Source organism: Brasilonema octagenarum UFV-OR1, from assembly GCF_963888615.1.
Taxonomy (GTDB): Bacteria; Cyanobacteriota; Cyanobacteriia; order Cyanobacteriales; family Nostocaceae; genus Brasilonema; species Brasilonema sennae.
Genome location: NZ_CAWPKW010000221.1, coordinates 1 through 57,671, shown reverse-complemented (window position 1 = coordinate 57,671; position 57,671 = coordinate 1). Strand labels below are relative to the sequence as shown.

The window sequence follows — 57,671 nt, the reverse complement described above, 5'->3', positions numbered from 1 at the left end:
ATCTGGCTCAAAACCTCACCCTCACTTTTAGCGTAGCTAAAACCTTTCCCTCTCCTTAATAAGGAGAGGGATGCCCGACAGGGCAGGGTGAGGTGAGAGCTGCGGAAGGGGAGCCACGAAGCGCTAGAAAAAACCTCAGTGTGAGGTTGCTCTAGCGTTTACCGGCTACTCTTCAAAACTGTTGTGCCAACAGAATTTTCTAATTCTATACCCTCCAAAAACATTTCGTTGATAGTTTTTTGGCGGTCAATCATCATCTGTCGCACCCAAGAATAATTACCTTGGTTCATGTACTTACCAATACAGTAGCCAGAATACTCAATGTGTTTTGTTTCGTCGTAAATCAACAAATCAGACATCCGAGTTACCTTTGGTAAATCCTCAGGTGTGGCATAGGCTTGGAGTACAGGGCGCAGCAAAAGTTGCAAGATTAATGCCCGTATTTCCAAAAGATTAATCTGGATAATTTCATCCATCACCAGGAATTCATCCATTGTCTTCTCAGGAGAAGGCGTTTCTATGGGTGGATGTTTGTGGTGATAGTATTTAGGCGATGAGGCTTGCAATTCGGCTCGCAAATCCGCCTCCATTTCTGTAGGAAACAGAATATTGAGTAGCGCTACAAACATGAGGGAATGGCGCGACTCATCAATGGAGTGATTGCGAATCAATTCAGCAAATTCCTGATTTTCGATGCCCTGCGAGAATTGCCAAACTTCTTTTGAGCCAGTTCCTTCTTCAACCGCATTCACCATTAGGGAATTAGTGAACCACTCAGCATTACGGGCGAACTGACGATATAAATTACCGTACCATGCCATGCCGTGTGGTGGTGGATGAATTTCACATGCCTCAATCAGAATAGTTTTATAATCCTCAGAAATTTGGCAGTCATAACGTTGAAGATAATTTAACGCTAACTCACTGACAATGTTCATAACTTTCTTTAAGCAATGCCAACAGCAAATCGTCTCCTTTATGAGTTACTAGCTTCCCGCTTCATTCAACGCTATAGGATCTATTGGGGCTGCTTTTATTTGAATTATGAAGACGCGAATGGGGAAAGGGGTAATGCGAATCGGATAACGGACAATCCGAATTGGAAAGACGGTTTTAGCCTGGTCATTGGTACTGTTAAGCGTAGTAGTACCACCTTTTATTGAGTTTAAATCTTCTTGACTTAAATCAAAACTAATCGGCTCGTTATCTAAATCTGCTATTTTGATACTTTCCATTGATTCTACCTGGGTTAAATCTATATCTATCTAAAATAATTTATAGATACGCAAGTCTTTTTTATGAATTCAATGAGCTGAAAAATGCTTCTCTATTATTAGTAAGCACTCATTAAAGACTTCGTTGTCTCATGTTTATTGAAGATAGACTATGTTGTGGAATCATAGCACCAAAAGGATACAGTTTTATGATTTTTACATAATGTAAAAAAGGTAGAATAATTTTATTCTCGACAGAATATTAATAACACCTAAACCACAAGCACAAAAAGGCAAATAAAAAGGTTAAAGAAGGTGGAAATTTGAAAGAGAATCATTCTTTTTCTTGTTCTGATGATCATGGAAATGCCCATACAAGAAGTTGTGCCTTCCAAGAGTTATATTGAAGCAGAGCCTCAAGTGATCCATTTAGGACTTACGCACGAGTTACGAAAAAACAAGATTGTGAGATTGCTTCCTTACGTCGCAGAATCATCCAAAATTCTGGAAAACCTCACCCTGCCCTATGGGACATCCCTCACGCCAGGTGCTACAACGGGGGGAACCCCAACGCCAGATACCTACGGAGGGAAACCCTCCTGCAGTACTGGCTCCGCAACGCACTGGCTCTCCTTGATAAGGAGAGGGATGGGTTTTGGCGTAAAAAACGCTAGAAAAACCTCAGCGTAAGGTTGCTCTAGCGCCTGTGAATCTTTGATAACGTGGTTGTCTGTGTTGGGGGGCAGCCATCTGTAAAACCTTTTCCAATAGCCAAGGAGCAATGCGGTTACACCATACGGCTAAATGAGTTTGCCATCCTACTAAGATTTCTGGTGAATCTCTTTGTAGTCCGCTAACAAGTGCCTGAGCCACTTTCTGGGGAGTTATGGGTACTACCCAACGAAACCACTCTAACTCTCGCACCATATCAGTATCGGTTAGGGATGGTAATAAGGCTACAATTCGGATGTTGTGTTTAGCTAGCTCGCCGCGCAAGGCTTGAGTGAACCCTATAATTGCAAACTTGGTGGCTGAATAAGTTGCCATTGTTGGTGCAGCCACTTTACCCATCAAGCTAGATACGTTAACGATTGTGCCTGAGCCTTGTGCTACCATGCGTCGGGCAACTAGACGAGTCATGGTGTACATTCCGATTAAATTCACGTTTATCTCTACCTGCACATTTGGTAGTCGAGACTCTAAAAAGGGTGTTTGGTGGGCAACTCCAGCACAGTTAACAAGTAGATCAATTGGTCCATAATCTCGCCAAGCTTGAGCGATCGCAATATTCACTTCCACCACTTCAGACAAATCCAAAGGCAAGATCACAGCTTCCACACCAAGCATCTCTATCTCAGAGGCTACTTCAGCTAAACAACCACTATCTCGTGCAACCAACAACAAGCGTTTTATTCCTTGCCTTGCTAATTCAAAGGCGATCGCTCGCCCAATACCACGTGAAGCCCCAGTAACAAGAGCTGTCTTTCCTTGAATATTCATAACTAAAACCTCCTGAGTTAAGTCAGTGAACAGTGAACAGTGAACAGTTATCAAAATTTCAAATGACAACAACTACTGATAACTGGTAACCCTTCGGCTTCGCAGTCGCCTAGGTCGGGAGACCCTCCAAAGAGCGCTGGCTCACTGATAGCTGATAACTGGTAACTGGTTGAACCAAATCGTTCGCAGTAAGAAAGCTTCTCTTACCGCATTCTTCGAGAAAAACTTTGGGTATGTATTTAATCAGATTTCAGTAAACTTTGAGTTGGACTGGCAATATGTAACAATCAAGCAAATCAACAACTGTCTCAAGTCGTCTTTAGTGTAGCCAAACGAGCAACAGAGATATTTCTTAGCTGTCTTACCGGAAAATTGGTGTAAACCAGTTAGAGAAATACCTTTTGGACAATACTACAATCAGTGAATCAGTGAAAAGCCAAGATTAACGTGTAGCATCGATGGCACCTCTTTTAGATATAAGTGTCTACCAGAACCAACTGTCTTTGCATACGCTAGCAAGGGGATCAAGTACTTGCAACATTTATTAATAAAATTCATTAGGTTTTACTTAACTTTACAAAGCTCTCAGAAATGACGAAGGAGCAACAGTGCTTTATTCTTGGTTTTAGTAACTTCTAAATGAAGAGTGACAAGACTATGAAGAAGCTTATTAATAAACCGGAAGACTTTATACGTGAAAATCTAGAGGGTATGGCTGCGGCTCACCCCGATTTGATTAAAGTAAATTATGAGCCTGCTTTTGTCTATCGAGCCGATGCACCAGCACAAGGCAAAGTAGCAATTATTTCAGGCGGTGGAAGCGGTCACGAGCCAATGCACGCTGGATTTGTGGGGATGGGAATGCTGGATGCTGCCTGTCCGGGGGAGGTTTTCACTTCTCCTACCCCAGACCAAATGTTGGAGGCTGCAAAGAGAGTAGATGGTGGGGCTGGTATCGTTTATATCGTTAAGAATTACAGCGGTGATGTGATGAATTTTGAGATGGCAACGGAGTTAGCCCGTAGCGAGGGTATCCAGGTATTAAGTATTCTGATTGATGATGATGTGGCAGTCAAGGACAGCCTCTATACTCAGGGACGGCGTGGTGTAGGCACAACAGTGCTAGCAGAAAAAATTTGTGGTGCGGCGGCACAGCATGGGTATGATTTGCACAAGATCGCAGATTTGTGTCGTCGTGTGAATAAAAATGGTCGAAGTATGGGGATGGCGCTGACTTCCTGCACGGTACCCGCGCTGATGACGCCTACCTTTGAATTGGGCGATCGCGAAATCGAAATGGGCATCGGTATCCACGGTGAACCAGGACGCAAACGCATGAACCTGAAATCAGCCGATGAAATAACTCAGATGCTGGCGCTATCAATTATCGAGGATGCACCTTACACCCGGACAGTGCGCGAGTGGGATGAAGAAAAAGGCGAGTGGATGGATGTGGAACTGATTGATCCGGTTTTTCAGCAAGGTGATAAAGTACTAGCTTTCGTCAATAGTATGGGGGGTACTCCGATTTCTGAACTTTATATCATCTACCGCAAACTGGCTGAAATCTGCGAAAAGAAGGGACTACGGATTGTGCGAAACCTGATTGGTTCTTACATCACTTCTTTGGATATGCAAGGTTGTTCGATAACACTGCTAAAGTTGGATGATGAGATGATTCGGTTATGGGATGCACCTGTAAAAACACCAAGTCTGCGGTGGGGAGTTTGATGTATGGTGACAAAAGAGCAGATTTTACGATGGTTGCAAACATTTGCAACCCAGATAGAGCAAAATAAAGATTATTTGACAGAATTAGATGCGGCGATAGGAGATGCTGATCACGGGATCAATATGGATCGGGGTTTCAAAAAGGCGATCGCCCAGTTACCAACAGTTGCAGATAAAGACATCGGTAGCATTTTGAAAACAGTGAGCATGACCTTAATTTCCTCAATTGGGGGTGCTAGTGGTCCTCTTTATGGGACTTTCTTTCTACGAGCAAGTACAGCCGTAGCTGGTAAACAAGAACTGACTGCTGAGGATGTACTTGAAATGCTCAAAGCAGGATTAGATGGTGTGCTTGGGCGTGGGAAAGCACAACTTGGCGACAAAACGATGATAGATGTCCTAACTCCGGCAGTTATCGCTTTTCAAGAAGCTGTGAGTCAGGGGCAGGATACATTGGAAGCAATGCAACGCGCTGTAGCAGCAGCAGAACAGGGGGTGAAAGATACTGCGCCGATGATTGCCAAAAAAGGACGAGCGAGTTATTTGGGAGAACGCAGCATAGGACATCAAGATCCAGGGGCGACTTCTTGTTATTGGATGCTCAAGAGTTTGTTGACAGTGCTGGAAAGTTCTGGTACATGAAGCAAAAGAGTTCACCCTGATTTCTATTTTTCCTCTGCCTAGAGTGATAAAAGAGAGTTATTGACATAGATAAAAAGCTGTGGGATATTTCTATAAATTACGGTAAAACAGTGTACTTACAGTATTTAAAAGAAAGTTCTTTATTTAAAGGCTTTCAGAAACTGAGAAGCTAATTTACCAAAGATGTGGAGAAGTTTAAAACTTCGCTTGTTGCAACAGCAGGCGCGAAGCTGTACATGTTTAAGACTGTGCAGCTGGTTTTGTTCTGCTTAGTTGATTTAGTCAAGCAAATTTATTTTTGGTGTCTATTTAAGGTGAAATGCTCTTGAAAACTATCTTTGCAAACGCGATCGCGTACCCTAAGGGAGCGCTAAGCGCGATGGCGATACGCGCAGCGTCAAGCCTCCGGCTTATCGCAACAACGGCTGCCTCTATATCAATGGCTTCCCTAGTGGTCACACTGCCTGCTATGGCAGCATCATTCACTCAGTTTTCGTTTAAAACTAATGTCACGGCTAGTACGATTAACGACCCTACAGGTAATCTGTTAAATGACCCCACAAGAGATATCCGCCTGGACTCAGTAGTGTTTAATGGAAACACGATTAGCAACTTTGAGGTTGTCAAACAGGCAAAGATTCTCCAGAACGATACCTACAGGCTCGACGATGGAAGTGTCCTGGGCGTACTCCATTCAGGACGAGGTCCCAATACCCCCGGCGACAACCTGCTTGGAGAAGGTCCCTCAAAACCCAACCCAACTAATCAAGACATTGTTAACAGTTTGGGCAATTTAAATCTGAATAGCATCCTGGTTACGCGTGAAAATGCAAATAAAGCAAGTATCGAAGTCTCTTTCGAGAATCCCGTGAATACCTTCTTGTTCTGGGAGCGTGGTGGAACACCGGGTGGAGCAGTTGCAGGCGATAGCGATTTATTGGTTGAAGCGCTGGACGATAATAATGCGGTTGTAGCAAGTTACAAAATATTGAGGCAAAACTACACGAAAGCTGACTACAACATCAGTACTGAGGTCATTCCAGTTCTTAACAATGGACCTTTCAATATTGGGTCTCAAGGCATTAGGCTGGATGGAATTACCACGAAAACACTGCGATTAACTAGCTCTAACAATAATGGGCTACTTGCTGGTGTTCCTAACGACAACGGACCTGATTTCAAAATTGTGGCAGCAAAAACAGTGGGCGAACCCACCACTATTGTGGGTGCGCTGGTAGTCGGCAGTTTGGGAGCCGTCCTAAAGCGTAAGAGAACAGTTGCAGGCTGATCTAGCAAGCATCTTTGATCTGTGAGAATTCTTTGCTGGGAAAGAATCCTCACAGTTATTTATAGCTTTAAGTACATATCCTTATTGAAGGAAGTCGGAAATTCTGAAATTATAGTAAGCCTCTGTTTGACTTGTCTACTAATTAATCTCACCAATGCTAACTATTTTTAACACGACGTTTATTATGGCAGGTAAGCTTAGCTAAAGATAAAATTATAGTACAATTGAACCATGCGAATTATATGGTTTCGACGAGATTTACGATTAACTGATAATGAATGCGTAGCAGAAGCATCAGCCAATGATGCCCCCGTATTGCCCTGTTTTATAATCGACCCGTGGTTTTATCAAAAATGGACAGACGTGGGTAAAGCACGGGTAAGATTTTTGTTTGAATCTTTAGAGAACCTTGACCAAAATTTACGCTCTTTGGGTAGTCATCTGTACTTATTTGAAGGGGACTCCGTAAATATTGTGCAAGAAATGACTCAACAATTGATGCAGCAAGGACACAAACCGAAACTTTACTTCAACCGTGATGTACAGGTTGAATACGGGATTGAACGCGATAGCGAAGCGCTGCTGCTTTCAGCAGATCGCACTATCGTTAATTTCTACCAACAACTTAACCTTGACTACCACATTGGTCTAAACAACTTTGTGCAAATCGACGATGATCACCGCGACCAATGGTTTAACGAGTACTATACCTACGTTAGACAAACATCTCACCCGACTCCTATTCACATTAACACCCCACAGATATCTTTCAACCTACCCCAACTTAGTTTTACTGAACTCAAACACAAGTACCACGCTTTTTACGAAACGAAGAAAGTGTACTTCAAAGGTGGAGAAACGCAAGCGCAAAAAACTTTAGACTCATTTCTTACCAAAAGATTTTATGGGTATCATTGGAAACTCTCCCGCCCGTGGGCAGCACAACAGAAGGCAACGTCCCATCTTTCCCCTCATTTAACATTTGGTACAATCTCTGTGAGAAATGTGTACCAGCGTACAAAGGCACGGGCAGCAGAACTTGCGGATACACCCAAAGCAGAATTTTCCTTAAAAGCATTTCGCGATCGCCTGCGTTGGCACGATAGTTTTACGCAGCGGTTATATTTTCATCCAGAAATAGCACATACTAACTTTTATCCGGAGTTTGATGAGTATTACCAACCAGATGAACTGACTCCACAGCAGCAAGAATTATTTCATGCTTGGCAAGAGGGTATAACTGGTTTCCCAATGGTTGATGCGAGTATGCGTCAACTCAAAACAATGGGTTGGATGAATTTCCGCATGCGAGCGATGTGTGCTACTTTCCTGACTATTAATTGCGGTATCTCTTGGCATCATGGAGCAAAACATTACATGAACTGCTTGGTAGATGGCGATTTAGCTATTAACAATTGGCAATGGCAGATGCAGGCTGGTATTACTAATCCCCTTAGTGATACTTTCCGCATATACAATCCCAATAAGAATATTGAAGAAAAAGACTCAGATTTGCGCTTTATTTACCATTGGATACCAAAGTTACTCGGTTATAGTTTATCTGAAATTCTTGAAGGCAAGTATATAGAGCATGGTTTATACCCATCACCAATTTTAGATTGGGCGCAGACCAGGCTAGTTAATGGCAAGATTGTTTTAGATATTCGTAAGCGTGTCAAACAACGACTACTGATTGAAGGTGGCAAGGAGTGCGAAAACGCTTTAGCAACTAAAACAGCAGTAAATAAATACGTTGAATCCAAAGATAAACAGTACCAACAATTTAAGAAATTGGAATCACAATTGGGGCAGTAAGGCATAAGTTAATTTTTCTGCACCTAATTTAAAGCAGGTGAGTACATCACTACCCACCCCTAACCATCAGGTTTTTTAATTCCTCTCGTCTTCTATGCCCCTCGCCTTTGGTGGTGAGGGATTTTATTTGAGTTTATAAAGCAAGCATCCCGAACACCAAGAGAATGCTTGCTATGTAGCGGTTACGCCTGTTTTTCTAGGATTAACTGACTACCGCAAAAGCTAGATTTTTGGTACATCGGGATATTGCACAAAAAACTCTACCATCCTCTAAAGCCCATCGTTTTGGTGCGTTTGTTCCTCCCAAAGGGAAGAACCTTTGGTTCCTTTATGCTGCTTGTCTTTTTTCTTTAATTCCATGTAAACATTAATCTCGTTAACTTCTATATCATGCTCAATTCTGGTTACTATCCAGTTATCCTTTTTTAGGTAAATTTCCTCTCCTATTCTGGGAATAAACTGTAAATCGTAGAACTTTTTGAGAAAATCTTTTTGGTTTTCTTCCCATAAGATTACTTTGACTGCTTCTTTGCTCATTGATTCAGTAGTTTAAGGAAATACGGGAGCAAGTTTATCTTAAGTAATTAATTTCTGAATTACTGCTTATCTCAAACCAACTTTTGTCTTATTCATGTAATACGGTAACTGACTTTAGATAGCAATCAATTTTAGAGTGACGCGTTACGCTTTCAGCCGTCTGGGGTACGCGCGATACCCTTTGCGCCAAGCCTCTGGCTTATCGCCTTTGGTTGACTGTCAACTCGTTAACTCCTTACAATAAAGTAAGAATTTTTATAAAAGTAAGGAAATCTCATGTCCATTGCTACAATTACTAGTAAAGGTCAGACAACTATCCCAAAGGAAATTCGGGAGAAACTAAACTTGCGTCCAGGCGATCGCATTCATTTCATTATTGAACCAGACGGCAAAGTCTACATTCAGCCGGTGAATATTCAAGTTGAGGAATTGTCTGGTATCCTCCATAAAGCAGAAAGGAAAGCAGTCTCTATCGAGGAAATGAATGAAGCAATTGAGCAATGTGCTGGTAACTTGTCATGAATGGACTAGATACTAACGTTCTAGTTCGTTATCTAGTTCAAGATGACATCGAACAAGGTAGACTTGCGGCGGAGTACATCAAGCAAGTTAAGGCAAGTGGTGAAACCTGTTTCATCAACAACATCGTTCTTTGTGAACTCGTTTGGGTACTCAAAAGTTCCTATAAACTCAGCAGAAGTGAAATTATCGACGTTCTTGAAAAAATACTGAGAACGGATGCGTTTGACTTTGAAAATAGAGAAACGGCTTGGTTGTCGGTACAGGACATGAAAAAGGGAAAAGCTGATTTCTCGGACTATTTCATTGTGAAGTTAAACAAGCAAGCAAGCTGTACTGAAACTGCTACATTTGACACAAAGTTGCAAGAATTTGAAGGAATTCGGCTACTTTCTACTTAACCCTCTTTTATCACTTTCGGAAGAGAATCACTTAAAATGCCTACAGCATAAGACTTTCAATAAATTATGGGTCAACTCATTCAGTCATTATCTCTTGCCCTGGTAAATCTAAAGCTATCAACAACGCCTGAGCCAACTTTGCCATTACATCATCAGAAAGCGCCCCTCGTAAACGCAACAAGCGGGTTTTTGACAACACTCGCACCTGATCTGCCATTGCTACAGAGTCTTGGGTAAGTCCGCCATCTGATGCTTGAATCAACACTTGAGTGGGGTAAACACGCTTTCCCGATTGATAAGTGGTACAGGGAACTGCCAACACAACTGGACTGTATGAATTAATCACATCACGACTGACAATGATCACAGGACGAGTTCCCCCTTGTTCAGAACCCTCAGTTGGCTCTAAACGAGCATCATAGACTTCACCGCGTTTCATTCTGGAGATTCACCTAACTGCAAAGCCTCCCACTGCGCCGAAGCAAACTCCGCTTCCATCTTTAAGACTTCTGCCTGATACTCAGGATCATTTGCCATTTCTGCCAAAGCAGCATCAACTTCTGCTCGTTTCAGCGCTGCTAATTCTCGACGTAACGCTTGCGCCACAAACTCATTACGACTCTTGGCTTTTCCTTCCTGCACTACCTTATCTGTTGCTTCCAACAGTTCGCTTGGTAGTGTTAATGTTGTACGAACAGTTTGGTTATTCATTATTTGATGACTTTTTTGATGTCATAAATGATGTCTATAATGATATCAGATGAATCAAAATGTAAGTTTTTTTTAGGCTATCGCCCATACCACTCCGAAATCAAAAGAACAAATGAACTAGAGTTTCACCCAATCAGTGAAATTAGCAAGCGCTAACATAAGTATAAGCAACATATAAATTGTCCCTTTTATACAAAAGCGCCCCTGTGACATTAATTAATCTTCACTCCCTCATCAGCGCAATTACTGGTATTGCCAACCCAATCATTAAAGAAAAGCTTCAGCGTAACGAGACTGTCATCAAATTATTAAAGCAATTTAGCCTTGATCCTGAGCATCCTCCCGCTGATTTCAGTGGTGTTTACGCCTATGCCTTGGTAGAATACGGCGTTGGTAAACCCAAGCCATTCCTGGAACTTTTCCGCGAAGAAAAAATCAAACAAGCTTTCCGTAAAGCACTAGATCACAACAACCCCTCAATTCTTCTGTCTGAAGTTGATGTTTTTCTCGATACCTATGTCTTGGGTGATGAAATCAAAACCTTGGGAATTAACATCAGGCGAGAAGTCGCTGCTTTTGCCACGGTTTTTATTGAAGTTGCTAAGCGCAGCCGGACACCTGCTGATGTTTTGATGAACCAGCAGATAGGTTCGTTACATAAAAGGATAGGGAGTATCCAAGAACAGTTGGAAAGACTGCCGACACTGGAAGGAATGAGAACAGAGATGGCGCGGTTGGCAGCACAAAGTGTTGAGACGTCCTATCGAACGTCTCTAAATGAAAAGAAATGTAAAGCCATAGCCTTAGCCCAGCAGATGCAAGGCTGGTTTGAAACCTTGGGCTACCGTTTTGAAAAGTATGAAGTTTGGGAAGACAATTATTTTGAGTGGATTATTGACATCCCCGCACGACGTAATCGATATGACCGGATTCTTGTACGTGGAATTGAAGGTGAGGCGGGACTGAGTGATGTGATGGCTTTGCGTCAGTCGGTGGAGGCGCAAAGAACTGATGAAGGTTGGTTAGTAACAGCAAGACGAATTTCACGGGCGGCGCGTGATCAAGTGGAGAAACCAGAAAATCGCCAGTTTGATTGTTATACTTTTGACGAACTGATAGATCAGGATGCTGATTTTAGTGATTATCTCGACTGGCTAGAAGCGGAAGTTAAACGACGAGAAATCGACAAAAAATATGTGCCGTTGGCTTGTACTAAAGAAGAATTTGACTCACTTAGCAAGCGCAGGATAGGAGTCAGTCGTTACGATGAACGCGACGGCTGGATTGATGGTTATCTTGATGTGTGGTTAGATGACCCTGCTAAGGAGCATATCTCTATTTTAGGGGAATTTGGCACTGGAAAAACTTGGTTTGCTTTTCATTATGCTTGGATTGCACTACAACGTTATCGAGATGCTCAAAGACGTGGCGTTGAACGTCCTCGCCTTCCTCTGATAATTACGCTGCGCGACTATGCCAAAGCACTGAATGTTGAGAATGTTCTGGCAGGTTTCTTTTTTACACAACACAATATTCGCTTAAATAGCGAGGTGTTTGACCAGCTTAACAGCATGGGTAAGCTGCTGCTGATTTTCGATGGCTTTGATGAAATGGCGGCGAAGTGCGATCGCCAACAAATGATCAACAACTTTTGGGAGTTAGCGAAAGTCGTCGTTCCCGGTGCTAAAGTTATCCTGACTTGTCGCACCGAACATTTTCCAGAAGCAAAAGAAGGACGTGCTTTACTCAACGCGGAATTGCAAGCGTCTACCGCCAACCTGACAGGTGAAACGCCCCAGTTTGAAGTGCTGGAACTAGAAAAATTCAACGACGAGCAAATCCGGCAGGTGTTGTCATTCCAAGCTGAATCTACCACAGTTGACCATGTGATGGACAATCCACAACTGTTGGACTTGGCACGTCGTCCGGTGATGACAGAGTTAATTTTGGAAGCATTGCCAGATATTGAAGCTGGTAAGCCTGTGGATATGTCGCGAGTTTACCTGTATGCAGTGCGGCGGAAGATGGAACGAGACATCAAAGCAGAACGTACTTTTACTTCTTTGGCAGATAAGCTCTACTTTTTATGTGAACTTTCCTGGGAAATGCTGTCTACTGACCAGATGAGTTTAAATTATCGCCTTTTTCCTGATAAAATTCGTCGCTTATTTGGTGATGTTGTTCAGGAGGAGAAAGATTTAGACCACTGGCATTATGACATGATGGGGCAGACGATGCTGATTCGTAATGCCGATGGTGATTATACTCCGGCGCATCGTTCGCTATTAGAGTTTTTTGTGGCTTATAAGTTTGCAGCCCAGTTGGGGGCGTTGGCTGATGATTTTATTGAATTGGCGCAGGCGCGATCGCATATAAATAATGATGCAGCACCAGTTGATTACACTTGGTCATCTTATTTTGGTCGCCAGGTGGATGAGGCGGGGAAGATTTTGCCAAGTGCGCCACTGAGGAGATTTGCAAGTGAGTCGTTGGAGAAGTTGAGGGAGACGGTTGGGCGATCGCCCCTCACAAAAGCGGTGATGGATTTGCTTTTGCCAATGCTAGATATTAAGACTTCCATCACATCACCCCATTACCCAATGATCAAAATTCTTGAAGCGACACGCGGCAAAACAGAAGCTGAAGTGGGTTATGTTGGGGGAAATGCGGCGACGCTGTTGGTGAAGGTTGATAAGGCGGCGTTGGAAGGTAAAGATCTTAGCCATGCTGTGATTAAAGGTGCTGATTTTAGTAATGCTAATTTGCAGAGTGTTAATTTTGCGGAGGCGAATCTTGCTAAATCTGTTTTTCCCAAAGTTTTCGGTGCGGTTTTTTCAGTGGCCTTTAGTCCAGATGGCAAGCTGTTTGCTACAGGTGATGCTAATTGTGAGATTAGCTTGTGGCAAATTATTGATCACAAACAAATTTTAAGACTTCAAGGGCATAGCGACTGGGTACGCTCAGTAGTTTTCAGTCCTGATGGTAATACTATAGTTAGTGCTAGTTATGACCAAACAGTTAAGCTCTGGGATACTCGTACAGGAGAATGTCTGAAAACTTTGTATGGTCATACCAGTAGGATAAATTCAGTGGCGATGCATTCCAATTGTCAAACTATAGCTACTAGCAGTGATGATAAAACTGTGAAGCTATGGAATATTCATACAGGAGAATGCCTAAAAACTTTACTGGGACATACCAGTAAAGTTAATTCAGCAGTGTTCAGTCCTAACGGTGTCACTTTAGTCAGTAGTAGTAGTGACAAAACAGTGAAGTTATGGAATATTCGTACAAGACAATGCCTAAAAACCTTACAGGGACATACCGACTGGGTAAAGTCTGCGGCTTTTAGTCCTGACGGTAACATTTTAATAAGTGGGAGTGATGACCAAACGGTTAGGCAATGGGATATCCTGAGTGGAAAATGTGTAAATATTTTGCAGGGTTATATTAGTGTCGTACGGTCACTGGCAATCAGTGCTGACGGTGCAATGTTTGCTAGTAGTAGCGAAGATCAAACAGTGAAGTTATGGGATATCCATAGTGGTGAATGCCTGAAAACTTTGGAGGGACATACCGGCAGGATTAATTCAATAGCAATTAGCCCTAATAGTACAATTCTAGCCAGTTGTAGTTATGACCAAACAGTGAAGCTATGGAATGTTCGTACTGGAAAATGCCTCAAAACGTTGCATGGGCATAACGGTGGTGTCAATTCAGTAGTAATCAGTCCTGATGGTAAAACCCTAGCCAGTGGTTGTGGTGATCGAACGATAAAGCTATGGGATATCCATACTGGAGAATCTCTGAAAACTTTGCAAGGACATACCGACTGGTTATGGTCAGTTGCATTCAGTCCTAACGGTAAACTTTTAGCTAGTGGAAGTTATGACAAAACAGTGAAACTATGGGACATCAGCACAGGAGAATGTCTGAAAACTTTACAAGGATATACCGGTAGGAATAATTCTGTGGCAATCAGCCTTGATGGTAGGATCCTAGCCAGTGCTGGTGAAGACCAAACGATAAAGCTATGGGATATTTACAGTGGTGAATGCCTAATTACCTTGCAAGGACATACCAGTTGGGTACTCTCCGTTGTTTTTAGTCCTGATGGTAAGACTTTTGCCAGTGCAAGTAACGATAAAACAGTCAGGCTATGGAACATTCACAGTGGAAAATGCCTGAAAATTTTGCAGGGACACACTCATTGGGTAAATTCAGTTATTTTCAGCACGGACGGTCAAACTCTTGTTAGTGGGAGTTGGGATGAAACAATAAAACTTTGGGATGTTAACACGGGTGAGTGCTTAAAAACTCTGATAGATAGACCCTATGAGCATATGAATATCACAGGTGTTAAAGGCTTAACAGATGCCGAAATCACCACTCTTAAAGCACTAGGCGCAGTGGAAGAAGGGGAAATGTAAAATGAAAATATTCACACAATCTGAAAACGCAACTAGCCAAAAACAATGACAACGAAAGAAAGTCTCAAACAAGAAATAGACAAGCTTAGTGAAGAACAATTTCAACTTGTAGCTGATTTTATTGAATTTATCAAATTCCGTACTCAAAAAAATGATACAAATCCCAAAAAAAGACTTAGCGAATTTTACGGTGCATTAAAAACAACTCAACCCTGGCAAACTTTGTTTAACGCGACCGAACTCTTTTCTGAAGATTTCATGGAAACCAGAGAACAGCCTAATTTAGAGATTAGAGAGGGTTTTGAATGAGATTTTTGCTGGATACCAACATGTGTATCTACATTATTAAAAGGAAGCCACCTAAAGTCTTCGAGAAATTTCAGACACTAGACATATTTGATGTCGCTATTTCCTCTATTACTGTTGCAGAACTTGAGTATGGAGTTTATAAAAGCCAACGTCGAGAGCAAAATCAGGCAGCACTTACTCAGTTTTTAATTCCTCTGGAAATTATTCCCTTTGACGCTAGTACGACACAAACCTATGGAAGAATTCGAGCAGACTTGGAGCGACAAGGTATAGTTGTTGGTTCAATGGATATGCTAATAGCATCCCAGGCAATCAGTCTTGGGCTAATTTTAGTGACTAATAATGTCAGAGAACTTTCTCGGATTCCAGGTTTAGTTTTGGAAAATTGGGTGGATTAGTCAATATGCACTTCAGAAGCTGATGTTATGGATATAACCGAAGCTGAGAAAGCTAGACTCAAAGCATTAGGCGTAGTCGAGTTATAAAAATGTGGAAGGGGAAAAAGCAGGGGGAGAAAAAGAGCGATCGCACTAAGTCCACCTACATTCTTTCCACAACCCTAATTCCCAGCAACGAAAGTCCCAACTTCAGAGTTCTAGCCGTTAAATCACACAGTATTAGGCGCGATGTCCGCACTGGTTCTTCGGCTTTGAGAACAGGGCAATTTTCGTAGAACTTATTAAACTTATCACTCAGTTGATACAAATACTCGCACAAGCGATTTGGTAGTAAATCTTTTTCGACTTCACTGATAATTTCATCAAGTTGTAACAAGTGCTTCGCCAGAGTTAACTCTGTTTCTTGCCGCAAAAGAATTGGAGCATCTGCTCCCAGTTTTTCAAAGTCAATATTACCTTCACGACTAATGCCCTGAGTTCTAACATAAGCATAAACCATATATGGTGCAGTGTTGCCTTTAAGCGCTAGCATTTTGTCGTAGCTAAAAATGTAGTTGCTGGTACGATTTTGGCTTAAGTCGGCGTATTTAACCGCACTAACGCCAATCACCTGTGCAAGATTGCTGACAAACTCTTCAGTTTCTTGACGCGCTTCTTCTTTTATTCTGTTTTCTATATCTGCACGGGCGTGGGCGATCGCACCATCTAATAAATCTCGCAACCGCACAGCTTCCCCAGAACGAGTTTTCAATTTTTGACCATTTTCCCCTAGCACCAACCCAAATGGGGCATGCACAAATTCTACATCGTCTGTAATCCAGCCTGCCTTTCTTCCTACCTGAAAAATCTGAACGAAGTGATTTATTTGTTCTATACCAACTGGGTAAATCACCCGCTGCACTTTATCTACTTGTACTCGGTAGCGAATTGTCGCTAAATCTGTAGCAGCGTAGTTATATCCTCCATCTGATTTTTGCACAATCAAGGGTAAAGGCTCACCTTCCCTGTTAGTAAAGCCTTCCAAAAAAACGCACTTTGCACCCTGATTTTCCACTAGCAGACCTTTTTTATCTAATTCCTCTACGACTTCAGGCAGTAAAGCATTATAAAACGATTCACCTCGTTCAACAAAAGGAGCAATTTCCAATAAATCGTAAATAACTTGGTACGCTCGACTGGAGAGTTGACAGACTATTTTCCATGCGAGTAGTGTCTTTTGATCTCCTGCCTGTAGTTTTACCACAGCCTGACGTGCTGCTTGTTGGAAATTTGCATCTGCATCAAATCGTGCTTTTGCTTGACGGTAAAATGAAGACAAGTCACCCAAATTTAAAGTTTCAGTAGTGGTTAAAGCTTCTGGGTACGCTTCTTCTAAATAAGCGATAAGCATCCCAAATGGCGTTCCCCAATCTCCGACATGGCTAATCCGCTCGACTTTATGACCAACAAATTCTACAATTCGAGACAGACAATCTCCAATCACTGCTGGACGTAAATGTCCTACGTGCATTTCTTTGGCGATGTTTGGGCTGGGGTAATCTACAATAACTCGCTTGGGATTGTTAGTTTGTGGGACTCCTAACCTTGGATCTCGTTGAATTGCCTTGAGTTGTGCTTCTAGGTATTCTGTTTTTAGCTTCAAATTGATAAAGCCAGGACCAGCAACTTCTGGTGGCTTGCAAATATCAGATACGTCAAGTTTATCAACAATTTGTTGTGCGATCACCCTTGGTTGCTGTCCCAATTGCTTTGCTAGCGCTAAAGCTACGTTTGCTTGATAATCACCAAATTTAGGATTGCTCGCAGCAACCAAAACTGGATCTACCTTACTGTAATCACTGCCAAAAGCTGCATCCAAAGCTTCCTGTAACGTAAGTTTTAGCTGTTCTTGTGTATCCTTCATGTTTATTTTTGAGTTATGACAACCTGTCAGAAATTTTTATTTATCAACAAAGATACAAATTCTTCCATAATCAAACCACTATCTCTAATGATTCCTCGTAGAGTTTCTATAATTAATTTTTAATTATTTGGAACGACAACTTGAGCTAATGGTTGATCTGTACGAATAATAATCTACCTGCTTTCTGGTGCGCTTGTGCGAAAAACTAACCTTGCTGAGTGCTCTTGCTAGAGAATGACTTGCCTGGTGATTCTGGTTTTTGCTGAAACTGCAATGCTTTGAGCCAACCGGATAATCATTCAATCCTCATACTTAAATCTAACCAAGAGGATTTCGTAATTGGTGCACTGCTAGAAATATAATCCACTCCTGTCTCGGCAACAGCACGAATAGTATCTAAAGTAATGTTGCCAGAAGCTTCAATTTTAACGTGACTATCGTGTTGACGAATTATGTCCACAGCCTGACGCATCAAATCAACAGGCATATTGTCCAACATGATAATGTCAGATCTATGCTGCAAAGCTTCTTGTACCTGCTCTAAACTTTCCGTTTCTACTTCTATAGTTAAGGGATAAGGAATTGAGGAGCGAATTTGAACAATAGCCTTCCCAATTCCCCCAGCAGCTGCGATGTGATTATCCTTAATCATAACTGCATCATCTAATCCCATTCGGTGATTGACTGCCCCTCCTACTGTAGTTGCGTACTTTTCCAACAACCTTAACCCAGGAGTGGTTTTGCGCGTGTCCACCAGTTTTGCAGGTAAATCAGCAATTTGCTCTACATAGTTTTGGGTAAGCTTGGCGACGCCACTGAGTCGCATCACTATATTAAGAGCAACGCGTTCTCCCATCAGGAGGGCATCTAGCGGACCATCGATTTGGGCCACCACTTTTCCCGCCTCACAAGAACTACCCTCAGCTACAACAGGAATAAAGCTAACTTTTTCATCTAAAAGTTGAAATACTCTTGCCGCGATTGGTAAACCTGCTATAACTCCAGATGCTTTCGCCATCCACTTAGCTTGTCGTACTTCCTTAGTTATCAGGGCTTGGGTTGTGCGATCGCCGCGACCGATATCCTCTAACAACCAATCGTGTAACAACCTATCTAAAACAAGCCTGGGTGGCAAAACACCAAAATGACTCATAGCTTTATTGTTCCCCTTCTCAACTTCCAGAATTACTATAGCCTAGAGTGCTTGCTATATATACCTTTTAGAAGATAAGAAAAAAATCTCAAAAAAAGTTTCGGAAAATAGTTGACAGGCAAGAGTAGGTTCGCTATATTGAATAAGTGCCTGAAGCGCGGACACAAAAACAAGTCACCGCCGAGGGCGACGAACCTTGAAAATCCTATAGTTTGAAAGCTAGTATACACAAAAAGCCTTGCGATAGTAAACAATAAACCGAGGCTGACGGTAAAATCAGCTAAAAGAGCAAGTAGATGAGTGATTAGTTCACTTATCTACAGACAGAATCAAAACGGAGAGTTTGATCCTGGCTCAGGATGAACGCTGGCGGTATGCTTAACACATGCAAGTCGAACGGAGTTCTTCGGAACTTAGTGGCGGACGGGTGAGTAACGCGTGAGAATCTGGCTTCAGGTTCGGGACAACAGTCGGAAACGATTGCTAATACCGGATGTGCCTAACGGTGAAAGATTTATCACCTGAAGATGAGCTCGCGTCTGATTAGCTAGTTGGTGTGGTAAGAGCGCACCAAGGCACCGATCAGTAGCTGGTCTGAGAGGATGACCAGCCACACTGGGACTGAGACACGGCCCAGACTCCTACGGGAGGCAGCAGTGGGGAATTTTCCGCAATGGGCGAAAGCCTGACGGAGCAATACCGCGTGAGGGAGGAAGGCTCTTGGGTTGTAAACCTCTTTTCTCAGGGAATAAGTACTGAAGGTACCTGAGGAATCAGCATCGGCTAACTCCGTGCCAGCAGCCGCGGTAATACGGAGGATGCAAGCGTTATCCGGAATGATTGGGCGTAAAGCGTCCGCAGGTGGTTATTCAAGTCTGCTGTCAAAGAATCTGGCTCAACCAGATAAAGGCAGTGGAAACTGAGTGACTAGAGTATGGTAGGGGTAGAGGGAATTCCTGGTGTAGCGGTGAAATGCGTAGAGATCAGGAAGAACACCGGTGGCGAAAGCGCTCTGCTGGACCATAACTGACACTGAGGGACGAAAGCTAGGGGAGCGAATGGGATTAGATACCCCAGTAGTCCTAGCCGTAAACGATGGATACTAGGCGTTGCCCGTATCGACCCGGGCAGTGTCGTAGCCAACGCGTTAAGTATCCCGCCTGGGGAGTACGCACGCAAGTGTGAAACTCAAAGGAATTGACGGGGGCCCGCACAAGCGGTGGAGTATGTGGTTTAATTCGACGCAACGCGAAGAACCTTACCTGGGCTCGAAAATGGTCGAACCTGCCTGAAAGGGCGGGGTGCCCGCAAGGGAGCGGCTATCAGGTGCTGCATGGCTGTCGTCAGCTCGTGTCGTGAGATGTTGGGTTAAGTCCCGCAACGAGCGCAACCCTCGTTCTTAGTTGCCAGCAATTCGGTTGGGCACTCTAGGGAGACTGCCGGTGACAAACCGGAGGAAGGTGGGGATGACGTCAAGTCAGCATGCCCCTTACGTCCTGGGCTACACACGTACTACAATGCTGTGGACAAAGGGCAGCAAGCTAGCAATAGCAAGCAAATCCCATAAACCACGGCTCAGTTCAGATCGCAGGCTGCAACTCGCCTGCGTGAAGGAGGAATCGCTAGTAATTGCAGGTCAGCATACTGCAGTGAATTCGTTCCCGGGCCTTGTACACACCGCCCGTCACACCATGGAAGCTGGTCACGCCCGAAGTCGTTACCCTAACCTTTCGAGGAGGGGGACGCCGAAGGTAGGACTGGTGACTGGGGTGAAGTCGTAACAAGGTAGCCGTACCGGAAGGTGTGGCTGGATCACCTCCTTTTTAGGGAGACCCGACTCAATTCAAAAGTAAAAATTCAAAGTTCAAAAACAAGAAAGAGTTTTTGGAAATTTAGAATTATAAAACTTTGAATTGGTTTTATCCCGAGGTCGGTCGTAAGGTAAGTGTAAGCTTTCAAACTATAAGTTAGGTTCGGATATGGGCTATTAGCTCAGGTGGTTAGAGCGCACCCCTGATAAGGGTGAGGTCCCTGGTTCGAGTCCAGGATGGCCCACCTGAAAACAGTGAACAGTGTGCAGTAAACAGTGGTCACGAAAAAATGATAACTGTGAACTGATAACTGTGAACTGAAATTTAGGGGGGTATAGCTCAGTTGGTAGAGCGCCTGCTTTGCAAGCAGGATGTCAGGAGTTCGAGTCTCCTTACCTCCACCTGCGCCCTAAGTAATTAACTTTTGTGATTCCATCTTTGTTGAGTGTACTCAAATAGCAGCAAAGGCTAGAGTGCAGGCAAGTCAGAAAAGCAAAAGCAAAATTATCATCCGATAATTAATTGGATAAGATTCAGCATCTTGTGATATAAGCAAGAATGCTGGGGTATTTCCAGCAAAAGAACCTTGAAAACTGCATAGAAACGCGAAAAATGTCAGGTAGTTAACTGTTATTAACAGTTAAAACTCCAAGCAAAAAGCAATGATTGTTTGTAGTCAAGCAATGAAAGGCGAATGGTGGATACCTAGGCACACAGAGGCGAAGAAGGACGTGGTGACCGACGAAACGCTCCGGGGAGCTGGAAGCAAGCATAGATCCGGAGATGTCCGAATGGGGCAACCCCAAGAACTGCCTGTTGAATATATAGACAGGAAAGAGCCAACCCAGCGAATTGAAACATCTTAGTAGCTGGAGGAAGAGAAATCAAAAGAGATTCCCTAAGTAGTGGTGAGCGAAAGGGGAAAAGCCTAAACCAAAAAGCTTGCTTTTTGGGGTAGTGGGACAGCAACAAGGAATCCTTATGTTAGACGAAGCAGCGAAAAACTGTACCAGAGAAGGTGAGAGTCCTGTAGTCAAAAACAAAAAGATACTAGCTGTATCCCGAGTAGCATGGGGCACGTGAAATCCCATGTGAATCAGCGAGGACCATCTCGTAAGGCTAAATACTACTGTGTGACCGATAGCGAAACAGTACCGCGAGGGAAAGGTGAAAAGAACCCCAATGAGGGGAGTGAAATAGAACATGAAACCATTCGCCCACAAGCAGTGGAAGTCCGATTCAACGGATGACCGCGTGCCTGTTGAAGAATGAGCCGGCGAGTTAAAGGCACTGGTAGGTTAAGGTGAAAAACTGTAGCCAAAGCGAAAGCGAGTCTGAAGAGGGCGCGAATCAGTGTTTTTAGACCCGAACCCGGGTGATCTAACCATGTCCAGGATGAAGCTTGGGTAACACCAAGTGGAGGTCCGAACCGACCGATGTTGAAAAATCGGCGGATGAGGTGTGGTTAGGGGTGAAATGCCAATCGAACCCGGAGCTAGCTGGTTCTCCCCGAAATGTGTTGAGGCGCAGCGGTTGTGATTATAGTCTGGGGGTAAAGCACTGTTTCGGTGCGGGCGGCGAAAGCTGTACCAAATCGAGACAAACTCAGAATACCAGATGTACACACAACCAGTGAGACGGTGGGGGATAAGCTTCATCGTCAAGAGGGAAACAGCCCAGACCACCAGCTAAGGTCCCCAAATCATCGCTAAGTGGCAAAGGAGGTGGGAGTGCACAGACAACCAGGAGGTTTGCCTAGAAGCAGCCACCCTTAAAAGAGTGCGTAATAGCTCACTGGTCAAGCGCTCCTGCGCCGAAAATGAACGGGACTAAGCGATGTACCGAAGCTGTGGATTTTAGTAAAAAGTTATCAGTTATCAGTTATGAATGAACCAAAAGTTTGTAATAACTGTTAACTGGTAACTGATAACTGAACTGGTAGGGGAGCGTTCCGTATTAGGAAGAAGCACTAGCGGCGAGCAGGTGTGGACGAAACGGAAGTGAGAATGTCGGCTTGAGTAGCGAAAATATTGGTGAGAATCCAATACCCCGAAACCCCAAGGGTTCCAGAGCCAGGTTCGTCCACTCTGGGTTAGTCGGGACCTAAGGCGAGGCGGAAACGCGTAGTCGATGGACACAGGGTCAACAATCCCTGACTATTGAGTGGGAGCATTTGCAGTGCGCATGAAAGTAAGCTACGCCCTGACTGGATTGGGAGACTTCTACGGAGGTCGTGTAGTTATGTTAGTGCCAAGAAAAGCTGTGAATGTGATGAAAGCTCAGTACCCGTACCCGAAACCGACACAGGTGGGGGAGTAGAGAATACTAAGGGGAGCGAGATAACTCTCTCTAAGGAACTCGGCAAAATAGCCCCGTAACTTCGGAAGAAGGGGTGCCCACGTGAGTGGGTTGCAGTGAAGAGGCCCAGGCGACTGTTTACCAAAAACACAGGTCTCCGCCAACTCGTAAGAGGAAGTATGGGGGCTGACGCCTGCCCAGTGCCGGAAGGTTAAGGAAGCTGGTCAGCCGAAAGGTAAAGCTGGCGACCGAAGCCCCGGTGAACGGCGGCCGTAACTATAACGGTCCTAAGGTAGCGAAATTCCTTGTCGGGTAAGTTCCGACCCGCACGAAAGGCGTAACGATCTGGGCACTGTCTCGGAGAGAGACTCGGCGAAATAGGAGTGTCTGTGAAGATACGGACTACCTGCACCTGGACAGAAAGACCCTATGAAGCTTTACTGTAGCCTGGAATTGGGTCCGGGCTTGGCTTGCGCAGGATAGGTGGGAGGCATTGAAGCATTCCTTGTGGGGAGTGTGGAGCCAACAGTGAGATACCACTCTGGCGAAGCTAGGATTCTAACCCGTTTCCGTGATCCGGAAAGGAGACAATTTCAGGTGGGCAGTTTGACTGGGGCGGTCGCCTCCTAAAAGGTAACGGAGGCGCACAAAGGTTCCCTCAGCACGGTTGGAAATCGTGCTTTGAGTGTAAAGGCAATAAGGGAGCTTGACTGCAAGAGCAACAACTCGAGCAGGGTGGAAACACGGTCTTAGTGATCCGACGGCACAGAATGGAATGGCCGTCGCTCAACGGATAAAAGTTACTCTAGGGATAACAGGCTGATCTCCCCCAAGAGTCCACATCGACGGGGAGGTTTGGCACCTCGATGTCGGCTCATCGCAACCTGGGGCGGAAGTACGTCCCAAGGGTTGGGCTGTTCGCCCATTAAAGCGGTACGTGAGCTGGGTTCAGAACGTCGTGAGACAGTTCGGTCCATATCCGGTGCAGGCGTAAGAGTATTGAGAGGAGCCCTCCTTAGTACGAGAGGACCGGGAGGGACGCACCGCTGGTGTACCAGTTATCGTGCCAACGGTAAACGCTGGGTAGCCATGTGCGGAGCGGATAACCGCTGAAAGCATCTAAGTGGGAAGCCCACCTCAAGATGAGTACTCTCATGGCATTAGCCAGTAAGGTCACAGGCAGAACACCTGTTAATAGGTGGGAGGTGTACACGCAGTAATGTGTTCAGCCGACCCATGCTAATAGACCGAGGGCTTGACTTCAACAACAATTGCTAATCGCGTTTCTGTGCAGTCTTCAGGGTTTGAAAAAATTCAAAATCAACTAGATTTGAATTTTGAATTTCCCCCAAGGTTTTCCTGGTGTCAATGGCGCGGTGGAACCACTCTGATTCTATCCCGAACTCAGGTGTGAAACGCTGCAGCGGCGACGATAGTAGGTGGGTAGCTGTCTGCGACAATAGCTCGATGCCAGGATTTGATTTCAACTAACAACAAAAGGGTGTTGCGCTATATCGCAACACCCTTTTGTTCGTTTTACTTTGACATCCAAACCTCTATCCACAAAACTGAAGAATCCAGTAACTCACTGAGTAAACGCGCAGTTGAGCGGAAAAGTTTCCTTCAAACTGACACCAACCGTCTCTACTAGCTCCTCAGTAGTTATTTTCATAAGAGTTTTATACACTCATCTCTAGCATTCGTTGAATTGGTCGCAATGCTGCCATGCGAATATTCTCTGGCAACGTGATTTCGGGAGAGCGATTTTTCATCGCACTGTAGAGTTTTTCTAAGGTATTTAACCGCATAAAAGGACACTCGTTACACGCGCAGTTATTCAATGGTGGTGCGGGTATAAAGTGCTTGTAAGGCGCTTGTTTTTGCATTTGGTGAATGATTCCAGGTTCTGTAGCAACGATAAATTCTTGGGAAGGGCTTTGTTCACAATATTTTAGTAAAGCAGCTGTAGAGCCGATGAAATTTGCATGGCGCAAGACACTAGTTTCACATTCTGGATGAGCGATCGCCTCTGCTTCTGGGTGTGCAATTTTTAACTGCACAATTTTTTTCTCAGAAAAAGTTTCATGGACAACGCAACTCCCTTCCCACAGGACTAAATCTCGCCCAGTTTTTTCGATAACATACCGTCCTAAATTCCGGTCTGGGGCAAAAATAATTGGCTGATCTATAGGAATCTGCTGCACAATTTTGACGGCGTTGGAACTGGTGCAGATTATATCACTCATTGCCTTAATATCAGCAGAGCAGTTGATGTAAGAAACCACCAAATGGTTTGGGTGTGCTGCTTTAAAAGCTGCAAACGCCTCTGTTGGACAACTATCGGCTAAAGAACAACCAGCATTTAAATCTGGTAAAAGAACCATCTTGTCCGGATTAAGAATCTTTGCAGTTTCTGCCATGAAATGGACACCAGCAAAGACAATGACATCTGCATTTGTATCAGCTGCAGCTTTGGCAAGCTGTAACGAATCTCCAATAAAATCTGCAATATCTTGAATGTCCGGTTCTTGATAGTAATGTGCCAGGATAACCGCATTGAGTTCTTGTTTAAGAGCCTCAATTGCTGCAAATAAGTCTAGTGGTAGATCACCCTGTTCGGTTTTTTCTCGTTGAGCAAGTGCAGTCGTAAACACAGTTAAACGTTGCTGAATGTTACAAGTTTTGTCTGGTGGATTTAATTATAGTAGTTTTTACCAAAAATGTTTGAGGGGTGATGCTCCTCTGTTAAATTGTGTGAAGAATAATTCAGAACGCATCAACTCAGCTTGGGCACTTGTTATGAGCAATTGGTAACCCGCGACTCAGGATGTTGACCACATGCATCAAAGATTTGCTGAAAGCTTGTACCTTCCTACATCGCACTTACTAGGGAGATCCAACAAAAAAAATATCCAACAAGAATGCCTATGGCTGACGCCACGGCTATCGCTGAACAACAACGAGACTACGACTAATTAACGAGTTTAGGCTGTTTCCAGCCCATAGGGCTGGAAACAAGGTTGGATATTTTTTTCGCATGGTTTGTGCCTTACGCACAGAACTCATGCAGCAATCGGTGATATCTAAACTTCTTTTATTTTTGTGAGTTGGTGCGTTCTGTCTTGGTCAAAATCCTCTAATTTTCCTATGCTGGAAACAGATGGCAAGGAAAGTGGCATGACCAGTCAGAAAACAAACTCAAAAAATTTGAAAATTGCTGTAGTAGGAGATGTTCACGACCAATGGGAAGAAGAAGACGGTATTGCACTCAAGCATCTGGGTATTGACTTAGTACTGTTTGTTGGAGATTTTGGCAATGAGTCGGTGGAAGTGGTAAGAGCGATCGCATGCCTTGACATTCCCAAAGCAGCAGTCATGGGGAACCACGATGCCTGGTACACTGCCACAGAATGGGGACGCAAGAAGTGTCCTTACGACCGCACCAAGGAAGACTGGGTACAGCAGCAACTAGATTTATTGGGTGAAAGCCAAATCGGTTACGGTAAGCTAGATTTTCCAGATCTAAATTTAACGGTTGTTGGAGGTCGTCCGTTTAGTTGGGGTGGACCAGAGTGGAAATATAGTGATTTCTACCAACAGTGGTATGGTGTGACTAGTTTTGAAGAGTCCACAACGCGAATCGTGTCAGCAGTTAAAAGTGCAGCTTACCAAACAATAATTTTTATAGGTCACAACGGTCCTACAGGGTTGGGCGATCGCCCAGAAGACCCCTGCGGCAAAGATTGGCACCCCATAGGGGGTGACTTTGGCGATCCAGATTTAGCAGAGGCGATATCTCAAACTATCACAACTGGTAAAATTATTCCCCTGGTCACATTTGGTCATATGCACCACAGCCTGCGACATACAAAGAAAGAGCCGCGAAAGCGCATTTTTAGAAGTCCAGAGGGGATAGTTTACTTGAACGCCGCAAGTGTACCCAGGATTGTAGAACATGGTAGCCATAAGCAGCGTAACTTTTCCATTGTCCTGCTGGAAGATGGTGTGGTCTCCCAAGTCTCCCTCGTCTGGGTTGGAAAGGATTTCAGCATTGTATATGAGGAAATTCTTTATCAAAAACCCACTCTGGTAGTGCAAAATGCATAGAGAATGAGATATAATTCATATCTGGTTGGCTTTGTTTTTGGCTGACCGCTGACAGCTAAAAGCTGACAGCTTTACTGGAGAGGTGGCAGAGTGGTCGATTGCGTCCGACTTGAAATCGGATGAACCGAAAGGTTCCGGGAGTTCGAATCTCCCCTTCTCCGTTGAAAGATTTGTGATGACTTGATTCAGCGTAACAGCACAAATTAGGCATTTGATCAGCTGTAATAATATTTAGGCGAGATTTAAGTTGTTTCCCTTAAAACTTTATAGCTTCCTGTCACGAATGGTTCTTGAACCTATCACAACCACAAAAACCGTCATTGAGTTATTTGCTGGGGCTGGTGGTTTAGCACTTGGTTTAGAAAAGGCAGGACTGGTAGCCAAAGCACTAATTGAAATTGACAAAGACGCAGCAGCAACACTTCAGCATAACCGTCCAAAATGGAATGTCATTCAGGCTGATGTGTCTAAAGTTTCTTATGCAGGAATGAGTGCAGACGTTGTAACTGGAGGTTTTCCTTGCCAACCTTTCAGCTTGGCAGGTAAAGGTTTAGGGTTTGAGGATACCCGTGGAACCTTATTTTATGAATTTGCCCGTTGTGTTAAAGAGGTACAGCCTAAACTATTTCTGGCTGAAAATGTTAGAGGTTTAATAAGTCATCAGAAAGGAAAAACGCTCGATACAGTTCTATCTGTTCTGGAATCTCTTGGTTATAACGTCCAGTATCGTTTACTAAATGCAGTTAACTATGATGTTCCTCAAAAGCGAGAAAGAGTCATCATTGTCGGAACTCGTCCAGATATTCGCTTTCAGTACCCTAGTCCTTCTTCTAAAATTCTGACTTTGAGAGATGCCTTGAAAGATGTTCCACCTTCTGAAGGAATGAAATATAGCCCTAAGAGAGCTAAAGTTTTAGAATTAGTTCCACCAGGCGGCTGCTGGCGAGATTTACCTGAAGATATTCAAAAAAGCTACATGATGAAAAGCTACTATCTTACAGGTGGGCGTACTGGTATGGCACGTAGAATTTCTTGGGATGAGCCAAGTCTAACTCTGACTACTTCTCCCTCACAAAAACAAACGGAACGCTGTCATCCGGAAGAAACTAGACCTTTTACAGTAAGGGAGTATGCCCGAATTCAAACTTTTCCCGATGATTGGGAATTTATCGGTGGTGTACGCTCCAAATATAAACAGATTGGTAATGCAGTTCCTGTAAATTTTGCTTATCACTTAGGAAGAGCTATAGTTAATGTGCTAACAAGTGCATCTCATTGATTTATTACCTCAGTAAGCTTTATCAAATAAGGTTTTATAGCTTGCTCGCTGTTGTTCAGTGAGCCTATCAAGTCCAGAAACTTCACCGATCACGTCTGGTAATACATTAAAAAGCATACTTAATGCCCCTGGCACGCCAGTTGCCATATCGTATTAATCAACGCCCAAGTCATGACTCCATTACGAAATGCTTTATCTGCAACCTCACTGCTGAGCACTTGATGAAAAAATTATTACAATAATTTAAACTAACACCGCATATCTGCTGAACTCAACCAGCTACGTAGTTCCGTGTATTCGCAATGGCAAGTATCAGATTGCCAGTGCTAGCCTGACAGCATTACTCAAAATACTTTTCTTGTATAAGAAATTGAACTAGTACAGGTAGGGACTACATGATTGTTGGGCATGAGGAACAAAGTAGCAAATTTATCACGACTGAACCATTAAAAGTTACCACTGAAGCAGGTGAGCAGAAAGTTTGGGATGCTGTAAAGAGTGCTTTTTCTGATAGAAACTGCATTGGCTACTGGCGCTATCCAATTTTCTCGAAGGTCGGAGAAATTCGTAAGGAACCTGATATTCTGATTGCTGATAGAGAATTTGGTTTAGTGGTCATTGAAGTACTGCCAGTTGTAATTGACCAAATTGTTACTATTCATGATGGCATTTGGCAGTTGCAAAACTATCACACTGCAGAAGCTAACCCTGATCAAAGAGCCGAACATCAACTGCGAGCATTAATTGCATACACAGACCGTGAACCTGCTATCTGGCGTAGGGTTACCGGACGAGCGATCGCTGCATTACCTCTGATTACCCAAGAACAATGGCAACAAAAAGGCTTTGACCAATTACCCAACTGTCCTCCTCTAATTTTCCAAGATCAGCTAGGTAAAGTTGGTTTTACCGAACGCATTCAACAAACTGATCATGTAGTTCCAGGGGAAAACCTGGAAGATAAAGACTGGGAATTGCTACTGTCAGTTATGAGTGGGACACCCGTGTTTCGTAAACCTCCTCGTGCGACAGTTTCGACCACAGGCAAAACCCGCGCCAGTATTATGGACTGTTTGCGTCAAAGACTATACGAAATAGATTTACAGCAAGAACACATAGGAAAAGAAATTCCTCCAGGTCCTCAGCGGATTCGCGGTATTGCAGGTTCAGGCAAAACTGTGCTGCTATGCCAAAAAGCGGCGATGATGCACCTCAAGCATCCAGACTGGGATATTGCCTTGGTGTTTTTCACGCGATCGCTCTACGATTTGATGATTGGGTTGCTGGATCAGTGGATACGCCGTTTCAGTGGTGGTGAGTTACAGTATGATCCGAAAACTAATCTCAAGCTGCGAGTGCTTCATGCGTGGGGAGCAAAAGAACATCCAGGTTTGTACAGTATCATCTGCGACTACCACGGCAAAAGACGCGGAACGGTTGTAGACACAAAACAAAGACAACCTAACCGGGGTTTAGCAGACTTATGTAAACGGCTACAAGAAGAGATAAAAATTGAGCCGATTTTCGATGCCATCTTGATTGATGAAGGTCAAGATTTAGTAGCCGAAGATGATTTGAAATATGAAGATAAACAAGCAATTTATTGGTTGGCTTATCAAGCTTTACAACCTGTCAGTCAGGAAAAACCAGAGGAACGCCGCTTAATTTGGGCTTACGATGAAGCACAAAGTCTCGATAGTATCGTAGTACCAAAAGCCAAAGAGGTATTTGGCGAAAATTTGAGCAATCTTTTGAGTAAGCAACCCCAATATCATGGTGGTATTAAACGTTCTGAAGTGATGCGCCGCTGTTACCGCACTCCTGGAACAATTCTCACAGCGGCGCATGCAATTGGTATGGGTTTGCTACGTCCAGAGGGGATGCTTGCAGGTATCACTAATAAAGATGATTGGAACAAAATTGGTTACGAAGTTAAGGGAGACTTCCGGCGTATTGGTAAGCCGATAACTGTACATCGACCGTCTCAATATTCACCCAACCCTATTGCTGAACTTTGGGGCAACCCTATATTAGAATATCAAACTTACGGTTCTCGCCAAGAAGAAATGACAGTTCTGGCCCAGAACATTATGCATAATATTGTTCATGATAGTCTTAATCCCAGCCGTGATATCTTAGTCGTCATTTTAGGTTCTACTTCCGAAGCAATAGAGTTAGAAACTGAAGTTGCGGGTTTCTTAATGGACCAAAAAATTGATGTCTATATCCCCACTGCTTTGACTTTAAATGATTTAGTTCCCCAATGGCCCAACAACGACCCAGATAAATTTTGGCATGAAGGTGGCGTTACAGTGTCCCGCATCAATCGCGCTAAAGGACATGAAGCTGATATGGTCTATGTGGTTGGCTTTGATAATGTCGCTCGCAATGAAAGTGATGTCAACTGTCGCAACCAATTGTTTGTCGCATTAACTAGGGCGCGGGGTTGGGCAAGTCTGAGTGGTGTCGGTCATTATCCGATGTATGATGAAATGCGGCAAGTGATTGCTAGTGGTGATACTTTCACATTCACCTACAAGCGTCCACCGAAACGCGATATTGGTGATGGGGAAGCAGTCTAACAACGGATGTAGTAGAACTTTTTGCCAATGAATACTGGCAAGTTCTGTTAGAACCTGCCTTGTGCAATAGTGACTACGGAAAGGGGAAGTGGCGACGACTCGCGAAAACTTCCCCTTGGGCGATAGCGTTTGCGTAGCGCCCCCTATGCCTGCGGCACGGCTACGCCTATCGGGGCTAGCGCTGCTGCTTTCAGCAGATCGCTCCATTACCAGAACAGGAGGATTATATTTTTCAGGATTGTACCGCAACTCGTTAAATAACTTAAACTTAAAAGTCGTTTGACTGAATTGAAGATGCTTTTTTATTGGGAGGTGTGAACAGTCACCATGCAAGGTCTGAGTGAATTTATCAACAAGACGATGCAAGAGTGGAAAGTACCTGGGCTGGCTATCGCCATCGTTAAAGATAGCCAAATCATTTTTTCTGAAGGCTTTGGAAAACGAGACGTAGAACAAAATTTAATTGTTACACCACAAACTCTCTTCGCAATTGGTTCTTGTACAAAACCCTTTACCACAATGGCGATGAGTATCTTGGTAGAAAGAGGTCTCTTAGATTGGGATAAACCTGTCAGAAATTATCTGCCCACTTTTAAACTTTATGACTCTTATGCAACTGAACATATCACACCACGTGACCTCGTGACTCACCGGTCTGGCTTACCCCGTCATGATGCTATGTGGTCTCAAAGTCCCTTCACGCGTCAAGAAATAATCGAGCGCTTACAATATCTCGAACCTACTCACGAATTGCGTACTGTTTTTCAGTATCAAAATTTGATGTACATGAGTGCTGGCTACTTGGTTGGTGAAATTGCAGGGAGTAGCTGGGAAGAATTTGTGCAACAGGAAATTTTTAATCCTTTGGAAATGAGAGACAGTAATTTCTCTGTAGAAAAATCCCAAAAAGCTGCTGATTTTGCACTTCCTTATGCAGAAAAAGACGACAAAGTTGAGAAAATCCCCTTTTGTAATGTTGATGTTATTAGTCCAGCAGGTTCGATAAATTCCAATGTTGTTGATATGGCTAAGTGGCTTTTACTCCATCTTAATCAGGGTAAGTATGGCGAGAAAGAAATTATCTCACAAAGTCATCTGCAACAGATGCACTCTCCACAAATCGTGATCACTCAAACGCTGGAATATAATGAACTTTTTTATTATTTTTATGGTTTGGGATGGGCGATTACCTCTTACAGAGGTCATAATTTAATTCAGCATAGCGGTAATATTGATGGATTTTCTGCGCGGACAACTTTGCTGCCTCAAGACAATATTGGTATAGTGGTTCTGACTAATATGGATGACAATCCAGTCATACATACTGTGACTTATTATGTATGTGTTCGCGTAGCGGCGGCTTCCGCATCGCTTGCTCGGTCTAGACGAAGCTCCTTGGAATGAACGAATGAAGGAAAAATATGCTCAAGCCAAAGAAGCTACTGCAAAAGCTAGGGAGCAAATCGCTTCAGATCGTAAAACTCCAACCCAGCCTTCTCATCCTCTAGAAGATTACACAGGTAATTTTGAGCATCCAGCATACGGAATCTTATCAGTTAAAATTAATGATAATCGTTTAATAGCAACTCATAATTCAAATATTTATAAATTAGAACACTATCACTATGACATTTTTGTTGAATATGAGTTGTTTGATGAACCAAAACTAATGTCTTTCTTAACTGATACCAAAGGCAATATTAGTAGCCTGACGGTTCCCCTAGAACCGACTGTGAAAGAGATTTTATTTACCCGCATACCTGAAAGCAGCTCTGTTTAATCCAGGTAGCAGCGTAGAGGCACACCCCGATACGTCGTCACCAAGGCAACTATCTGTTAGCTACTATGAAAGACTACATGCTGAGTTCCCAATCTAGGAGCTATCTGTCCGTATACGCCCAGCCAATCGGAGATTGGCTCCCTGAACGGAGTTCAGGGGAGGCACTTCGTGCCTCGGACGTAGAACCGGCGAAGCCATCGCCCCAAAGAGCGAATCGCACCGCCTTAAATCTTCAAAGACTAACAAATACCTATTCTGAAACCTTGTTCCTTGCTCGTTCTGCACGCGCCTGGGCTGATGCCATCACCTCGTCCATATTTTCTAGCATCTCACCAGGGAAATTTTCCAGAACTCTAGTGGAAAGAGCAACCCGACCTTTGCCTTGATCTAAATCTATAATGACAGCTTTTATTGGTTGACTGAGCTGAAACACTTTTTCCAAATTGTCAATAAATTTCTGGCTCACCTGCTTAATATGCAGCAAAGCGCTTGTGCCATCTAAATCTACAAACACGCCAAAGGGTTTGATACCAGTTACTTTTCCGGACACTAGCTGACCAATTTCTAACATACTGAAGCTAGCAGATTGGGTTGCGATGCGCTGGGAAAGAATAAGCTTGTTGTTAGTACGGTTAACTTCTAAAAAGCCAGTAGTGAGAGATTGACCTTTGAGTGCTTCTAAATTATCTCGCTCAACCAAGTGCGATCGCGGAATAAATCCTCGTAAACCCTGCACATCAACAGTCACTCCACCCTTATTTAAATTTATTACCCGCACTTGTATCGTTTGGGAATTCTCTTGCATTTGCGCCAGTCGTTCCCAAATCTGCTTGATTTCTAATTGCCGTCGCGAAAGGGTGACTTGACCTTCTGCATCCTGATCTCTGATGATTAAGAATTCTAAACTCTCATTTAGTGGCAGCACCTCCGATAAATTGGTTACTGCTCTCAAAGAAGCCTCATCGCGGGGAATAAACGCTGACGATTTGCCACCAATATCGACATATGCCCCATCTGAATCAAGTTGGAATACTCTGCCATGCACCACTTGTCCCTTTTGAAACTGATAATCGTGTGTTTCGAGTGCTTTGGCAAAGTCGTCCATTGTAAATGACGAATCGGCTTTTTGAGAAAACTTGGCTTCGGAATCCATGACTCTTAAAGATAAATTGCTATTCTAGCTAACGCCACTGAAGTTTGATTCAACACCAAACAACACTATTCGAGTGACTATGATTGCTTATAAAAACTGTCCTTAGTCATTGGTTATGACTCATGACTAGGGACTAGCTTAAAGCAAAGCGGACGTAAATCAATTGAATAGTTATAGTTGTTTAAACAGTTGTTTTACCTGCTCCCAAGCATCGGCTGCGGCTATAGAATTATAACTGGGACGTTGGTCGCAGAAAAATCCGTGGTCAGCTCCATCGTAGCGAAAGAGACGATGAGGAATGTTGTATTTTTCTAACTCTGCCTCAATTTGGTCTACCTGTTCCTGTGGGATACTAGCATCTTCTATGCCAAAAAAGGTGTAAAGCGTGCCTTTAACATCTGGGGTAAGCGTGATAGTGGGATTCCCACCTCCTGGTGTGCGAGTCGTGATACCAGCACCGTAGAAGGAAGCGGTGGCTTTGATTTCTGGTAAAGTAGAAGCAAGATAAGCAACATGACCACCAAAACAAAAGCCGATGCAACCAAAGCCGTTTTGCTTTACATTCGGTAAAGTTTTCAGATAGTCAATGGCTTTTTGAATGTCGCTTAATAGTTCTGAAGCTTTTGTGTGCTGTGCGTATTGTCTACCCACTTCTATATCTTCTGCAGTGTAGCCAGTTTCAAATCCAGGGGCAACTCTTTGGAAAAGTGCGGGTGCAATTGCCAGATAACCTTCTTTGGCGATACGTTCTGTTACATCGCGAATGTGGGAGTTGACTCCAAAAATCTCTTGTAAAACTACAACTCCTGCGTAAGAACCTTCTTCAGAAGGCTGTGCCAGATATGCCTGTATTTGCAAATGATCTTGCGAAAGATTAACTGTTGTGGTATGTATTGCTAGCTCTGCCATAATAGTTTTTACCAGTTCTCTGTGACTATATAGATATGTTGATCGCTCAAGCTAATGTCCAATCAAATTATCAACTACAAGTAACAATCGCACCAGAATTTTTCAATAGAGAAATTCAATATATGAGTAAAATATTTGACGGAAGAAAGAACTCAGAACTCAGAACTCAGTAGTCAGAATAGGAATAAGGAATCATGTTGCTAGCACCATTATTCATTTATTGAAAAAAGAAAAAGAATTGTTTTAAGGCACGTCGTTCGTTCGCCTTTGGCGTGCCTGCAGGGCTTAAAAACAAAGCGTCCTTATTTAAATCCCAGAACGCCACACAAGGCTTACGCGGCGCAGCGCGATTTATTTATGGGGAGGCAACGCGGACGCCACATGCCTACGGAGGGAAACCCTCCTGCAGCAGTGGCTCGTCTTGGAGGTTTCCTCCTTAGAGCGCTTGCCGTGATGTATTCTGAGTTCTGCGTTCTGACAACTGAGTTCTTTTTAAGCTTAGCAGTCACAGCTGGTCAATAAGAGCCATTATCACGCAGGAGATTCGGTAATGATTCAGTTTCGTATTCAGCCAGACAGTGAAATCCCCGCATCAACCCAGCTGTTTAATCAAATCCAATTTGCGATCGCCTCTGGACAGTATCCTCCGGCTTACAAACTGCCCAGTACGCGGGCATTGGCAATGCAGACTGGGTTGCACCGCAATACTATCAGCAAGGTTTATCGTCAATTAGAGGAGGAAGGATTTGTAGAAAGTCTTGCTGGCTCAGGAATCTACGTTCGCGCTCAAGGTCATGAGGGTGGTGGTAAGCTACAATCGCCAATTCTCAAACAATATCCTCAAGCATACAAAGTTGTCCAGCAAGCAGTTGACGAACTGCTCTCCCAAGGCTGCTCGCTTAATCAATCGCGTGAGATATTCTTAGCTGAAATTGATTGGCGTTTGCGTTGTAGCGCGAGGGTGCTGGTAACAGCTCCGACTCAAGACATCGGTGCTGGAGAATTGATGGTGCATGAATTGGAAGAATCCCTCAAAATACCAGTACAGTTGGTAGCTATGGAAGAATTAGCTGCTGTGCTAAATCAAACTTCCTCAGCTACAGTAGTCACACATCGGTATTTTATTGGGGAAGTGGAAGCGATCGCAGCGCCGAAAGCTGTGCGCGTCATTCCCCTTGACATACAAGACTATGCCAAAGAGTACAACCAATTTAAAAATCTACCAAAAGACAGCTGTCTTGCGATCGTCAGCCTCAGTCCTGGCTGGCTTCGAGCTGCAGAAGTTATCATCCACGGTTTACGAGGTGATGAAATACTCGTGATGACTTCGCAACCAAAAGATGCCTACAAACTTCAGGCGATGGTGAAGCGGGCACAGGTGATTTTTTGCACCGATAAACCCAGTTTTGCTGCGGTGCAAGCAGCTATACAAGTCGTTCATCAAGACATTAATCGTCCACCCAAGCTGATGTGTGGTGACAATTTTATCGGTAGTAACTCGATTAACTTGCTCAAACGGGAATTAGGGTTGGGGTAATAAATAATAGTCAACAGTTAACTGTTGACTATTGCAAAAACTCTTGCACCCGTTTGAGGTAAGTAGGTGCATCTTCCAACATTGGGAAATGAGCCGTATTTGGAATCATGACAAACTCAACTTTATCGTTAAGTGCAGCTGCCTGACGACCCATCTGGGCTGGAATAATTTTGTCATACTCACCCGCCACCAGTAGCGTAGACACGCTCAGTTGAGCAAACTCCTGTGGCATCAATTCAGCTGCGGCTTTACTCACAGATGTAAAAATTGTGCCTAAAGCAGCATCATAGTCTGCTTTGAGAAAATCTTGTAAGAAAGCCCGACGTTCTGCCGCTGGTATGGAACGATGCAGAAATCGTGCCATAAACATCCGGTCAACAAACGGTATTTTATCCAGCCACTTTGGACGAAATTTGACCACGTAGCCACCGAACTTATGAAAAGTTGTAAATGCTTTTTCGTCGTACTCAAAAATACCACTACAGGTCAAAATCGCTTTTTTCACTCGTTGTGGGTAACGGTTAAGAAACAAAGTAGCAATGGATGCGCCCATCGAATGAGCAGCAATATATACGCGTTGAATGTGCAACTTATCTAGCAAAGCTGCTAAGTCGTCTGTGTATTCCTCTAACTCATAAGTTAACTTTTGAATTGCTACAGATTCTGCCTGCGGTGACTCCAACTCAATAGACTCAACGACAGATTCACTCGCTTTGGCTACGCTTGGTTGCCCATAGGAACGCCCAAATCCCCGCAAATCATAAAGTAAGCAATCAAATTGTTCTGATAAAGCATGAGCAGTACCCTGCCAATACCCACAAGAGCCAGCCCAGCCGTGGATAAAAACCATCACAGGTTTGTCCTCACTATCTGATGGCTTCTTTATCCACTCGTAGTAATGCTCAGTACCACGAACATTTGTGTAGGACATTTTTCAAAAGTCAAAAGTCAAGAGTTAACAGTATTTTACTCATGACTGATGACTAATAACAATTAAGCTGATTCTGGCTTAGGTAGTGTGGAAGGGTGCATCAGTAGTTCGGCAGTAGAACGCTTCTCTACCATTTCCCGCGTGACTGTGCAACGAGTGAGATCTTTACGCGAAGGCAACTCGTACATCACATCCAGCATCAATTCTTCCACAATGCCCCGCAGCGCTCTCGCGCCGGTTTTGCGGCGGTATGCTTCTTGAGCAATAGCTCGCAGAGCCTCTGGTTTAAACTCTAACTGGACGTTATCCATCTTCAGGAGCTTTTGGTACTGCTTGACCAAGGCACTACGCGGTTGGGTCAAAATTGCCATCAGCGCCTCTTCATCCAGCGGTTCTACCACCGCTACCATTGGCACCCGTCCAATAAATTCCGGAATCATCCCAAACTTCACGAGGTCATCCGGTTCTAAATAGCGCAGAGTGTCAGCTGTACGCTTGTCCTTGGACTGACCTTCTCCTGGTTGTACAAAGCCTATCGACTTTTTGCCAGTTCTCTGCTCTACAACTTTTTCTAAGCCAACGAAAGCACCGCCGCAGACAAACAAGATATTACTCGTATCAATTTGTATGCAGTCTTGATAGGGGTGCTTGCGTCCTCCTTGGGGTGGTACATTGGCAACTGTCCCCTCTAACATTTTCAGTAAAGCTTGCTGTACGCCTTCACCAGAGACATCTCGGGTAATTGAGGGGTTCTCACTCTTGCGAGCAATCTTATCTATTTCGTCGATGTAGATAATTCCGCGCTGCGCTTCTTCGACATCCAAGTCTGCAACTTGCAACAATCGCAGCAAGATATTTTCTACATCTTCTCCCACGTAGCCTGCCTCTGTTAGAGTTGTGGCATCAGCAACAGCAAAAGGCACATCAAGAATTTTTGCCAGAGTTTGCGCTAGTAAGGTTTTACCACAGCCTGTGGGACCAATAAGCAGAATATTAGATTTTTGCAGTTCTACCGCATCATCTAAACCTTTGCCACTGCCTTTAGACTGAACCAGTGACAGCCGCTTGTAATGGTTGTAAACTGCGACGGAAAGTACTTTTTTCGCTTCGTCTTGACCGATGACATGTTCATCTAGGTACTTTTTAATCTCTCGTGGCTTAGGTATTTGATTCAATGAGAGATTAGAGGAGCGGGCACGGCGTTTTGGTGGTGGTTCTGACTTGGGTGCTGGCTGCGATGATGCAGCCGCATTTGTGTCGAGTAACTCCTCATCCAGAATTTCATTACACAAGTCAACGCATTCATCGCAGATGTAGACTCCCGGTCCGGCGATTAATTTACGTACCTGCTCCTGAGACTTTCCGCAAAACGAACATTTTAAATGGGAGTCGTACTTAGACATACCAGCCTCTTATTTCAGAATGGTGACGTTTTCCCCTGGTGAGGGAAGATTTTGCCTGGAGATGACTTGATCAATCAACCCGTAGTTTTTTGCCTCTTGGGCCGACATAAAGAAATCGCGCTCAGTATCGGCTTCAACTCTTTCTAACGGTTGACCAGTGTGCTGAGCGAGTAACTGGTTCAACTTAGACTTATGATAAAGAATTTCTCTGGCTTGTATCTCGATGTCAACGGCTTGCCCTTGTGCACCGCCTAGTGGTTGGTGAATCATAATCCGGGAATCAGGAAGAGACATCCGTTTACCAGCGGTTCCTGCGGCTAACAAGAATGCCCCCATGCTTGCGGCTAATCCAAAACATATGGTGACCACATCAGGACGAATCTGCTGAATGGTATCGTAGATTGCCATACCTGCCGTCACGGAGCCACCAGGAGAATTAATGTACAGTTGAATGTCCTTTTCTGAATCTTCAGCGTCTAGAAACAACAACTGGGCAATAATTGAGTTGGCAACATTATCGTCTATTGGCGTTCCTAAGAAGATAATCCGTTCCCGTAGCAAGCGAGAGTAGATGTCAAAGGCACGTTCTCCCACACCCGATTGTTCTACCACCATCGGGACGATGTTGCTAGGACTGTTTAGGGAGTAGAGTTTAAAGTCACTCAAACTGTGAGGTTGGTAGTTTCCCGACTGTGATACAAGCATAAAAGAACGTTTTACACTAAGTGTAACAATAATTTTGACAGCAAGTGCTGCCTTTTTTATGAGCCTGATTTTTGATGTGGCTATGTGTTAACCATTATGCCTTATATAAATTCCTATCGTGTAAAACAGTATCAAACCAAGACGGTGATGTGTACTGGTACTCAAATAAAGTTTCTTAAACTTCTACCTTCGGACAGGCAGATGGGGGAGAATCAGGGAGTGAGGGAGGGAAACTTCTCACTCTGTTTATCCTTATCCCCTTATCATCTATTATCCCTGTGTTGACTCTGTGTCAACAGACGCAGTTTCAGTAGTAGCCAGAAGAGGTTGTTCTACAGTTTCAGTTGCTGCAACTGGTTCATCTACCGTGATTTCTTCAGTCTCAGTTTCTACTGTACTCAAAGAACCTTCAGGTACCAACTCAATTGTTGAGCGTTCTAGAAGCCAATCGATGATTTTTTCGGTCAACAATTCGTTTTCTACAACCTCAAACATTCTTTTCTCATCAACATCTTTTTCAGAGTACTGCTCCATCAATTCTTTGACTCTGGCTTCGATTTGATCTGCGCTCACTTCGATGGACTCGCGTTTAGCAACTTCCATAAGCGCTAGAGAACGTTTAATGCGCTCAACCGCTTCACCGCGAGAACGCTCCCGCAACTGAGGAATCACATCTTGAGTAAATAACTTTTTGACATCAAGCCCTTGCTGAGAAAGCCGCATAGCTGTTTGCGTCAGCATCTCATTGACTTCTTGTTGAATCATCGTTTCAGGCAAGTCAACTTCCACATGCTTGAGCAGTTCAGCTAACAAGGCTTCTTGCTGATGCGATTTTGTTTTCTGTTGGGCTTCTTTTTGAAAGCGCTCTTCCAAAGAATTGCGCAATTCGTCCAAAGTATCATAATCGCCGACTTCTTGGGCAAAGTCATCATTCAATTCAGGCAGTTCTTTTTCCTTGAGTTCTTTAAGGGTGACAGTGAAAACTGCGGGTTTTCCTGCTAGATCTTCGTTAACATAAGGATCTGGAAACTGAGCAGAGATTTCTCTGGTTTCTCCAGGATTCATCCCCACTATCCCTGTGACAAAGCCGGGAATGAATTTGTCTTCTTGCATCTCCAATTGGAAATCAGTTGCTTCTCCCCCCGGTATTGGCTGGGGTTCAGCAGTTTCGTCTTCACCAACAGAAGCAGCAATAACTCCTTTGAAATCTACCACAGCCACATCATTTATTTGCGCTGATCGCCCTTCCACAGGAATTAATGTTCCCATTTGTTGGCGTTCGTCTTCTAAGGCTTTGTCTACCTGCTGTGGATCGTACTTCACTTCCTCAGCTTTGAATTGCAAGCCCGTATATTCACCCAAATTTGGTTCTGGTTCCACATCTACAAATGCAGAAATTATCAGCGCTTTTCCTGGTTCATAATTACTAATCAATTCCTCAAAAGAAGAGCGTAGCTGTGGTTGACCGAGCACCTGGATTTTTTCTTGTGAGAGTGCTTGCTCAATGCCATATTGAATGACTTCTTCTAGCGCAGCTGCCTTGATTCTAGTTGTGCCAAGGCGCTGCAGAAGTATCTGCCGAGGTACCTTGCCTTTGCGAAACCCAGGAATATTTGCAGTACTTGCTAAGTTCTTAACAACTTTTTCGTAAGTTTCCTTGGTCTTTTCTGGCGTAATCTCTATTTCCAGACCAATTTGACTGGCGGGAAGTTTTTCCTGGGTGACTTTCATGCTTCGTCTCTATTATTTGTATTTCTTTTTACTTGTTGTCTACTGACGCCAAAATTTGCGTCTTTAAGTTAAAGTTTCTTGACTTGGATTCAAGGTGGCTACATGGCTTGATTATATCCAAGTGCACCAGGGTCTGCTTATAACACTTATTTAGTTTACTTTTGTTGTCAAAAAACTAGACATTTGAGCGCAAACTAGTTTCCTGTTCTCAACTCCAAATTGTTTTTTCCCAAAGGGCTAACACCGTGATATCCTGGTTCTCAACTAGCACTGTTGCACGCTAAGGTTGTCGCATTGGGGCTGGCTGCTATGTCGAACTGAGCGCTGATGATTGCCTAGCTCCTGTGTTGTGAGAATAGGTTATTATCGCAATGCTCTTCTTAGTCCATTGAATCATAGTACACCAATCATCTTGACAACGCATCTATTGAAGGATAAAACCAGTTTTGAGTTATGCAAAAGTTTAGCTCATCCAGATGTTGAAAGATGATCTACTCTATAATAGAAGTCTTAATTTTCAAAAAAAAGTTTCGTCATCAAGTATTGTAAATTGCCATACGAATCAGCATGAGTAACAAAAGAAATGTATTAGATTAAGAATTACAACCATTTTTTCAATAAAGAAAACTATTAAAAAGTTTATTTAATGTCTGCTATTGCCATTTAAGCTTTGAATTTCTAGAAGAAATTGCACAGAACATCTCGTAAAGGAGGAAGTCAATTTGTCTAAATCCTACAGGGTAGCTATTTTGGGAGCAACTGGTGCGGTTGGTCAAGAGTTGCTGGAATTATTGGAGAACCGTAATTTCCCTGTTTCTGATTTAAGGTTATTGGCATCAGAACGCAGTGCAGGGCGAACACTGCCTTTTCAAGGGGAAAATTTGCCAGTAGAAGCAGTGAGTGAAAAAGCCTTTGAGAATGCGGATCTGGTGCTTGCGAGTGCAGGTGGTTCCATCTCAAAAACTTGGGCACCAAAAGCGGTCGCGGCGGGTGCTGTGGTGATTGATAACTCCAGTGCGTTTCGCATGAATCCGGAAGTTCCTTTGGTGGTTCCAGAAGTCAATCCAGAAGCAGCAGCGAACCACAAAGGTATCATTGCTAATCCCAACTGTACAACGATTTTGATGACTGTGGCAGTGTGGCCCCTACATAAAGTATCACCAGTACAGCGCCTTGTGGCTGCAACTTACCAATCAGCCAGTGGTGCTGGTGCTAAGGCAATGGAAGAAGTGAAAATTCAAGCAAGTGCTATTTTAGAAGGTAAGCAACCTGTAGCTGAAGTATTTCCCTATCCATTAGCATTTAATGTCTTCCCGCACAACACCCCTTTGAACGAGTTTGGGTATTGTGAGGAAGAAATGAAAATGGTTAACGAGACTCGCAAAATCTTTGGGAGTCAGGATATCAGAATCACTGCAACTTGTGTACGGGTTCCCGTACTACGTAGCCATTCGGAAGCGATTAACCTAGAATTTGAGGTACCATTTAGCCCAGAGAAAGCGAGAGAAGTTCTCAGTCAGGCACCGGGTGTGAAATTGGTAGAAGATTGGAAGGCAAACCATTTCCCAATGCCGATTGAAGCCACAGGTCGAGATGAAGTTTTGGTAGGGAGAATTCGTCAGGATATTTCTAACTCGTGTGGCTTGGAACTGTGGCTGTGCGGGGATCAAGTCCGCAAAGGCGCAGCCTTGAATGCAATACAAATTGCTGAGTTATTAGTAGCAAAAAATCTACTCAAAGGGGCGGTAGCGGTTAGTCATTAAGTGAGACAATCTGCTACTTTGAGGGTATCGAGCTGGGTATGGCTCTGCTGTTGGGTCTTAGTCATAACTGATTTGGTTATGAATGCCAAAAAAAGGACAAAGACAAACGAGAGAATGTGTAAATTACGCTTGAAAGTCAGAGTCAAATAGGTTATCACAATATAACACCACCAAGATCCACAAAAAGCGAAGAACAAACAACAACAAAGAAGAAACAAAGAAAAGAAGAATATTTAGGAGTGAAAAGAGGGTGGTAGATTTTGGCAGAGTTCTAACCGCTATGATTACGCCGTTTAAGGAAGACGGCAGTGTGAATTATGATGTAGCTGCAGCACTAGCAGCACATCTAGCGGACAATGGTACAGATACAATGGTGGTATGTGGAACTACGGGAGAATCTCCTACCCTGAGTTGGGAGGAAGAATACCAGTTGTTTTCTGTGGTATTGCAGGCCGTGGCGGGAAAAGCTTTTGTGATCGCAGGGTGTGGCTCTAATTCAACAAAAGAAGCAATTGCCGCTACCCAAAAGGCAGTTAAAATAGGAGTACATGGCGTACTACAGGTTGTTCCTTACTACAACAAACCCCCCCAAGCAGGGCTTTATCAGCACTTTGCTGCGATCGCTCAGGCGACGCCTGACTTACCGTTGCTGTTGTACAATGTCCCTGGTCGTACAGGTCAAAATCTCCAACCGGAAACTGTTGCTCGGTTAGCTGAAATTGACAATATTATTGGAATTAAGGAATCGACAGGCAATATAGATCAAGCAAGTGAAATTCGTCGCTTGACGCCAAAAGAATTCCAGATTTATTCTGGTGATGATTACATGACTTTGTCTCTGTTGGCAATAGGGGCAAAAGGTGTCGTCAGTGTGGCTTCTCATCTGGTAGGAAACGAACTACAAAAGATGATTCAAGCCTTTGATTCAGGTAAAATTCAAGTAGCTAGGGAAATACATCTCCAACTCTTTCCTCTGTTTAAAGCTTTATTTGCAACGACAAGCCCCATCCCAGTCAAGAAAGCATTAAATCTTTTAGGTTGGGAGGTTGGTTCAACTCGTCTCCCATTGTGCGAACCTGACTCAGAAATCAGTCAAAAGTTAAAACTCGTTCTCAAAGAACTTGATTTAATTTAATAGGAATATAATGAAGGCAGACGGGCTAATTTGCGAAAGATTTTTATAATAAAAGTGCTTTATTTTACCAAGAGATGGGTAAAACTCCTGTGCTAAGACTGGATAAATATATTATGAATTTTGAGCTTTTAAAGCCGAATTAATTAAGCAACAATTGAACATCTGATAAAGAATCAGCTGTTTTCAGACTGATTTCATAGCCTATTTGTCTTGTCAGTTTTACAACAATTGATTGACAAAGAACAATCTTTAAATTTCACATTTTTATCAACAAAGAACACGAGTAAGGAGAATATGGCTAAAAACGAAACTTTAGCCGCCCTAAAAATCATTCCGTTGGGCGGTTTGCATGAAATTGGTAAAAATACCTGTGTTTTTGAGTATGACGATGAAATTATCCTGCTAGATGCAGGATTGGCTTTTCCCACAGACGGGATGCATGGAGTCAATATAGTACTCCCAGACATGACTTATATACGGGAAAATCGCCACAAAATTAAAGGTATGATTGTTACCCACGGTCATGAAGACCATATCGGTGGGATAGCCTTTCACCTAAAGCAATTTGAAATTCCTGCGATTTATGGTCCGAGACTAGCACTGGCAATGCTGGAGGGGAAATTGGAAGAAGCGGGAGTGCGCGATCGCACTGAGTTAAAAACTGTCCTCCCCCGCGATGTGGTGAGAATTGGCAAACATTTCTTTGTAGAATATATTCGCAATACACACTCCATCGCTGATAGCTTTACTGTAGCGATTCATACACCAGTTGGAATACTTATCCATACAGGGGATTTTAAAATTGACCATACGCCCGTAGATGGTGAGCATTTTGACTTGCAAAGACTAGCCGAACACGGGGAGAAAGGCGTACTGTGCTTGATGAGTGATTCAACAAACTCAGAAGTACCGGGATTTACGCCTTCAGAACGTTCTGTGTATCCAAATCTGGACAGAGTCTTCAGTCAAGCCACTGGGCGATTATTTGTGACAACCTTTGCCTCCAGCGTGCATCGGATTAACATGGTTTTGCAACTGGCGCAAAAGTATAAGCGTGTCGTGGGCGTGGTAGGTCGTTCCATGCTGAATTTGATTGCCCATGCCCGTAATCTAGGATACATCAAGTGTGATGAGAATCTCCTTCAGCCGTTGCAAGCAGTCCGTAATATACCTGAGGAAAAGGTCTTAATTTTGACGACTGGTTCTCAAGGTGAACCGATGTCAGCAATGACTCGGATTGCCAATCAAGAACATCCCCATATTAGAATTCGCCAAGGAGATACGGTCGTCTTCTCAGCCAACCCCATTCCTGGAAATACAATTGCTGTAGTCACCGTCATCGATAAATTGATGATGCAGGGAGCAAATGTCATCTATGGTCGGGATAAAGGAATTCACGTCTCTGGTCATGGATGTCAGGAAGACCAAAAGCTGATGATTGCTCTGACTAAACCCAAGTTCTTCCTACCAGTTCACGGAGAACATCGGATGCTCGTCAAGCATTCCCAAACAGCTCAGAGTATGGGCATTCCTGCTGAAAACATGGTGATTATTCAGAATGGAAATATCGTCGAACTCACAGAGGAATCAATGCGTGTTGCTGGTAAAGTAGCATCTGGTCTGGAACTGGTAGATACTTCCGGTAGTGGCATGGTTAGTGCCAAAGTGCTCCAAGAACGGCAACGTATGGCAGAAGAAGGTATTGTCACAATTGCGATGGCGCTAGATTGGAATGGCAAGTTGATGGCAAAGCCAGAAATTCACCTACGAGGTGTTGTCACCAGCATCGAGCGCCCCTTGCTGCAAAAGTGGGTACAACAGCGGATTGAAGAAATCCTCAGCGTTCGCTGGTCAGAATTTGCCCCCTCTTTTGATGGTGAAAATCAACAGGTGGATTGGGGTGGATTGCAAGGGCTTTTGGAGAGGGAACTCGCGCGATCGCTGCGCAAGGAACTACATTGTCAACCGTCCGTAACTTTATTGATGCAAATTCCTGACGAACCACCAGTAAAAGTTTCTGATGGAAGAAGACGTCGTACTCGTACTGCAGCTCAGGTAGCATCGTAGTAAAGTTATAGAGTGTAGAGTTTTAAGTTTGTTGGTTAACTAACCAAAAATGAAACTGCACAAGGGTGGAATAGCGTTGCTATCCACCCTAATTTATGATCAAACTGCACCAGTTTTCATTGTATGGTGTATTCCTATTGGTTGAAATTCAAGCATTCTTTCTGGATAGCGGACATCTTTTGGATGGGATATTCCAAAATGCTCAAGTTGAAATTGATGCCAAATCAGATGTTCAGATAGCCTTGCCTAAAACTACTCAATTTGAACAAGCTGATTTAGGCGATGGTAAAGCTGCTGAAATCAATAAAATTGAGCGGTAAATTTCAGTGGAAGCGTCATCAAAGATATTCAATGAATCAACACATACACTAGAAGTAAAGTTAACACTGTCAGCGGTACCCCAAAGCGCAGATGTTCCCAAAAAGTTAACTTGTACCCCAACTCACCAGCTGCTTCTGCGAGGATTAAGTTAGCGACTGAACCAAACAAAGTTAAATTTCCAGCTAGGGTTGAACTAGCTGCAAGTAATAGCCAAGACTGGGTATTATCTTTAGGAATTAAGGGTTGCAGCAGGAGTACAGCAGGAACGTTAGAAATTAGATTAGATAAAACAGCTGTTACGCTTAAAAGACCAACACCAGAGTTAACTACATAAGTAAATGGCTGCAACAAGTTCAACTTTTGTGTCACTTTTGTTAGGATGAACAGTCCAGAAAACATCATTAGCAAATTCCAGTCCACCTCTTTGAGAATTCGCTGTGGTTTAATCCTTCGAGTGATGAGCAAAAGGCTAGCAGCTACCAAAGCAGATACTGCTAAAGGTAAACCCACAGCAAAGGCGATAAGCAACCCAGTGGTGATGATAATGGTTTTTTGATAAAGAGGTTTGAAAATGCGTCCCTTCTTAAGGAGTAATTGCTCGCTGGGTTGAGTTGAGCGCACCTCAGGGTAAAGTAGCCACAATAATCCTATCTCAATTACCAACCCTATCAAAGCGACGGGAGCTAATGCCCGCAGAAAATCTATGTAGTGAATACCAGAGAAAGAGCCAATAAGAATGTTTTGGGGATTACCGCTCAAAGTGGCTACTGAACCAATGTTAGTTGCTCCTGCGAGTGCAAGTAGATAGGGAATTGGATTCAAGTTCAGCGCTTGTGTCAGACTCAAAGTCAATGGTGTCAAAATCAGTGCCAAGGTGTCATTGAGAAAAAAGGCGGAGAGGACACCACTCACACAAGTTAAGGCGATTAACAAACCAAAAGGACTGCGGGTGAAACTCAACAGCACTGCTAGTGCCCGCTGAAAAAAACCAGCAAAGGATAGATTAGCATTGACAACCATCATGCTTAACAAAAACACGATGGTAGTGGCATCAATGGCATCCCATGCTTCTTGCAAATTGAGAGCACCCAAACCAATGAGAAATGCAGAACCTACCAGAGCAATTGTCGCACGGTTCATCCGTAGACCTGGAAGATAGCCCAGTGCTAATCCCAGGTAAGTTAGCCCTAATACGCCATAGATTGCAAGTTGTCGAAGGAGAATCACAAATTTATGATGCTGTTATCAGCAGCTCTATAGCTATCAGCAAAATTACTCATATTCCAATGTCATATTACCACTTTCCAACTGAGGGTGAAAATGTGGGTAAAATCGCGGAAAAATGGGTTTTAAAAAATCGAAATTCTTGATTTTTAATTAATTTTCTTCCTTGTATTCTTTTTCTCTCCTACTTAGCCTCTCTTATCTATAAGTATTTTTTTGGGGAAGGTTGTAATATTTAAAAGTCACTACCAGCGTCGAATTTACACAGTTTTGCTTTTAGCTAATGACTACCTGAATGCAAAATTGTAGTATTTCTACTTACGCAATCAACAGTGACGTCAAATGTATTTTATTTTGTGAGAAAGTTTTAGTAAACGTTACACCTTTATCTACCCAAAGGTAGATTTCTTTACTAAAAATTTAATTACGTCAAGTGAAAAAGAAGATATCTCTATTGCACCTGTGATCAAAAGGAAATTGCGCTTAACTTGACGTAATATAGAACAGGCTCTGATGCCAGTAGCTACTCAATCATCAGATCAGACAAATCATCAGATTGTATCTCAGTCAGGACAAGGTTCTTCCGGAACAAGTCGTGGCAAAGTTGTAAATGTTCATCGGGTAGTTCAAGAGCCTCAGTCGAAATAGAGGAGTGAACCATGAAGGTATATCATAATACCACAAAAAAAATCTTTTTGGCAAGCTGGGTGCCGCTAAATCAAGCACAACAAGACGCCCCAGCAGCCGAGATGCATCGTCCTTCGCCTAAGCCTGAATTTGGTATTCTCCAATCCATACGGCGATGGTTAGACAATGTTCCAGTTCGCGATCGCCAACTAGCTCATCGCTTGTGCAAGTTCATTCCTTCCCAATGTCCTTTTGAGCGCGATGTGAAATTATTTGGGAAAACCCTGTTTCATATTCCGCCAATGTGCAAGCTTAACCCTGTCTATGAAGAGTTGGTTGGCTTACGTTTTCGAGCGCTATGCTATCTAGCTGATGAATGCGGCGAAGATGTCACACAGTACTGCTAATAAATCAGTACCGTTTAGTTAAGGATTGTTTTCCGAGATTTCACACGTGTAGAGACGTTGCACGCAACGTCTCTATCATGACCAAAAACTAGTAACTATTGACTGTTTTTTTGCCATTGTGCAATTGCATTCTGCGCTTGTTTGTATGCAGCTGTTTCCTCTGGAACTAAAGTAGCGGTTTCAATCGCAGCTTTGAATTCTTTTCGGTTTGCTCGTTGTTTGGCAAGACGCAAAATATTTTCACTCCATGAGTTGATAGATTTTTGAGCAACATCAAAACCTGGTTCATCTCGTGGAACTTTTTTAGCAACTTCTATAGCGCGATTGTAGGTAGAAGCCTGTCCATCGCGAATTAAGCCAACAGCAGCATCAACAAGGGTTGTATTAGTCACATACTGCTTTGCTTGTAATCGCCACTGCTTAATAGACGTTTGTGCTTTTGAGTATACAGCTTGGTCTTTGGGAACTAACTGTGCAGCGGAAATAGCATTTGCATACTGTTTTTGCTTAACACGAGTTTGTGCTAAATCTAAAATCATGCGGCTCCAAATCTTGATGTTTTCCTGAGCTTTTTCATACTTAGGATCATCAGGCGGAATTTTACCAGCCGTATCAATTGCTTGTCTCAAATCACTCGCTTGAGTTTGACTCAGGGACATTTTCTGTAATTCCAACAGTGCTTGGTTGGATTGTTTCGATTCGTCAGGAGTTGGAGTGACTTGTGGACTAGAAGTGACTTGGGGGATTAATTGGGTTTCTGGTTGGGTGAGTATGGTTGGTGATGGTGAGGTTTCGGGTTGTGGTGGATCAACAATCTTTCTGGTATTAGTCGCACTTTTGAAAGATGGTGGTACTATTTGCCCTAACTTGACTCCTACGCGATCGCGCAACAAAAAAACCGCAATTAAGCATAGAACAAGCATTGTAGCTATGCTCCACAGTAGAACCAGCGGCAAAAAATGGTTGTTTGACGACTTTTTTTGAGGATGAGGAGATGACACAGATGAGGGAGATGAGGAAGATGAGGGAGTATTTTTTCCTGCAACTTCTGCGACTTCCTTTGCGACTTCCTTAACTTTCGCTTCACGTTTATCCTCCAATGGTGGAGAAATAACTTGCGCCTGTCGCTTCGGTACTAAAATAATGACAGGATTTTGTGTGGGACGCCAGTAATGTTGACACAGTTCCGGTGTGCGAACACTCAAGTATTTTTCTAAATGCGTCAAATGATTGCCATTACCGTAACGTAAAGCTTCTAACAGGGCGGCTGTAAAGAATCCATGCCCTAGTTCGCGACTTTCGTGAGAAAATTGCTCTGGTTGACAAGAAAGAATAGTGGAAATTTGTAGTTCTTTAGCTAGTTCTATTGTTTCTTTTCCAACGTAAGCATCTGTGTAAGTTCCGAAAGCACGGTTGATATCAAGCAATAACAATACATCGAGATTCGCTACTTGCAGACTCTGCATGAGCGATCGCACTTCTATACCCGTCTGTTCAACGCGATTGGGATCGCCGAACACGGGCATTAAATAATCTTGTCCTTTATAATTGACGCCATAACCACTGAAGAAAAACCATAATCGGTCTTGGGGCTGCCAGGAAGTAGCAGCAAAATCTTCAAGCAGTAGTAAAATATTTTCTTTAGTGGGATAGGTTGATCTATCTTCAAACGGTGGCGAAGTCTCTGTTATTACCAGACACTGTTGCGGTAAAAAACCACCATTCGTCACCAAAAAATCTTTGACTGCTTCAGCATCAGCTTGAGCGCAGTCTAAAGGCTGAAAGAACTGATATTGATTGATACCAATTGCGATTGCCCAGTTATTTGCCATCGCGATTTTTCTTACTCGTTGTTTAATTGCTTAGGAAAGTGATTGACTTTGTAAGGAACAAGGCTAACCTATGTCTACTAACCTTGTCTAATAGTCTACGTGATTCTGATTCGAGCGTTATAGGATCTGCCGTCTCCTCAAAATCTAAGACAAGAGTGAAAGTTCAGGAGTTGCAGTATTAGGTTGCTTCAAACAGAAAAACCGACGCAAATCACAAGATAGCGATTTCTAGTCAACACTCACTACATTTGTTTGTATGCCTTAGAATAAAAAGGTTGTCTACATTTAGAGTACCCGTTACTATGGCAGTTCCTAAGAAGAAAACATCGAAGTCCAAACGAGACAAACGTCGAGCTACATGGAGGCACAAAGCCGTAGTTGAAGCTCAAAAAGCTCTTTCTCTGGGCAAGTCTATTTTGACTGGACGTTCTACTTTTGTGTATCCAAATGCTGAAGAAGAGGAAGAAGAGGAATCATAAGAGGACTATTCGGTAATTGGTAACTGGTTACTTGTCGGATGTTAGTTGTTAGTTATTATCTCACTAACCACTAACCGCCTACCATTACCCATTACCTATGACTGATTCTTAATTTTCATATAAAAATTAAAGTATTTTCAGAAAAGTTATTTTTCTGCAACTATGGTGGGAAAGTTTTTTCGGAAGCCTACAGAACAAGATGGAGAACGGGTTCCTCCCGGTCAGCACTTGACCAAGGGATTTCCTGTATTAACCTACGGTGCGACTCCTCAAGTTAGCACAGACGAATGGGAGTTTCGGGTATGGGGTTTGGCAAAACCTGTAACCTTTACCTGGTCAGATTTTCTGGCGCTTCCACAGCATGAATTTACAGCGGATTTCCATTGTGTGACGCGCTGGTCAAAACTTGATGTCAAGTGGACTGGTATCAAGGTTACAGATTTTATGAAACTCATTGAGGTAGACGCCAAAGCAGATTATGTTATGGAACACTGCTACGGTGGCTACACAACTAATATCTCAATGAAAGACTTTGTGCTGGAAGAAAACTTCTTTGCCTTTCAAGTCTTTGGAGAACCCTTACCAGCAGAACATGGGGGTCCATTAAGACTCGTTGTTCCTCACCTCTACGCTTGGAAAAGTGCCAAGTGGATTAATGGTTTAGAGTTCTTGGAACGCGAAGAGTTGGGTTTTTGGGAACGCAATGGCTATCACCGACGTGGTGAACCTTGGGCTGAAGAACGCTACAGCAATTAAAAGGTTAGTAGGGGCTACCGTGTACACATCGGATCGCTCAAAACCTGACCCTTGCTTTTTGCTATGCAAAACTCTTTCCCTCTCCTTAGCAAGGAGAGGGATGTCCGTGAGGACAGGGTGAGGTTTTCTGAAAAGATTGATGTTTAATCGCGACGAAACTATATGCAACTAGAAAATTCTTCTCAAACTCAACAGCCAGATTCTGCTTCACAACACCTGCTCGATACTTTGCAAGATATCGTCAGCAATGTGCAAATCCACTCCAACTTCTCTATTAGCCATCCAAATTACAAACCTTTGGAATTACCAGATGAGGTAGTCGCCCGCTTCCAGCGAATGCCTGCGGATATTCAGAAGAAGTATTTTAGCTTGCAACTGCGCTCGTTTCTCTACGGTATCTATTACAACGGTTCTATGCGAGCAACTCTGGCATCAGACGCCGATTCAGCGGGTTTGGCACTCCAGCAGGATTTAGAAAATAACACCCGGCTTGGAGTAGATATAGCATTTTACGAACGATTGCACTCGTCCAATCAAGGCAGCGGCTATTTTGACTCAGGTTGGTGTGTGGTGAGGCAAGAAAGTGATGGCACTTTTGCTGTAACCAAAAATGGTTTAACTTTACACGTTCAACCAGAGAAGCATCTGCAACTCGCCGAAAAATCTGCCGCTGTAGGTGAGTTGGTAGCTATCCGAATGCCGAAAAATTTTGTGCAAAACGGGTTCTACATGGCAGTGAGCAATGCAGGACCACGAAGTTATGGTCATTCAAACCGCGAGCCAGAAATCGTGCGAATTTACTTCAATTTCAGCCCAGAAGGTGCGGTGGCGGTTATGGGCAGTCTGACGCGCGAGTTGAACGATATTTTAATTTCCTTTACCTTTAAAGTGCTATACAACCCAGGTGAATACAAGCGCTATGACTCAGGAGTCCTGTATTTCGAGAAGAGTAACTATGAAGCCGTTCGGCAGGTGCTTGAGAGTGTCTACGCACAAACAAAAGCGCATTTTCACACAGATATCCCCCTCTTCACCAAGTTTCTGGCACCAGGGCTTGGTTTAGCAGAGGAACCAGACCGCAAATTTGCAGAACAAGAAAGCTTTGGGATGAACCGCTGCCAAATTATTGCCAATGGTTTGTTGGAAGCTTGGCATTCGCTCGATGACTCCCCAGAGGGGCGGATGACTTCTATCCTCAAGCAATTCTCACAAATGGGAATTGAATTGCTGCGTTCCTACCTGAATGCTAACTCTGTGGACATATATACACAGTTGAAAATGTGACGGAAGTTACCCCATATGGTAGAAATACTTTGTAGAAAGGATTTGATAATAGTAATTAAGAATACATTGAAAAACATTCAAATCATGAAAAACACAGATAAGAACATCACAAATAACATCAAAAATGATGTCCCAGTCGCCGGAACTGACTTTTTTGCCGATTCTGAAGACTTTTTGAATGAACTGACTGATAGTGAATTGGTTCAAGTAAGAGGAGGAAATAGCGGGCTGAGCGTAGTGACCTGTGATCGGAATGGGACTAATGGTCAGAGCGGTCTAAGCCTAGTGCTTTGTGACTAAAACTCTTTTGGTCTATTTTCATCATAGAGGAAGTTACAGCAAACTCTATGATGAAATTCAAAGTTTCAACTTAATTAAATATTTTTTACAGAAACTCAATTTTCAGCTAAAAAAGGTTGTTTGTGACAATTCATCTCAAATTTAAAAACTTATTTTCTTACTTGATAAGTGTTGGTATATGCAAAAAAGATGACTTAGACGATCTGAAAGTTGATGTTAATAGCAAGAGTTTTGATTGGGTAATCGATATCCCCCAAAATCAGGAGAAGCTATTTGTTAAGCAGACACCTGATTATAAAAGCCTCGATCACGATGTTAGGATTGAGAAAGAGTGGAAGCTTTATAATTTTTTGCAGTCTCACAAAAATTTAGATTATGCTTCCTCATTAACTCCAGAAGTCCTGCATTTTGATGAAAGCAATTCGATACTAATATACAAATGCCCAAATGATTCTATTACCTTACAAAGTTTTTATGAAAATCAAGAAGCTTTTCCAATTGCGCTTGCAGAATTGCTAGGAACAACTTTAGCAAAGCTACATTCACAGACGATGAGTTTTCAGGAGTGCCACACTTTTCTGACTGAACTGGAAGAATCCAAACTTAACTACCAACTTCCTTATCCTGATTCTCTTTCTGATTATCTTATCAGCCGGATTGAACCTGAGAGTTTAAAGAAGACTCAAGCTGTTTCCTGGAGATTTCTTGGTATTTTTCAACAATCTGACGCTGTGAGGGAAATTGTTACAGAACTGGTGTTGAATCATCGCCACTGCTGTTTAACACACAATAATATTCAATTTCATAAGATTTTCATACCTAGGCACTGGGAGAAGTTAGAATCGGAAATTCAGGATACTGATAAAAGCCTAATTAAGATTATTGATTGGGAAGCATGTAGTTGGGGCGATCCAGCTTGCGATTTAGGAAAAGCAATTCTTGGCTATTTCCTCTTCTGGCTCAACAGTATGATTGTGCATCCTGCGATTGATATCAAAAAATCTATACAGCTAGCTACAATCCCTCTAGAAGTTGTTCGTCCTTCAATTGTCGCCATCACAAAAGCTTATATTAATACTTACCCAAAGATTTTAGAAGATTATCCGGACTTTCTCAAGCGGGTTGTTCAGTTTGCTGGACTTGGTTTGATTTATCAACTCCTAGCAGAATTTCAACTTCAGCCGGAGATTGCTTTAAGTCACCAAGGGCTATATTTTTTCATTGCGACACAATTACTGTGCAAGCCAGAGAAGTTTTTGTCAATTTAACGGGAGCATCCCAAGTGTGTAAGTTATATCTTAGTTGTCATTGCTAACAGAATGACAAACATATTTTTGCAAAACTCAGATCTTGCACCATTCTCAAGTTCGCCCCACAGTCCGCCTTGAACTTAAGTTCAAGGCTCATAGCCCAAGTCCATTGAAATGGACTGAAATTCTTACTCAGTCTTCTTTAGAAGACTTTAGCTGTTAGCCTGGGGTTTAAACCCCAGGCGGGTAATGCGACTGGTGCAAGATCTGAGAAAATTGAAAAACTCCCTGATTCAATACCCTGTCAAGAAAAAAATGTAAGAGAATCTATTATGCAATTACCACCTACTTTAGAGGAGACTTTACACGATATTGCTAACAACATTCAAATAGAATTCTCCGAATTCCGTATCAGTCATTCTCACTATCCTCCTATAGAAACTCCTGCTGCTACTGTGGCACAACTGCAAAAAATGCCTCAGGAAATCCAATATAAATATTTCAATTCTCAGTTATTAAAATTTATATGTAGCATTTACTTTGAAGGTTCGCGTACAACAGAAGTCAGCCCAGGAGTTAAGACAAATGAACAAATTCTACAAGAAATAGATTCCCAAGGAATAGACTGGGAATTTTATGAACAACTGGACGAAAACAATTATGGAGGAGGTTTTTTTCATCCAGGATACCGCATCATTAGACAGGAAGCTGATGGTAGCCTAGCCGCAGAATTTGATACTTTGATTCAACACATCCAGCGAGAACGTCATCTTCCTTTAGCCTTGCAATCAGCTAGTGTAAATGATCCAGTAGCAGTATTGTTACCTTCTAGCTATATTCATGGAAATAGGTATAGAGCAAATGGCGATGGCATAGGTGGTTTACCGCCTATGAAATTTCACAGTGAGGGAATAAATGTTTACTTCAACTTCAGTCCGGAACCTGCTGTTTGGGCTATGAAATATTTAACGACAAAATTGAATGAAGTTAAAGTCCCTTTTGCCTTCGAGGTATTACACAACCCTTTGAACTACAGGTTGTATAACTCAGGATTTCTCAAGTTTCCTTATAACCCAGATGAGTCTTACCGATACAAAGAAATTCTTTTGCCAGTCTTACAGACGATTTATGCAGAAAATAAATCTCACTTTCGGGAGCAGGTTCCCATATTTACCAAGGTTCTCGCACCTGGTATTGGGTTAGCCGAACATCCTGCTTCTGAACTGAAGTTTGGACTTCAACAACAGTTTGGAGAAAACCGCTGCGAAATTGTTGCTAATGCAATGCTAGAAGCTCATCAAAACGGTGATGAATCAAAACAAGCTCGGATGAAATATATTAACCAACACTTTGAGCGGTTGGGGCTTGACATCGAGCGTCCTTATCTCAATCCTAACTCGGAAGATATTTACACACCATTGGAGTGAATTCCTCGGAACCCTCCGGGAACGCCCGTCGCCTGCGGAGGAGCCAGTACTTGATGAGGGTCTCCCTCCGTAGGATAAGAGCGTTGGAAACCCTCCCGCAGCGCTGGTCTCACCTCACCCTGCCCTATCGGGCATCCCTCTCCTTGCTAAGGAGAGGGAAAGATTTTAGCGCCGATTCAAGTGAGGGTGAGGTGAAAGCGATCCGGTGTGTAGACGGCGCGACGTGAAGTCTTAATTGCTCCTATCGTTCTGGAAGTAGCGCACATCACAGAAGCTACAGTAAATATTGAGTACCCAATTGAGGTGGATCAGTTTCTCAGAGAAGAGTTGGACTACTATATACAATCAAAACACAGTGTGCTGGTTGTGGAAGCAAAGCAGGCAGACTTAACACGGGGATTTACTCAATTAGCGGCTGAGTTAATTGCTCTTGATAGTTGGGTGGAGGCGGAAGATTTGATTCTTTATGGTGCTGTGACAACAGTATTTGGCAATTTGGGAGTTTTCATTGTTCTTCGCGGGTAGTGACTCAGCATTTGATGCTGTATCGAGTTCCTACAGATTTGGAAGTGTTGATGCAGATTTTAGTAGGGATTTTGATGGAGGGTTAGGGGGGCGATCTGCATTTCACTAAGAGGTGTAATTCTTATCCAATCTCGATAAATTTTCAATAAGTTTTTATCTCTACCAAGGTGAAAAGCAAAGTGCCTTTCTCTTTTCAATTTCAGAAGCTACTTGTCCTCTCCTTCAGTTTGATTGCAATATCTTGAATCGACCTCCTTCAACTTTAATAAGAACGGGTTCCATTTGTATCTCTCCTTGTGGCGTAAATTGGATTGTATTCCCCGACGTTTCTTGGGGTGAAAGATTAACCTGTTGCAATCTTTGTAAAACTGTTGCGCGAGAGGGGTTAGAGGATAAAGCTTGAATCAAAGCTTGAGTGGCGTCATAACTGGTAGCTGTGCGCCAGCTAATCTGTCCTCCCCATTGCTGTGCTGCTTTTTGAGCAAAGTTTTTTGATTGTGGTGCTTCCCGAAACCAAGGAATAGTTAAAACCAATCCTTCAATTGCATTTCCACCTTCTTTCAAGGTTGTGTGATCGTACAGAGTAGAACTACCTAATAACTTTAGAGATCGCACCCTTGGATTGTTGGATTCAGCCTTAGCTTTAGCAATTCCAAGTGCTGTACGAGTAAATTGCTGCTCTGGGAACAACAAAACTGCCTGTACTTGGTTTATAGATACACTCTCGTTTAATTTTCGGTCTGCATCCTGTTGTTTCATCCCTGCTAAATCAATTATCGAGGATTGACCGCCTAATTTTTCAAATTTTTTTGTAAATTCTTCTCTGAGATTGTCGCTATAGGCTTTGTCAAGATTATAGAAAATGACAACTTTTGTTAAGCCAAGTTGATTGCGAATATATTTAGCTAATTGTTCACCCTCTTTGATGTTAGAAGGGGTTGTCTTAAAGAAAGTCTCACCCTGTAATTGGCTACTGGAACTGGTGGGAGAGATAATTGCTAAGGGTTCAGCAGCCTTTTGATATTCGTATAGTGCTACTTTAGTAGCTTCACTAGAATAATGTCCAATGACTGCTAGTACAGATCTATCATCAAGAAGTTGCTGAGCGACTTGTTTGGCTTGTTGTGTGTCGTTACGATCATCGGCAATGGCAATTTCGAGTAATTGACCGTTAAATCCACCGTTATAATTAAATTGATTTTGGGCGATCGCCACACCACGCAACATTTCTTGAGCAATATCTTGTTTACTTCCCACAGGTACAACGACCGCTATTGTGAAGGGAGAATCTTTTTGGCGAGCTAGAGCATTGTTATAGTAAATCAAGACTTCTGGGTCATTGCGATCATATTGCACAGCTTGAGCAAAAAAATTCACAGCTTGCTGGTAATTCTTTTGTTGAAATGCTTTAATGCCTTGGTCACGATATGGGTTGCGAATTGTGGGAAAGAGAGTGCGATCGCCCTGACTAATATTATTCGTGATATTATTCTGTTG

The 57,671-nt window shown here is 43.2% G+C and carries 48 protein-coding genes, 3 tRNA genes and 3 rRNA genes; 35 read left to right on the top strand and 19 right to left on the bottom strand.

Annotated elements, in window-relative coordinates; genetic code table 11:
• Positions 1-158 precede the first annotated feature (158 nt).
• The 3 genes from AC5590_RS17390 to AC5590_RS17380 all read right to left on the bottom strand — a co-directional run bounded on the left by AC5590_RS17390 (position 159) and on the right by AC5590_RS17380 (position 2,714).
• Entirely contained in the window at positions 159-938 is a 780-nt protein-coding gene (locus tag AC5590_RS17390; RefSeq protein WP_169264780.1) for a hypothetical protein, read from the bottom strand.
• Between the two features lie 48 nt (positions 939-986).
• Positions 987-1,235: a hypothetical protein gene (locus AC5590_RS17385; RefSeq protein ID WP_169264779.1), complete on the bottom strand. Its 249-nt coding sequence runs from the start codon at positions 1,233-1,235 to the stop codon at positions 987-989.
• A gap of 660 nt (positions 1,236-1,895) precedes the next feature.
• Positions 1,896-2,714, bottom strand: coding sequence for an SDR family NAD(P)-dependent oxidoreductase (locus AC5590_RS17380; RefSeq protein ID WP_169264778.1), 819 nt, complete (start codon positions 2,712-2,714; stop codon positions 1,896-1,898).
• Between the two features lie 657 nt (positions 2,715-3,371).
• Here AC5590_RS17380 and dhaK point away from each other — a divergent pair.
• From dhaK to AC5590_RS17360, 4 genes are all read left to right on the top strand, one after another.
• Positions 3,372-4,445, top strand: coding sequence for a dihydroxyacetone kinase subunit DhaK (gene dhaK, locus AC5590_RS17375; protein WP_169264777.1), 1,074 nt, complete (start codon positions 3,372-3,374; stop codon positions 4,443-4,445).
• 3 nt (positions 4,446-4,448) lie between these two features.
• Positions 4,449-5,087, top strand: a complete 639-nt coding sequence (dhaL, locus tag AC5590_RS17370; protein WP_169264776.1) for a dihydroxyacetone kinase subunit DhaL — start codon at positions 4,449-4,451, stop codon at positions 5,085-5,087.
• A gap of 325 nt (positions 5,088-5,412) precedes the next feature.
• Positions 5,413-6,375, top strand: a complete 963-nt coding sequence (locus AC5590_RS17365) for an exosortase-dependent surface protein XDP2 (protein ID WP_248277210.1) — start codon at positions 5,413-5,415, stop codon at positions 6,373-6,375.
• A 231-nt stretch (positions 6,376-6,606) separates the two neighbouring features.
• Positions 6,607-8,190, top strand: a complete 1,584-nt coding sequence (locus tag AC5590_RS17360; protein ID WP_169264775.1) for an FAD-binding domain-containing protein — start codon at positions 6,607-6,609, stop codon at positions 8,188-8,190.
• 270 nt (positions 8,191-8,460) lie between these two features.
• Here AC5590_RS17360 and AC5590_RS17355 read toward each other — a convergent pair whose 3' ends face one another.
• On the bottom strand, positions 8,461-8,727 hold the full coding sequence (locus tag AC5590_RS17355) for a hypothetical protein (RefSeq protein ID WP_169264774.1): 267 nt from the start codon (positions 8,725-8,727) through the stop codon (positions 8,461-8,463).
• A gap of 276 nt (positions 8,728-9,003) precedes the next feature.
• Here AC5590_RS17355 and AC5590_RS17350 point away from each other — a divergent pair, with 276 nt between their 5' ends.
• A complete protein-coding gene (locus tag AC5590_RS17350) occupies positions 9,004-9,249 on the top strand; it encodes an AbrB/MazE/SpoVT family DNA-binding domain-containing protein (protein WP_169264773.1) in 246 nt (81 codons plus the stop codon).
• Complete coding sequence (locus tag AC5590_RS17345; protein WP_169264772.1) at positions 9,246-9,647, top strand: type II toxin-antitoxin system VapC family toxin; 402 nt, start codon at positions 9,246-9,248, stop codon at positions 9,645-9,647. Before AC5590_RS17350 ends, AC5590_RS17345 begins: the two co-directional genes overlap by 4 nt.
• Positions 9,648-9,723: 76 nt before the next feature.
• Here AC5590_RS17345 and AC5590_RS17340 read toward each other — a convergent pair whose 3' ends face one another.
• Together AC5590_RS17340 and AC5590_RS17335 are read right to left on the bottom strand one after the other, a co-directional pair.
• Complete coding sequence (locus AC5590_RS17340) at positions 9,724-10,086, bottom strand: type II toxin-antitoxin system PemK/MazF family toxin (RefSeq protein ID WP_169264771.1); 363 nt, start codon at positions 10,084-10,086, stop codon at positions 9,724-9,726.
• Positions 10,083-10,358: a ribbon-helix-helix domain-containing protein gene (locus tag AC5590_RS17335; RefSeq protein ID WP_169264770.1), complete on the bottom strand. Its 276-nt coding sequence runs from the start codon at positions 10,356-10,358 to the stop codon at positions 10,083-10,085. Before AC5590_RS17335 ends, AC5590_RS17340 begins: the two co-directional genes overlap by 4 nt.
• 206 nt (positions 10,359-10,564) lie before the next feature.
• Here AC5590_RS17335 and AC5590_RS17330 point away from each other — a divergent pair, with 206 nt between their 5' ends.
• The 3 genes from AC5590_RS17330 to vapC are packed head-to-tail and all read left to right on the top strand — an operon-like array spanning position 10,565 to position 15,495.
• Positions 10,565-14,788: an NACHT domain-containing protein gene (locus AC5590_RS17330; protein ID WP_169264769.1), complete on the top strand. Its 4,224-nt coding sequence runs from the start codon at positions 10,565-10,567 to the stop codon at positions 14,786-14,788.
• A gap of 45 nt (positions 14,789-14,833) precedes the next feature.
• Complete coding sequence (locus AC5590_RS17325; protein ID WP_246162941.1) at positions 14,834-15,097, top strand: AbrB/MazE/SpoVT family DNA-binding domain-containing protein; 264 nt, start codon at positions 14,834-14,836, stop codon at positions 15,095-15,097.
• The gene (gene vapC / locus AC5590_RS17320; RefSeq protein WP_169264768.1) at positions 15,094-15,495 is read left to right on the top strand and encodes a type II toxin-antitoxin system tRNA(fMet)-specific endonuclease VapC; all 402 of its coding nucleotides are present in this window, start codon (positions 15,094-15,096) and stop codon (positions 15,493-15,495) included. Before AC5590_RS17325 ends, vapC begins: the two co-directional genes overlap by 4 nt.
• Positions 15,496-15,637: 142 nt before the next feature.
• Here vapC and argS read toward each other — a convergent pair whose 3' ends face one another.
• Positions 15,638-17,398 carry an arginine--tRNA ligase gene (argS, locus tag AC5590_RS17315; protein ID WP_169264767.1) on the bottom strand — a complete coding sequence of 587 codons (1,761 nt, stop codon included), beginning with the start codon at positions 17,396-17,398 and terminating at the stop codon, positions 15,638-15,640.
• 295 nt (positions 17,399-17,693) lie between these two features.
• A complete protein-coding gene (gene nadC, locus AC5590_RS17310; RefSeq protein WP_169264766.1) occupies positions 17,694-18,551 on the bottom strand; it encodes a carboxylating nicotinate-nucleotide diphosphorylase in 858 nt (285 codons plus the stop codon).
• A 331-nt stretch (positions 18,552-18,882) separates the two neighbouring features.
• Between nadC and AC5590_RS17305 the strand changes: the two genes are divergently transcribed.
• The 5 genes from AC5590_RS17305 to rrf all read left to right on the top strand — a co-directional run bounded on the left by AC5590_RS17305 (position 18,883) and on the right by rrf (position 24,136).
• Positions 18,883-20,374, top strand: a 16S ribosomal RNA gene (locus AC5590_RS17305).
• 158 nt (positions 20,375-20,532) lie between these two features.
• Positions 20,533-20,606 (top strand) — tRNA-Ile (locus tag AC5590_RS17300).
• 84 nt (positions 20,607-20,690) lie between these two features.
• Positions 20,691-20,763, top strand: a tRNA-Ala gene (locus tag AC5590_RS17295).
• 273 nt (positions 20,764-21,036) lie between these two features.
• Positions 21,037-23,923 (top strand): 23S ribosomal RNA (locus AC5590_RS17290).
• Between the two features lie 95 nt (positions 23,924-24,018).
• A 5S ribosomal RNA gene (rrf, locus tag AC5590_RS17285) occupies positions 24,019-24,136 on the top strand.
• Together the 16S, 23S and 5S rRNA genes with 2 tRNA genes alongside form the textbook arrangement of a ribosomal RNA operon.
• 203 nt (positions 24,137-24,339) lie before the next feature.
• Here the strand turns inward: rrf and nadA are convergent.
• Entirely contained in the window at positions 24,340-25,314 is a 975-nt protein-coding gene (nadA, locus tag AC5590_RS17280; RefSeq protein ID WP_169264765.1) for a quinolinate synthase NadA, read from the bottom strand.
• A 493-nt stretch (positions 25,315-25,807) separates the two neighbouring features.
• On the opposite strand from nadA, the gene AC5590_RS17275 reads away from it, so the two are divergent.
• From AC5590_RS17275 to AC5590_RS17265, 3 genes are all read left to right on the top strand, one after another.
• Positions 25,808-26,767, top strand: coding sequence for a TIGR04168 family protein (locus AC5590_RS17275; protein ID WP_246162937.1), 960 nt, complete (start codon positions 25,808-25,810; stop codon positions 26,765-26,767).
• A 76-nt stretch (positions 26,768-26,843) separates the two neighbouring features.
• A tRNA-Ser gene (locus tag AC5590_RS17270) sits at positions 26,844-26,928 on the top strand.
• Positions 26,929-27,050: 122 nt separating this feature from the next.
• Positions 27,051-28,046 carry a DNA cytosine methyltransferase gene (locus AC5590_RS17265; RefSeq protein ID WP_169264764.1) on the top strand — a complete coding sequence of 332 codons (996 nt, stop codon included), beginning with the start codon at positions 27,051-27,053 and terminating at the stop codon, positions 28,044-28,046.
• Between the two features lie 9 nt (positions 28,047-28,055).
• On the opposite strand, the gene AC5590_RS17260 is transcribed toward AC5590_RS17265, so the two are convergent.
• On the bottom strand, positions 28,056-28,193 hold the full coding sequence (locus AC5590_RS17260) for a hypothetical protein (RefSeq protein WP_211178408.1): 138 nt from the start codon (positions 28,191-28,193) through the stop codon (positions 28,056-28,058).
• A 248-nt stretch (positions 28,194-28,441) separates the two neighbouring features.
• Between AC5590_RS17260 and AC5590_RS17255 the strand changes: the two genes are divergently transcribed.
• The 4 genes from AC5590_RS17255 to AC5590_RS17240 all read left to right on the top strand — a co-directional run bounded on the left by AC5590_RS17255 (position 28,442) and on the right by AC5590_RS17240 (position 32,408).
• Positions 28,442-30,628 carry a DEAD/DEAH box helicase gene (locus AC5590_RS17255; RefSeq protein WP_169264763.1) on the top strand — a complete coding sequence of 729 codons (2,187 nt, stop codon included), beginning with the start codon at positions 28,442-28,444 and terminating at the stop codon, positions 30,626-30,628.
• Positions 30,629-30,716: 88 nt separating this feature from the next.
• Positions 30,717-30,911: a hypothetical protein gene (locus tag AC5590_RS17250; RefSeq protein WP_169264762.1), complete on the top strand. Its 195-nt coding sequence runs from the start codon at positions 30,717-30,719 to the stop codon at positions 30,909-30,911.
• Between the two features lie 44 nt (positions 30,912-30,955).
• A complete protein-coding gene (locus AC5590_RS17245; protein WP_211178407.1) occupies positions 30,956-32,032 on the top strand; it encodes a serine hydrolase domain-containing protein in 1,077 nt (358 codons plus the stop codon).
• Positions 32,033-32,036: 4 nt separating this feature from the next.
• Positions 32,037-32,408 carry a DUF3471 domain-containing protein gene (locus AC5590_RS17240; RefSeq protein WP_211178406.1) on the top strand — a complete coding sequence of 124 codons (372 nt, stop codon included), beginning with the start codon at positions 32,037-32,039 and terminating at the stop codon, positions 32,406-32,408.
• A 250-nt stretch (positions 32,409-32,658) separates the two neighbouring features.
• Here the strand turns inward: AC5590_RS17240 and AC5590_RS17235 are convergent, their stop codons facing one another.
• Positions 32,659-33,561, bottom strand: coding sequence for a S1 RNA-binding domain-containing protein (locus AC5590_RS17235; RefSeq protein WP_169264761.1), 903 nt, complete (start codon positions 33,559-33,561; stop codon positions 32,659-32,661).
• A 171-nt stretch (positions 33,562-33,732) separates the two neighbouring features.
• Positions 33,733-34,470 carry a dienelactone hydrolase family protein gene (locus AC5590_RS17230; protein ID WP_169264760.1) on the bottom strand — a complete coding sequence of 246 codons (738 nt, stop codon included), beginning with the start codon at positions 34,468-34,470 and terminating at the stop codon, positions 33,733-33,735.
• A gap of 550 nt (positions 34,471-35,020) precedes the next feature.
• Here AC5590_RS17230 and AC5590_RS17225 point away from each other — a divergent pair.
• Positions 35,021-36,007 carry a GntR family transcriptional regulator gene (locus AC5590_RS17225; RefSeq protein WP_169264759.1) on the top strand — a complete coding sequence of 329 codons (987 nt, stop codon included), beginning with the start codon at positions 35,021-35,023 and terminating at the stop codon, positions 36,005-36,007.
• A gap of 28 nt (positions 36,008-36,035) precedes the next feature.
• On the opposite strand, the gene AC5590_RS17220 is transcribed toward AC5590_RS17225, so the two are convergent.
• The 4 genes from AC5590_RS17220 to tig form a co-directional block, all read right to left on the bottom strand.
• Positions 36,036-36,938 carry an alpha/beta fold hydrolase gene (locus tag AC5590_RS17220; protein WP_169264758.1) on the bottom strand — a complete coding sequence of 301 codons (903 nt, stop codon included), beginning with the start codon at positions 36,936-36,938 and terminating at the stop codon, positions 36,036-36,038.
• Between the two features lie 62 nt (positions 36,939-37,000).
• Positions 37,001-38,341: an ATP-dependent protease ATP-binding subunit ClpX gene (clpX, locus tag AC5590_RS17215; RefSeq protein WP_169264757.1), complete on the bottom strand. Its 1,341-nt coding sequence runs from the start codon at positions 38,339-38,341 to the stop codon at positions 37,001-37,003.
• A gap of 9 nt (positions 38,342-38,350) precedes the next feature.
• On the bottom strand, positions 38,351-39,046 hold the full coding sequence (gene clpP, locus AC5590_RS17210) for an ATP-dependent Clp endopeptidase proteolytic subunit ClpP (RefSeq protein WP_169264756.1): 696 nt from the start codon (positions 39,044-39,046) through the stop codon (positions 38,351-38,353).
• A 270-nt stretch (positions 39,047-39,316) separates the two neighbouring features.
• Positions 39,317-40,777, bottom strand: a complete 1,461-nt coding sequence (gene tig, locus AC5590_RS17205) for a trigger factor (protein ID WP_169264755.1) — start codon at positions 40,775-40,777, stop codon at positions 39,317-39,319.
• 722 nt (positions 40,778-41,499) lie between these two features.
• Between tig and AC5590_RS17200 the strand changes: the two genes are divergently transcribed.
• From AC5590_RS17200 to AC5590_RS17185, 4 genes are all read left to right on the top strand, one after another.
• Positions 41,500-42,540, top strand: a complete 1,041-nt coding sequence (locus tag AC5590_RS17200) for an aspartate-semialdehyde dehydrogenase (protein WP_169264754.1) — start codon at positions 41,500-41,502, stop codon at positions 42,538-42,540.
• A 250-nt stretch (positions 42,541-42,790) separates the two neighbouring features.
• Positions 42,791-43,675, top strand: coding sequence for a 4-hydroxy-tetrahydrodipicolinate synthase (gene dapA, locus AC5590_RS17195; RefSeq protein ID WP_169264753.1), 885 nt, complete (start codon positions 42,791-42,793; stop codon positions 43,673-43,675).
• A gap of 294 nt (positions 43,676-43,969) precedes the next feature.
• On the top strand, positions 43,970-45,742 hold the full coding sequence (locus tag AC5590_RS17190) for a ribonuclease J (protein ID WP_169264752.1): 1,773 nt from the start codon (positions 43,970-43,972) through the stop codon (positions 45,740-45,742).
• Between the two features lie 95 nt (positions 45,743-45,837).
• Positions 45,838-46,062: a hypothetical protein gene (locus AC5590_RS17185; protein WP_169264751.1), complete on the top strand. Its 225-nt coding sequence runs from the start codon at positions 45,838-45,840 to the stop codon at positions 46,060-46,062.
• A 28-nt stretch (positions 46,063-46,090) separates the two neighbouring features.
• Here the strand turns inward: AC5590_RS17185 and AC5590_RS17180 are convergent, their stop codons facing one another.
• Positions 46,091-47,287, bottom strand: a complete 1,197-nt coding sequence (locus AC5590_RS17180) for an anion transporter (protein ID WP_169264782.1) — start codon at positions 47,285-47,287, stop codon at positions 46,091-46,093.
• 513 nt (positions 47,288-47,800) lie between these two features.
• Here AC5590_RS17180 and AC5590_RS17175 point away from each other — a divergent pair.
• Both AC5590_RS17175 and AC5590_RS17170 read left to right on the top strand, forming a co-directional pair.
• A complete protein-coding gene (locus AC5590_RS17175; RefSeq protein ID WP_256379305.1) occupies positions 47,801-47,935 on the top strand; it encodes a hypothetical protein in 135 nt (44 codons plus the stop codon).
• Positions 47,936-47,946: 11 nt separating this feature from the next.
• Positions 47,947-48,321, top strand: a complete 375-nt coding sequence (locus AC5590_RS17170; RefSeq protein WP_169264750.1) for a Mo-dependent nitrogenase C-terminal domain-containing protein — start codon at positions 47,947-47,949, stop codon at positions 48,319-48,321.
• A 95-nt stretch (positions 48,322-48,416) separates the two neighbouring features.
• Here AC5590_RS17170 and AC5590_RS17165 read toward each other — a convergent pair whose 3' ends face one another.
• A complete protein-coding gene (locus tag AC5590_RS17165) occupies positions 48,417-50,153 on the bottom strand; it encodes a caspase family protein (RefSeq protein ID WP_169264749.1) in 1,737 nt (578 codons plus the stop codon).
• 302 nt (positions 50,154-50,455) lie between these two features.
• Here AC5590_RS17165 and rpmF point away from each other — a divergent pair, with 302 nt between their 5' ends.
• The 7 genes from rpmF to AC5590_RS17130 all read left to right on the top strand — a co-directional run bounded on the left by rpmF (position 50,456) and on the right by AC5590_RS17130 (position 56,174).
• Positions 50,456-50,632, top strand: a complete 177-nt coding sequence (rpmF, locus tag AC5590_RS17160) for a 50S ribosomal protein L32 (protein WP_169264748.1) — start codon at positions 50,456-50,458, stop codon at positions 50,630-50,632.
• 162 nt (positions 50,633-50,794) lie between these two features.
• Complete coding sequence (locus AC5590_RS17155; protein ID WP_169264747.1) at positions 50,795-51,388, top strand: sulfite oxidase-like oxidoreductase; 594 nt, start codon at positions 50,795-50,797, stop codon at positions 51,386-51,388.
• A gap of 162 nt (positions 51,389-51,550) precedes the next feature.
• Positions 51,551-52,672: a T3SS effector HopA1 family protein gene (locus AC5590_RS17150; RefSeq protein WP_169264746.1), complete on the top strand. Its 1,122-nt coding sequence runs from the start codon at positions 51,551-51,553 to the stop codon at positions 52,670-52,672.
• Between the two features lie 84 nt (positions 52,673-52,756).
• Positions 52,757-52,972, top strand: coding sequence for a hypothetical protein (locus AC5590_RS17145; protein WP_172195124.1), 216 nt, complete (start codon positions 52,757-52,759; stop codon positions 52,970-52,972).
• 122 nt (positions 52,973-53,094) lie between these two features.
• On the top strand, positions 53,095-54,240 hold the full coding sequence (locus tag AC5590_RS17140; RefSeq protein ID WP_169264745.1) for a phosphotransferase family protein: 1,146 nt from the start codon (positions 53,095-53,097) through the stop codon (positions 54,238-54,240).
• 314 nt (positions 54,241-54,554) lie between these two features.
• Positions 54,555-55,649: a T3SS effector HopA1 family protein gene (locus tag AC5590_RS17135; RefSeq protein ID WP_169264744.1), complete on the top strand. Its 1,095-nt coding sequence runs from the start codon at positions 54,555-54,557 to the stop codon at positions 55,647-55,649.
• 303 nt (positions 55,650-55,952) lie between these two features.
• Positions 55,953-56,174, top strand: a complete 222-nt coding sequence (locus tag AC5590_RS17130) for a hypothetical protein (protein ID WP_248277209.1) — start codon at positions 55,953-55,955, stop codon at positions 56,172-56,174.
• Positions 56,175-56,396: 222 nt separating this feature from the next.
• On the opposite strand, the gene AC5590_RS17125 is transcribed toward AC5590_RS17130, so the two are convergent.
• Positions 56,397-57,671: ABC transporter substrate-binding protein (locus AC5590_RS17125; protein WP_169264743.1), on the bottom strand; the 1,275-nt coding region annotated here is incomplete at its 5' end.

Coding starts and splice junctions, on each gene's coding strand:
- AC5590_RS17150 (WP_169264746.1), top strand. CDS start 51,551: ATGCAACTAGAAAATTCTTCTCAAACTCAACAGCCAGATTCTGCTTCA.
- AC5590_RS17255 (WP_169264763.1), top strand. CDS start 28,442: ATGATTGTTGGGCATGAGGAACAAAGTAGCAAATTTATCACGACTGAA.
- rpmF (WP_169264748.1), top strand. CDS start 50,456: ATGGCAGTTCCTAAGAAGAAAACATCGAAGTCCAAACGAGACAAACGT.
- argS (WP_169264767.1), bottom strand. CDS start 17,398: ATGAAGGATACACAAGAACAGCTAAAACTTACGTTACAGGAAGCTTTG.
- dhaL (WP_169264776.1), top strand. CDS start 4,449: ATGGTGACAAAAGAGCAGATTTTACGATGGTTGCAAACATTTGCAACC.
- dhaK (WP_169264777.1), top strand. CDS start 3,372: ATGAAGAAGCTTATTAATAAACCGGAAGACTTTATACGTGAAAATCTA.
- AC5590_RS17135 (WP_169264744.1), top strand. CDS start 54,555: ATGCAATTACCACCTACTTTAGAGGAGACTTTACACGATATTGCTAAC.
- AC5590_RS17175 (WP_256379305.1), top strand. CDS start 47,801: ATGCCAGTAGCTACTCAATCATCAGATCAGACAAATCATCAGATTGTA.
- AC5590_RS17265 (WP_169264764.1), top strand. CDS start 27,051: ATGGTTCTTGAACCTATCACAACCACAAAAACCGTCATTGAGTTATTT.
- AC5590_RS17380 (WP_169264778.1), bottom strand. CDS start 2,714: ATGAATATTCAAGGAAAGACAGCTCTTGTTACTGGGGCTTCACGTGGT.
- AC5590_RS17225 (WP_169264759.1), top strand. CDS start 35,021: ATGATTCAGTTTCGTATTCAGCCAGACAGTGAAATCCCCGCATCAACC.
- AC5590_RS17345 (WP_169264772.1), top strand. CDS start 9,246: ATGAATGGACTAGATACTAACGTTCTAGTTCGTTATCTAGTTCAAGAT.
- AC5590_RS17245 (WP_211178407.1), top strand. CDS start 30,956: ATGCAAGGTCTGAGTGAATTTATCAACAAGACGATGCAAGAGTGGAAA.
- clpX (WP_169264757.1), bottom strand. CDS start 38,341: ATGTCTAAGTACGACTCCCATTTAAAATGTTCGTTTTGCGGAAAGTCT.
- AC5590_RS17155 (WP_169264747.1), top strand. CDS start 50,795: ATGGTGGGAAAGTTTTTTCGGAAGCCTACAGAACAAGATGGAGAACGG.
- AC5590_RS17230 (WP_169264760.1), bottom strand. CDS start 34,470: ATGGCAGAGCTAGCAATACATACCACAACAGTTAATCTTTCGCAAGAT.
- AC5590_RS17335 (WP_169264770.1), bottom strand. CDS start 10,358: ATGAATAACCAAACTGTTCGTACAACATTAACACTACCAAGCGAACTG.
- AC5590_RS17360 (WP_169264775.1), top strand. CDS start 6,607: ATGCGAATTATATGGTTTCGACGAGATTTACGATTAACTGATAATGAA.
- AC5590_RS17390 (WP_169264780.1), bottom strand. CDS start 938: ATGAACATTGTCAGTGAGTTAGCGTTAAATTATCTTCAACGTTATGAC.
- AC5590_RS17385 (WP_169264779.1), bottom strand. CDS start 1,235: ATGGAAAGTATCAAAATAGCAGATTTAGATAACGAGCCGATTAGTTTT.
- AC5590_RS17340 (WP_169264771.1), bottom strand. CDS start 10,086: ATGAAACGCGGTGAAGTCTATGATGCTCGTTTAGAGCCAACTGAGGGT.
- AC5590_RS17165 (WP_169264749.1), bottom strand. CDS start 50,153: ATGGCAAATAACTGGGCAATCGCAATTGGTATCAATCAATATCAGTTC.
- vapC (WP_169264768.1), top strand. CDS start 15,094: ATGAGATTTTTGCTGGATACCAACATGTGTATCTACATTATTAAAAGG.
- AC5590_RS17220 (WP_169264758.1), bottom strand. CDS start 36,938: ATGTCCTACACAAATGTTCGTGGTACTGAGCATTACTACGAGTGGATA.
- AC5590_RS17190 (WP_169264752.1), top strand. CDS start 43,970: ATGGCTAAAAACGAAACTTTAGCCGCCCTAAAAATCATTCCGTTGGGC.
- AC5590_RS17260 (WP_211178408.1), bottom strand. CDS start 28,193: ATGGCAACTGGCGTGCCAGGGGCATTAAGTATGCTTTTTAATGTATTA.
- AC5590_RS17350 (WP_169264773.1), top strand. CDS start 9,004: ATGTCCATTGCTACAATTACTAGTAAAGGTCAGACAACTATCCCAAAG.
- AC5590_RS17275 (WP_246162937.1), top strand. CDS start 25,808: ATGCTGGAAACAGATGGCAAGGAAAGTGGCATGACCAGTCAGAAAACA.
- AC5590_RS17170 (WP_169264750.1), top strand. CDS start 47,947: ATGAAGGTATATCATAATACCACAAAAAAAATCTTTTTGGCAAGCTGG.
- AC5590_RS17185 (WP_169264751.1), top strand. CDS start 45,838: ATGATCAAACTGCACCAGTTTTCATTGTATGGTGTATTCCTATTGGTT.
- AC5590_RS17145 (WP_172195124.1), top strand. CDS start 52,757: ATGAAAAACACAGATAAGAACATCACAAATAACATCAAAAATGATGTC.
- AC5590_RS17240 (WP_211178406.1), top strand. CDS start 32,037: ATGAAGGAAAAATATGCTCAAGCCAAAGAAGCTACTGCAAAAGCTAGG.
- tig (WP_169264755.1), bottom strand. CDS start 40,777: ATGAAAGTCACCCAGGAAAAACTTCCCGCCAGTCAAATTGGTCTGGAA.
- clpP (WP_169264756.1), bottom strand. CDS start 39,046: ATGCTTGTATCACAGTCGGGAAACTACCAACCTCACAGTTTGAGTGAC.
- AC5590_RS17325 (WP_246162941.1), top strand. CDS start 14,834: ATGACAACGAAAGAAAGTCTCAAACAAGAAATAGACAAGCTTAGTGAA.
- AC5590_RS17235 (WP_169264761.1), bottom strand. CDS start 33,561: ATGGATTCCGAAGCCAAGTTTTCTCAAAAAGCCGATTCGTCATTTACA.
- AC5590_RS17355 (WP_169264774.1), bottom strand. CDS start 8,727: ATGAGCAAAGAAGCAGTCAAAGTAATCTTATGGGAAGAAAACCAAAAA.
- nadC (WP_169264766.1), bottom strand. CDS start 18,551: ATGAGTCATTTTGGTGTTTTGCCACCCAGGCTTGTTTTAGATAGGTTG.